Annotated in this window: 50 protein-coding genes, 1 tRNA gene, 1 pseudogene and 1 CRISPR repeat array (2 of these 53 cut by a window edge); of the genes and pseudogenes, 12 read left to right on the top strand and 40 right to left on the bottom strand. The window is 68.2% G+C overall.

What is annotated here, in order from left to right:
- Positions 1–1,372, top strand: partial view of an ABC transporter permease gene (locus BOQ54_RS07510; protein ID WP_245316318.1) — the 3' portion only. The gene continues 872 nt to the left of window position 1, outside the view; only the last 1,372 of its 2,244 coding nucleotides appear in the window; its start codon lies off the left edge, out of view; it ends in the stop codon at positions 1,370–1,372.
- Positions 1,369–2,145 carry an ATP-binding cassette domain-containing protein gene (locus BOQ54_RS07505; RefSeq protein ID WP_055460038.1) on the top strand — a complete coding sequence of 259 codons (777 nt, stop codon included), beginning with the start codon at positions 1,369–1,371 and terminating at the stop codon, positions 2,143–2,145. Before BOQ54_RS07510 ends, BOQ54_RS07505 begins: the two co-directional genes overlap by 4 nt.
- A gap of 63 nt (positions 2,146–2,208) precedes the next feature.
- On the opposite strand, the gene BOQ54_RS07500 is transcribed toward BOQ54_RS07505, so the two are convergent.
- Together BOQ54_RS07500 and BOQ54_RS07495 are read right to left on the bottom strand one after the other, a co-directional pair.
- Positions 2,209–2,430, bottom strand: a complete 222-nt coding sequence (locus BOQ54_RS07500; RefSeq protein WP_055460039.1) for a DUF378 domain-containing protein — start codon at positions 2,428–2,430, stop codon at positions 2,209–2,211.
- Positions 2,431–2,506: 76 nt separating this feature from the next.
- Positions 2,507–3,010 carry a fasciclin domain-containing protein gene (locus BOQ54_RS07495; RefSeq protein ID WP_071923628.1) on the bottom strand — a complete coding sequence of 168 codons (504 nt, stop codon included), beginning with the start codon at positions 3,008–3,010 and terminating at the stop codon, positions 2,507–2,509.
- Between the two features lie 167 nt (positions 3,011–3,177).
- Between BOQ54_RS07495 and BOQ54_RS07490 the strand changes: the two genes are divergently transcribed.
- The gene (locus BOQ54_RS07490) at positions 3,178–3,762 is read left to right on the top strand and encodes a helix-turn-helix domain-containing protein (protein ID WP_063185861.1); all 585 of its coding nucleotides are present in this window, start codon (positions 3,178–3,180) and stop codon (positions 3,760–3,762) included.
- Positions 3,763–3,791: 29 nt separating this feature from the next.
- On the opposite strand, the gene BOQ54_RS07485 is transcribed toward BOQ54_RS07490, so the two are convergent.
- Both BOQ54_RS07485 and BOQ54_RS07480 read right to left on the bottom strand, forming a co-directional pair.
- Positions 3,792–4,829, bottom strand: coding sequence for a LacI family DNA-binding transcriptional regulator (locus BOQ54_RS07485; RefSeq protein WP_055460041.1), 1,038 nt, complete (start codon positions 4,827–4,829; stop codon positions 3,792–3,794).
- 79 nt (positions 4,830–4,908) lie between these two features.
- A complete protein-coding gene (locus tag BOQ54_RS07480) occupies positions 4,909–5,799 on the bottom strand; it encodes a PfkB family carbohydrate kinase (protein WP_071923627.1) in 891 nt (296 codons plus the stop codon).
- A 240-nt stretch (positions 5,800–6,039) separates the two neighbouring features.
- Between BOQ54_RS07480 and phnF the strand changes: the two genes are divergently transcribed.
- Positions 6,040–6,765: a phosphonate metabolism transcriptional regulator PhnF gene (phnF, locus tag BOQ54_RS07475; RefSeq protein WP_157672343.1), complete on the top strand. Its 726-nt coding sequence runs from the start codon at positions 6,040–6,042 to the stop codon at positions 6,763–6,765.
- A 3-nt stretch (positions 6,766–6,768) separates the two neighbouring features.
- On the opposite strand, the pseudogene BOQ54_RS07470 reads toward phnF, so the two are convergent.
- From BOQ54_RS07470 to pyc, 3 genes and pseudogenes are all read right to left on the bottom strand, one after another.
- Positions 6,769–7,092 (bottom strand): annotated as a pseudogene (locus tag BOQ54_RS07470) (acetoacetate decarboxylase family protein); the annotation flags it as partial.
- A 157-nt stretch (positions 7,093–7,249) separates the two neighbouring features.
- Positions 7,250–7,981, bottom strand: a complete 732-nt coding sequence (locus tag BOQ54_RS20365; protein ID WP_055460045.1) for a cold-shock protein — start codon at positions 7,979–7,981, stop codon at positions 7,250–7,252.
- Positions 7,982–8,140: 159 nt separating this feature from the next.
- The gene (gene pyc / locus BOQ54_RS07460) at positions 8,141–11,584 is read right to left on the bottom strand and encodes a pyruvate carboxylase (protein ID WP_063185853.1); all 3,444 of its coding nucleotides are present in this window, start codon (positions 11,582–11,584) and stop codon (positions 8,141–8,143) included.
- 247 nt (positions 11,585–11,831) lie between these two features.
- Here pyc and BOQ54_RS07455 point away from each other — a divergent pair.
- Positions 11,832–11,920, top strand: a tRNA-Ser gene (locus BOQ54_RS07455).
- Between the two features lie 116 nt (positions 11,921–12,036).
- A CRISPR array of direct repeats spans positions 12,037–14,117; the repeat unit is 32 nt; unit sequence GTTTCAATCCGCGCCCCCGCACGGGGAGCGAC.
- A 383-nt stretch (positions 14,118–14,500) separates the two neighbouring features.
- On the opposite strand, the gene BOQ54_RS20155 is transcribed toward BOQ54_RS07455, so the two are convergent.
- The 5 genes from BOQ54_RS20155 to BOQ54_RS07430 all read right to left on the bottom strand — a co-directional run bounded on the left by BOQ54_RS20155 (position 14,501) and on the right by BOQ54_RS07430 (position 17,909).
- Positions 14,501–14,830, bottom strand: coding sequence for a hypothetical protein (locus tag BOQ54_RS20155; RefSeq protein WP_055460047.1), 330 nt, complete (start codon positions 14,828–14,830; stop codon positions 14,501–14,503).
- 93 nt (positions 14,831–14,923) lie between these two features.
- On the bottom strand, positions 14,924–15,946 hold the full coding sequence (locus tag BOQ54_RS07445) for an amino acid ABC transporter substrate-binding protein (protein ID WP_071923626.1): 1,023 nt from the start codon (positions 15,944–15,946) through the stop codon (positions 14,924–14,926).
- Between the two features lie 23 nt (positions 15,947–15,969).
- Positions 15,970–16,596, bottom strand: a complete 627-nt coding sequence (locus BOQ54_RS07440; protein WP_432431522.1) for a L,D-transpeptidase — start codon at positions 16,594–16,596, stop codon at positions 15,970–15,972.
- A gap of 44 nt (positions 16,597–16,640) precedes the next feature.
- On the bottom strand, positions 16,641–17,147 hold the full coding sequence (locus BOQ54_RS07435; RefSeq protein WP_063185716.1) for a hypothetical protein: 507 nt from the start codon (positions 17,145–17,147) through the stop codon (positions 16,641–16,643).
- Positions 17,148–17,255: 108 nt separating this feature from the next.
- A complete protein-coding gene (locus BOQ54_RS07430) occupies positions 17,256–17,909 on the bottom strand; it encodes an exopolysaccharide biosynthesis protein (protein WP_071924430.1) in 654 nt (217 codons plus the stop codon).
- Between the two features lie 251 nt (positions 17,910–18,160).
- Here BOQ54_RS07430 and osmF point away from each other — a divergent pair, with 251 nt between their 5' ends.
- Genes osmF through BOQ54_RS07410 form a run of 4 tightly spaced genes read left to right on the top strand, consistent with a single transcriptional unit; the run spans position 18,161 to position 22,003 of the window.
- Positions 18,161–19,066 carry a glycine betaine ABC transporter substrate-binding protein OsmF gene (osmF, locus tag BOQ54_RS07425; protein WP_055460050.1) on the top strand — a complete coding sequence of 302 codons (906 nt, stop codon included), beginning with the start codon at positions 18,161–18,163 and terminating at the stop codon, positions 19,064–19,066.
- 14 nt (positions 19,067–19,080) lie between these two features.
- Entirely contained in the window at positions 19,081–20,271 is a 1,191-nt protein-coding gene (locus BOQ54_RS07420) for an ABC transporter permease (protein ID WP_055460051.1), read from the top strand.
- A complete protein-coding gene (locus tag BOQ54_RS07415) occupies positions 20,268–21,254 on the top strand; it encodes an ABC transporter ATP-binding protein (protein ID WP_063185712.1) in 987 nt (328 codons plus the stop codon). The genes BOQ54_RS07420 and BOQ54_RS07415 overlap by 4 nt, the downstream gene beginning before the upstream one ends.
- A complete protein-coding gene (locus BOQ54_RS07410) occupies positions 21,254–22,003 on the top strand; it encodes an ABC transporter permease (RefSeq protein ID WP_071923625.1) in 750 nt (249 codons plus the stop codon). The genes BOQ54_RS07415 and BOQ54_RS07410 overlap by 1 nt, the downstream gene beginning before the upstream one ends.
- Here the strand turns inward: BOQ54_RS07410 and BOQ54_RS07405 are convergent.
- The 12 genes from BOQ54_RS07405 to BOQ54_RS07350 all read right to left on the bottom strand — a co-directional run bounded on the left by BOQ54_RS07405 (position 21,985) and on the right by BOQ54_RS07350 (position 33,135).
- Positions 21,985–23,235 (bottom strand): molybdopterin molybdotransferase MoeA, encoded by a 1,251-nt coding sequence (locus BOQ54_RS07405; RefSeq protein WP_071923624.1) that lies wholly within the window; start codon positions 23,233–23,235, stop codon positions 21,985–21,987. The genes BOQ54_RS07410 and BOQ54_RS07405 overlap by 19 nt on opposite strands.
- The gene (gene mobB, locus BOQ54_RS07400) at positions 23,219–23,758 is read right to left on the bottom strand and encodes a molybdopterin-guanine dinucleotide biosynthesis protein B (protein ID WP_055460055.1); all 540 of its coding nucleotides are present in this window, start codon (positions 23,756–23,758) and stop codon (positions 23,219–23,221) included. The genes BOQ54_RS07405 and mobB overlap by 17 nt, the downstream gene beginning before the upstream one ends.
- A gap of 146 nt (positions 23,759–23,904) precedes the next feature.
- On the bottom strand, positions 23,905–24,936 hold the full coding sequence (locus tag BOQ54_RS07395; RefSeq protein ID WP_145979740.1) for a formate dehydrogenase subunit gamma: 1,032 nt from the start codon (positions 24,934–24,936) through the stop codon (positions 23,905–23,907).
- Between the two features lie 37 nt (positions 24,937–24,973).
- Positions 24,974–25,570 (bottom strand): formate dehydrogenase FDH3 subunit beta, encoded by a 597-nt coding sequence (gene fdh3B / locus BOQ54_RS07390; RefSeq protein WP_019400967.1) that lies wholly within the window; start codon positions 25,568–25,570, stop codon positions 24,974–24,976.
- Between the two features lie 11 nt (positions 25,571–25,581).
- Positions 25,582–28,488 carry a formate dehydrogenase subunit alpha gene (locus BOQ54_RS07385; protein WP_071923623.1) on the bottom strand — a complete coding sequence of 969 codons (2,907 nt, stop codon included), beginning with the start codon at positions 28,486–28,488 and terminating at the stop codon, positions 25,582–25,584.
- Between the two features lie 13 nt (positions 28,489–28,501).
- Entirely contained in the window at positions 28,502–28,699 is a 198-nt protein-coding gene (locus BOQ54_RS07380; RefSeq protein WP_071923622.1) for a twin-arginine translocation signal domain-containing protein, read from the bottom strand.
- Between the two features lie 25 nt (positions 28,700–28,724).
- Positions 28,725–29,507 (bottom strand): molecular chaperone TorD family protein, encoded by a 783-nt coding sequence (locus BOQ54_RS07375; RefSeq protein ID WP_055460059.1) that lies wholly within the window; start codon positions 29,505–29,507, stop codon positions 28,725–28,727.
- A gap of 178 nt (positions 29,508–29,685) precedes the next feature.
- Entirely contained in the window at positions 29,686–30,366 is a 681-nt protein-coding gene (locus BOQ54_RS07370) for a DUF3306 domain-containing protein (protein WP_071923621.1), read from the bottom strand.
- On the bottom strand, positions 30,363–30,872 hold the full coding sequence (locus tag BOQ54_RS07365) for a DUF3305 domain-containing protein (RefSeq protein WP_055460061.1): 510 nt from the start codon (positions 30,870–30,872) through the stop codon (positions 30,363–30,365). Before BOQ54_RS07365 ends, BOQ54_RS07370 begins: the two co-directional genes overlap by 4 nt.
- Positions 30,873–30,884: 12 nt before the next feature.
- Positions 30,885–31,907, bottom strand: coding sequence for a DUF6352 family protein (locus BOQ54_RS07360; protein WP_055460062.1), 1,023 nt, complete (start codon positions 31,905–31,907; stop codon positions 30,885–30,887).
- Positions 31,904–32,437 carry a DUF6505 family protein gene (locus BOQ54_RS07355; RefSeq protein WP_063185699.1) on the bottom strand — a complete coding sequence of 178 codons (534 nt, stop codon included), beginning with the start codon at positions 32,435–32,437 and terminating at the stop codon, positions 31,904–31,906. Before BOQ54_RS07355 ends, BOQ54_RS07360 begins: the two co-directional genes overlap by 4 nt.
- Complete coding sequence (locus tag BOQ54_RS07350; protein WP_071924429.1) at positions 32,434–33,135, bottom strand: biotin/lipoate--protein ligase family protein; 702 nt, start codon at positions 33,133–33,135, stop codon at positions 32,434–32,436. The genes BOQ54_RS07355 and BOQ54_RS07350 overlap by 4 nt, the downstream gene beginning before the upstream one ends.
- A 149-nt stretch (positions 33,136–33,284) precedes the next feature.
- Between BOQ54_RS07350 and BOQ54_RS07345 the strand changes: the two genes are divergently transcribed.
- Positions 33,285–35,363 (top strand): 4Fe-4S dicluster domain-containing protein, encoded by a 2,079-nt coding sequence (locus BOQ54_RS07345; RefSeq protein ID WP_245316317.1) that lies wholly within the window; start codon positions 33,285–33,287, stop codon positions 35,361–35,363.
- A gap of 6 nt (positions 35,364–35,369) precedes the next feature.
- On the opposite strand, the gene BOQ54_RS07340 is transcribed toward BOQ54_RS07345, so the two are convergent.
- Together BOQ54_RS07340 and BOQ54_RS07335 are read right to left on the bottom strand one after the other, a co-directional pair.
- Positions 35,370–36,359, bottom strand: a complete 990-nt coding sequence (locus BOQ54_RS07340) for an LLM class flavin-dependent oxidoreductase (protein WP_063185697.1) — start codon at positions 36,357–36,359, stop codon at positions 35,370–35,372.
- Positions 36,360–36,512: 153 nt separating this feature from the next.
- Positions 36,513–37,832 carry a c-type cytochrome gene (locus BOQ54_RS07335; protein WP_245282538.1) on the bottom strand — a complete coding sequence of 440 codons (1,320 nt, stop codon included), beginning with the start codon at positions 37,830–37,832 and terminating at the stop codon, positions 36,513–36,515.
- Between the two features lie 17 nt (positions 37,833–37,849).
- Between BOQ54_RS07335 and BOQ54_RS07330 the strand changes: the two genes are divergently transcribed.
- Positions 37,850–38,101 carry a sulfurtransferase TusA family protein gene (locus tag BOQ54_RS07330; protein WP_063185695.1) on the top strand — a complete coding sequence of 84 codons (252 nt, stop codon included), beginning with the start codon at positions 37,850–37,852 and terminating at the stop codon, positions 38,099–38,101.
- Between the two features lie 14 nt (positions 38,102–38,115).
- Here the strand turns inward: BOQ54_RS07330 and BOQ54_RS20360 are convergent, their stop codons facing one another.
- The 4 genes from BOQ54_RS20360 to BOQ54_RS07315 form a co-directional block, all read right to left on the bottom strand.
- A complete protein-coding gene (locus BOQ54_RS20360) occupies positions 38,116–38,250 on the bottom strand; it encodes a hypothetical protein (protein WP_276200029.1) in 135 nt (44 codons plus the stop codon).
- Positions 38,251–38,330: 80 nt separating this feature from the next.
- Positions 38,331–38,963: a molybdenum cofactor guanylyltransferase MobA gene (gene mobA, locus BOQ54_RS07325; RefSeq protein WP_055460067.1), complete on the bottom strand. Its 633-nt coding sequence runs from the start codon at positions 38,961–38,963 to the stop codon at positions 38,331–38,333.
- Positions 38,956–39,909: a formate dehydrogenase accessory sulfurtransferase FdhD gene (locus BOQ54_RS07320; RefSeq protein ID WP_245316316.1), complete on the bottom strand. Its 954-nt coding sequence runs from the start codon at positions 39,907–39,909 to the stop codon at positions 38,956–38,958. The genes mobA and BOQ54_RS07320 overlap by 8 nt, the downstream gene beginning before the upstream one ends.
- Positions 39,903–40,460 carry a DUF2478 domain-containing protein gene (locus BOQ54_RS07315; protein WP_186438034.1) on the bottom strand — a complete coding sequence of 186 codons (558 nt, stop codon included), beginning with the start codon at positions 40,458–40,460 and terminating at the stop codon, positions 39,903–39,905. Before BOQ54_RS07315 ends, BOQ54_RS07320 begins: the two co-directional genes overlap by 7 nt.
- Positions 40,461–40,627: 167 nt before the next feature.
- Between BOQ54_RS07315 and BOQ54_RS07310 the strand changes: the two genes are divergently transcribed.
- On the top strand, positions 40,628–41,362 hold the full coding sequence (locus BOQ54_RS07310; RefSeq protein ID WP_055460069.1) for an SIMPL domain-containing protein: 735 nt from the start codon (positions 40,628–40,630) through the stop codon (positions 41,360–41,362).
- Between the two features lie 76 nt (positions 41,363–41,438).
- Here BOQ54_RS07310 and BOQ54_RS07305 read toward each other — a convergent pair whose 3' ends face one another.
- The 10 genes from BOQ54_RS07305 to BOQ54_RS07255 all read right to left on the bottom strand — a co-directional run.
- Positions 41,439–42,884, bottom strand: a complete 1,446-nt coding sequence (locus BOQ54_RS07305; protein ID WP_055460070.1) for an MATE family efflux transporter — start codon at positions 42,882–42,884, stop codon at positions 41,439–41,441.
- 302 nt (positions 42,885–43,186) lie between these two features.
- Positions 43,187–44,680, bottom strand: coding sequence for a siroheme synthase CysG (gene cysG, locus BOQ54_RS07295; protein WP_071923619.1), 1,494 nt, complete (start codon positions 44,678–44,680; stop codon positions 43,187–43,189).
- Positions 44,652–47,324 (bottom strand): nitrate reductase, encoded by a 2,673-nt coding sequence (locus BOQ54_RS07290; protein WP_071923618.1) that lies wholly within the window; start codon positions 47,322–47,324, stop codon positions 44,652–44,654. Before BOQ54_RS07290 ends, cysG begins: the two co-directional genes overlap by 29 nt.
- An 11-nt stretch (positions 47,325–47,335) precedes the next feature.
- Entirely contained in the window at positions 47,336–47,686 is a 351-nt protein-coding gene (nirD, locus tag BOQ54_RS07285; RefSeq protein WP_055460073.1) for a nitrite reductase small subunit NirD, read from the bottom strand.
- A gap of 6 nt (positions 47,687–47,692) precedes the next feature.
- Complete coding sequence (gene nirB, locus BOQ54_RS07280) at positions 47,693–50,140, bottom strand: nitrite reductase large subunit NirB (RefSeq protein WP_071924426.1); 2,448 nt, start codon at positions 50,138–50,140, stop codon at positions 47,693–47,695.
- A 17-nt stretch (positions 50,141–50,157) separates the two neighbouring features.
- On the bottom strand, positions 50,158–51,447 hold the full coding sequence (locus BOQ54_RS07275) for an MFS transporter (protein WP_071924425.1): 1,290 nt from the start codon (positions 51,445–51,447) through the stop codon (positions 50,158–50,160).
- 502 nt (positions 51,448–51,949) lie between these two features.
- Positions 51,950–52,747, bottom strand: a complete 798-nt coding sequence (locus BOQ54_RS07270; RefSeq protein WP_071923617.1) for an ABC transporter ATP-binding protein — start codon at positions 52,745–52,747, stop codon at positions 51,950–51,952.
- A 12-nt stretch (positions 52,748–52,759) separates the two neighbouring features.
- Positions 52,760–53,656, bottom strand: a complete 897-nt coding sequence (gene ntrB / locus BOQ54_RS07265) for a nitrate ABC transporter permease (protein ID WP_071923616.1) — start codon at positions 53,654–53,656, stop codon at positions 52,760–52,762.
- 53 nt (positions 53,657–53,709) lie between these two features.
- Complete coding sequence (locus tag BOQ54_RS07260) at positions 53,710–55,020, bottom strand: CmpA/NrtA family ABC transporter substrate-binding protein (protein WP_063185677.1); 1,311 nt, start codon at positions 55,018–55,020, stop codon at positions 53,710–53,712.
- A gap of 494 nt (positions 55,021–55,514) precedes the next feature.
- Positions 55,515–56,091: the 3' portion of an ABC transporter substrate-binding protein gene (locus BOQ54_RS07255; RefSeq protein WP_071923615.1), read on the bottom strand. It continues 662 nt past the right edge of the window; only the last 577 of its 1,239 coding nucleotides appear in the window; its start codon lies off the right edge, out of view — the gene reads right to left on this strand; it ends in the stop codon at positions 55,515–55,517.

Genomic DNA, 56,091 nt, shown 5'->3' with positions numbered 1-56,091 from the left:
CACGCGCACCATCACGGTGGGCGGTGTCGAGATGGAGGTGCAGGCGCTGGCCCAGCTGCCGCCCGGCGCCGTGCCGGCGTTCCTTGGCTTTATCCTGCTCGCGGCCGTGCTGATCGAGCCCTGGGTGGTACGCGGCAATGTCTTCGGCCGCCTCAAGGCGTGGCTCACGGGCTCCGAGCCGCCGCCAAGCCTCGATCCCGGCGGCGCGGCCATCGTCGGCGTCAAGACCTTTGGCACGGCGAGCGACGCGCGCAGCGTCGGTGCCCGCGGGCTCAGGGCCTTCCTGCACCGGCGCGATGCGGCGGCCATCGTCCTCGTCATCGCGCTGTGGCTCGTCGGCATGTGGCTGCGGCCGGACTTCTGGGGCTCGCTCAACAATTCCTTCAACCTGCTGCTCGCCTTCTCCGAGGTGGCGCTCCTGTCGCTCGGCCTCACCTATGTCATCGCCAACGGCGACATCGACCTGTCAGTCGGCTCGGTGCTGGCCCTGTCGGGGGCCGTCGCGGCCTATGTGATGAAGGAAATGGGGGGCGATCCGCTGCTCGCCATCTCGCTCGCGCTCGCCGCCGGCGCCCTGTGCGGCGCCGTCAACGGCTGGCTGACGACGCGCTTCAATCTGCCCTCCTTCGTCGCCACGCTCGGCATGTTCTACATCGCCCGCGGACTTGCAGCCTGGATCGTCTCCGGCCGCCAGCTCTCGGGCTTCCCGGAGCGCTTCAACCTCATCGGCCGCAATCTCTACGAGGTGCTGTCCTATTTCGGCATGCCGCCGCAGACGGGGCTGTGGCTGGAGGTGACGCGCGCCGTGAGCGTGCAGACGCTGTTCCTCCTCCTCGTCGCGATTGTCGCCGGCATCGTCCTCGGGGCGACGCCCTTCGGCCAGAAGGTGTATGCGACAGGCGGCAACGAGCGAGCGGCGAGCTATGCGGGCATCGACACGAAGCGCGTGCGCTTCCTGTCGCTCGTCTTCTCGGGGCTGTGCGCCGCGGCGGCCGGCGTCATCTACGTCGCCTTCTACCGCAGCTTCAACCCGTCCGCCGGCCAGCTGCGCGAGCTCGACGCCATCGCCTCGGTGATCATCGGCGGTGGCTCCATCTTCGGCGGCTACGGCACTATCATCGGCTCGCTCGCGGGGGCTGCCGTCATCACGCTCATCCGCTCGCTGCTGTCGCTGCAGGTGATCCTCGCCAATGGCGCCTCATTCGTGCTGCCGCAGCACTGGATGAACGTGTTCATCGGTCTCATCCTGCTGATTGCCGTGATCGGGGACATCTGGTTCCGCCAGAACAACGTCTTCGGCGAGTGGCGCCGTCGCCGGCAGCTCGCGGCCGCCGAAAAGCTGAGACTGCATCAAGGGAGCAAAGGCGCATGACGACGCCGATCATCGAGATGCGCGGCATCATGAAGCGCTTCGGCGCGGTGCAGGCGCTCAACAACGTCAACTTCCGCCTCATGCCTGGCGAGATTCTGGGCCTCGTCGGCGACAATTCAGCCGGCAAGTCGACGCTGATGAAGGTGATGACCGGAGCCTACCAGCGCGATGCGGGTGAGGTGCTCGTCAATGGCGAGGAAACCCACTTCCGGAGTCCGCACGAGAGCCGCGACCGTGGCATCGAGATGATCTACCAGGACTTCGCCCTGTGCGGGAACATGGACGTCGGACAGAACATCTTCCTTGGCCGCTGGCCGAAGCGCTTCGGTCTCTTCGTTGACCGACCGAAGATGTATGAGGAGGCACGACAGGTGCTGGGCCGCCTCAAGGTGGACGTCAATTCGGTGTTCCAGAAGGTCGAGAGCCTGTCGGGCGGGCGCCAGCAGTCCGTCGCCATTGCCCGTGCCATCTCCTTCGAGCCCAAAGTCATCATCTTCGACGAGCCCACGGCCAACCTCTCCGTGATGGCGACGGAGCGGCTGCTGGAAACGATGGCGGAACTGAAGCGCCAGGGCGTGGCGCAGGTCATCATCTCGCACCGGCTCACCGACATCTTCGAGGTCGGTGATCGCATCATGGTGCTGAAGCGCGGCGAGAACGTCGGCGATCGCTACATCGCCCACACGAGCGAGAAGGAGGTGCTGGAACTCATCGTCTCGGGCACGCCCGACACCGCGCTGACCGCTGACGAGGCTCTTCGGCAGGCTGCTTGATGTCGCCTGACGACCGTATAAAGGGCGAGAGGCCCGGCCCTGCGGCCGGGCTTCATCGTCTGTCTATCCCCGCTCGGCCACGACCTCGCCCGCCGAGATCGCCGAGAACAGAGGCATGACCTGCCAGGCGGCAGAAATGCCTACGACGGTGTAGACAATCCGTGACAGAACGGATGCCTCGCCGAACAGGGCTGCCACCATATCCAGCCCGAAAAGCCCGATGAGGCCCCAGTTCAGCCCGCCGACGATGATGAGGGCGAGCGTCGTCAAATTGATGATCTTCATTGCCTCCTCCATCGATGCTCGCACGCCCGGCCCAAGGCACTCCACGTCAGCGCGGGCGCAACGATTCTCTCGAAGTTCATGATTCCGGCGGGAGGATAACCTTGTCGATGACGTGGATCGTGCCATTCGAGGCGGCGATGTCTGTTGCCGTGACCGCAGCATCGTTTATCATGACCTTTCCGGATTTCTGAGTGATGCTGATCATCTTGCCATTCACGGTTGTGGCCTTGTCGAGTTTCACGACGTCGGCAGAGGCGACATTGCCTGGCACGACGTGATAGGTCAGCACCGCGATCAGCTTCTCCTTGTTCTCGGGCTTCAGGAGACTTTCGACCGTTCCCGGCGGCAGCTGTCCGAAGGCATCATCGGTGGGAGCGAAGACCGTGAACGGCCCCGATCCCTTGAGCGTCTCGACCAGCCCGGCCGCCTTGATCGCCGTTGCCAGCGTGCTGAACTGACCGGACGCTGTCGCCGTTTCGACGATGTCCTTGTCTCCTGCTGCCCGAGCCGGAGAGCCGGCGAGCACCATGCCGATGGTCACAGCTGCGACCGCCGTCTTGCAGGCGAGCTTGAAGGTCATCACTGCTACTCCCTTTTCTTGAATTGTCCGACGCTATCCGCGACCAAATTCACTTTATGGGAAAACTGATTTTCGTCATTGTAAATTTATCGTGATATGAAATTGATTTTTCATACAGTGATAATATCATCGCGTGCTGCGGATTGAGAAGAAACATCGAGGTGGACATGCTGTCCGAAACGTTGACGGTCGAGCTTCAGCGCTATCAGATCGGCCCGCGCATCCGCACCTTGCGCCTGAAGAAGAAACTGGGCCTTGCCCAGCTCGGGTCCCATACCGGGCTCTCCACCGCGATGCTTTCGAAGATCGAGCGCGGCCAGCTCTTCCCCACCCTGCCAACCCTGCTGCGCATCGCAATGGTATTCGGCGTCGGCCTCGACCACTTCTTCAGCCGCGAAACGCCCCGGCCGCTGGTGGCTGTGGTGCGCGCAAGCGAACGCCTGCGCCTGCCGTCACCACCCGGTGACGAGCCTCCGGCCTACTTGTTCGAAAGCCTCGACTATCCGGCAACCGACCGCAGGATGGAATCGTTCTACGCGGAATTCCCGCTCGACGCGCAGCCATCGGCGCCGCACCAGCACGGCTCAGCTGAATTCGTCTATATCCTCGAAGGCGAACTCGAACTCTCCGTGGCCGGCGAAACGACGCCTCTTTCGGCGGGCGATGCCGTCTACTTCGACTCGAGCGCGCCGCACAGCTACTGCCGGCGGGGCCGTGCCGTCTGCAGGGCCCTGGTGGTGACTGCGGCGTGAGGGGACGCCAACGCCGCCAATCGCCCTGATCAGGGTATGTTGTCCCGCAAGAAGATGTCGATACGGATGCGCTCCTGCTCGGGCAGGATGGGCTCGCCTGTACAGTGGGCGAGGAGCAAGCGCGCGGCCGAGCGCGCCTCGTGGCCCGCATCCTGGTTGATGACCGCGTCCATGATGCCGCGCACGAGAAAGCGCTTGGTGTAGGCGGTCAGGTCGTGGCCGATGAAGACGATATCCCGCTCCCGGCCGGCTGCCTCGAGGGCGGCAGCGATGCCGCGGTTGCCGGCGCCGACATTATAGATGCCGACGAGATCAGGATGGGCGGCGAGGATGTCCTCGGTCACCTTGCGCGTCAGTTCGGAATCGTCGCGCCCCTCGCGCAGCGGCAGGGTCCTCAGGTTGGGGAACTCTCCGTTCACCACCTGCATGAAGCCGAACTGCCGCTCGGCGTGGTCGCGCAGGGCGAGCGACCCGGCGATGAGCGCGACAGATCCCTCGCGCCCCCCTGAGAAGCGCCCCATTAACGTGCCGGCCGTGCGACCGGCGGCCGTGTTGTCGATACCGACATAGCGCAGCCTGCGCGAAGTCGGCGCGTCTGACACCAACGTCACCACCGCCGAGCCGCGGGCGACGAGATCGTCGATGGCGGCCCGAACGCGCGGATGATCGAGCGCGATGACCGCAACGCCGTGATAGCGCCCCTCCAGACGCTCGAGCGCGGTGGCTAGAACATCGGGATCGAAGACATCGACATGCAGCATGTCGACAAAGGCCCGCTGGGTGACGAGCCACTCGGCCGCCACTCCCACCTGTTCCTCGAGATTGCTCATGAAGGTGTTGGTGCCCGTCGGCAGGATGAAACAGAAACGGAAGGTCTCCTTGCGCGCCAGCCGCGCAGCGACGGGATCGGGCCGGTAGCCGAGCTTGGCGATGGCCGCCTGCACCTTGGCGGCGGTCTTCTCGCGCACGCCGGGGCGCCGGTTGAGCACGCGGTCCACCGTCGCGAGCGACACGCCCGCCTCCCGCGCGACATCCTCCAGCGTTATCCGTTCGGCGATCATGCTCATGATAGAGGCATGTTGCCCTCATTTTCTGAGGTGCGCAACGCAAGATCACCCCCGGCAAGACAGAAAACGCCCGGCCAGCCTAGCCTCGGAGCAGATGCTCCACCTCCGCCCGGCGGGGGGCGCCGCGGCCACCGCCGAAGCGCGTGCACTTGATGGCAGCGGTCGCATTTGCAAAGCGTACGGCGGGGCGGGGCGCCATGCCCTCCGCCAGGGCAAGGGCGAGCGCGCCATGCCAGACATCGCCGGCCCCCAGGGTATCAATCACATCCACCGCAAAAGCCGGTTCGTGCGCGACCTTGCCGTCCTCGATGAAGAAGACGCCGCCTTCTCCCGTCGTCACGGCAAGCCAGCTGTCACGGAGGCGCGAGGCGAGGCTGCGGAGCCCTTCCCGCGGATCCTCCAGCCCCGTCCGTTCCCGCAACGCCTGTGCGCTGAAGGCGATGTGACTCGCGGCATCGAGGACTCCCGGGTGATCCGGGGCCCGGTCGACGTCGAATACCGCCGGCACGCCGGCCGCGCGGGCTAGCATGAAGATCCGCGCCGCCCCCTCCTGCCAGCGCGTGTCGCCGAGCACGGCGCCGGTTCCCTGCGGCAGCGCCGCGGGAAGGCTCTCCACGGCGGCGGGGTAGCGCGGATCGGAATAGCTGATCACGGTGCGCTCGCCGGCCGCATCGACGAGGATCGCCGACACTGGCGAACGCAGCCCGCCGAGGCGCACGACACCGCTGCAGTCGACGCCCTCGTCCGTGAGCGAGCCCACGATGTCGTCACCGACGCGATCGTCCCCAAGGCGCGCGATGAGTCTGGCCCGGCCGCCGAGGCGCGCGATGGCTACGGCCGCATTGCCGGCGCAACCGCCCGTCGTCACGGCAACATCCCGGGCGCGATATTTCTCTGCCCGTGTCGGCAGCGCGTCTAGTTTGTAGACATAATCGAGGGTGGCGATGCCGATACACAGGACGGTTTGCATTCAGGGCTCGATATGCGGCCGCACGCGTGCGAGACTTGACAAGCGGCGATGCCAGCATGACGGACGCACGTCAAGATGCCTTGCGCGGATCGCGCGCCATTCTAGCCCCTCGGATATATGGGTGGTTTTTTACATCAACGGGATGCATTAATTTGGATAAGTAGAATTTTACTTTATTTTTCGGCATATGAAGAAGCGAACAGGCTCGCTATGAACGATTGCCCTTCCTTTTCCGATGGCTTGCCTCTTGATCGAACAGCTTCCGTACCCGTCTGGCGACAGATCCTGAGCGACATCGAGTTCGAGATTCGCGGCGGACTCGTGGCGTCGGGTCAGAAGCTTCCATCCGAGCTGGAACTGTCGCGGCGCTACGGGGTCAATCGCCACACGGTCCGCATGGCGCTACTCAAGCTGGCGGACAAGGGCCTCGTCGTCTCGCGGCAGGGGGCCGGCGTCTTCGTCACGGACGAGCAGCCGGAATACCGCATCGCCCGCCAACCCAGCACGAGCGAACTCGAGCAGGCCATGAATGATGCGGCCACCGGCGAACTCATCGCCTCCTACCGCCGCCCCACGTCGCACTATCTCGCCGGCCTGCTGCAGATCGACAGGGGCGGCGAGTTGCTGGTGCTGGAGACGCTGCGCCAGGCCGGCTCGCGCCTGTTGTCCTACGGCTATCACTATTTCGACGCCGCCCGTTTCGCCGGCATCGACACCGCCTTCGCCCGACTGCGCAGCCTGTCGGCCACCCTTGCGGAGTTCGACTGCCGCAGACTCCTGCGCCGCGCCACCTGGATCGACACGCGCATGCCCCGCAAGGTCGAGGCGGCGGCGCTCGGCATCGATCTCGACGAGCCGGTGATCGTCCTGAGCTATGTGGACACGGACGGGGAAGGCCGCCCGGTCCTGTTCGGCAACACAGTGCTGCGCGGCGGCACCGTGCGCGTGCGTGTGGAAACGACCTGAGCCTCGCGCCAGATAGACGTGGGCGACGCGCCCTCGCCCGAGCGTCAGATCGGCGACGAGATGCAGGGCGGACACGACTTCGAGCACCGGCAGTTCCGCCACCGGCGCCAGCGCATGCGGGTTGAGCGACAGGGCCGCGAGCCCCGTCCACGGCCCTTCGACGACGACGTCCTCGAGGAAATATACGACGAGTTCGCAGATGCGCGGCGTGCCATCGACATGCGGGATGATCTTGAGCGGGAAGTTCGGCTGCATCAGCGCGGCCCGCACGGCATCGAGACCGGCGCTGCGATGCTTGTAGCCTATCGTTCCGGTCGCCACGCACACGCGGATCTTGTCGGGGCAGATCTTGCCGGGCGAGATCTTGCAACGACCTTTCACTGACGGCAAAACTTTGCCGCAACGCAGCAAAAAGCCGCGGGCGCAGCCGCCCGCGGCTTTTTCATCATGGACGCCCGAAGATCGCCGAGGCTTGCGCCGCCGGTCAGTCGGCGTAGGAAATCATCGAGGCTTCGCGGCCCTTGGCGCCGGCGACAACGCTCATGTTGACCCGCTGGCCCTCGGCGAGATCGGCGATGCCGCCGCGCTGCAGTGTCGAAGCGTGGACGAACACGTCACGGCCACCGTCGTCGGGCTGAACGAAGCCGAAGCCCTTGTCACGGTTGTACCACTTGACCGTGCCCGCCATCTCCTCGGCCGGCCCTTCCGGAATCCGTGGGGCGAAGCCACCACCACCGGCACGCGGGCCACGCGGGGCGCGCGGCTGCGGCGGCAGGTCCTCAAGCTCGAGCACCTCGGCGACCTGGTTGCCCTTCGGCCCCTCGCGCAGGCGCACGACGATGCGTGCTCCCGGCTCGGCCCCGCTGAAGCCGGCAGCTTCGAGCGAGCGCATGGAGAGGAAGGCATCGCCCGACCCGTCCTCGCAGGCGACGAAGCCGAAGCCCTTCTCGGGATTGAACCACTTCACCGTCGCGTCCGTCGGCGGGCCGGCCGGCGCCGCAAAAGCATCGCGCGACGGACGACCGCCGAAGCCACCTTCGCGGCCCCCGAAACCGCCGTCACGACCTCCGAAGCCGCCATCACGGCCGCCGAAGCCTCCGTCGCGACCGCCGAAGCCACCGTCGCGCCCCCCGAAACCGCCGTCACGGGAGTCAAAGCTGTCGCGACGGCCACCACCCCTGCGGCGGGCGTCACGGTTATCATCGTATCGGTTCATACAGGATATCCAACTGGGAGAGTTTTCATCATACCCGAAAACACATGGCCACGCCATGCGGCAGGCCGAGCGGTCTCGTCCGTAAGCGTGCTTGCGGCGACAGTCTAATCATAGCCTCGATTCCGGCTTTGCGCGACTGCCTTTTCGCGGGGACCGCCTCTATTCGAAAACGACGAGCAGATCCTTGGCTTCGACAGGTGTGGCGGGCGCCACCACGACCTCGGCGACGCGCCCGTCGCGGCCGGCGTGGATAGCGGTCTCCATCTTCATGGCCTCGATGGTGAGAAGGATGTCGCCGGCCCGGACCTCCTGCCCCGCCTTGACGGCCACCGTGGCGACGGCGCCGGGCATGGGAGCGGCGACATGCTTCTCGTTCGCCTCGTCGGCCTTGCGGCGCACCGGCCGGCTCGCCGCGGCGGCGCGGTTCGGGACTTTGATCATGCGTGGCTGGCCGTTGAGCTCGAAGAAAACCCGTACCTGCCCCTCCTCGTCCGTATCGCCCACGGCCTGCAGGCGGATGACGAGGGTCTTGCCCTTCTCGATGGTGACGGCGATGTCGTCGCCCACCTGCATGCCATAGAAGAAGACCGGCGTCGGCAGGGACGATACGGGTCCATACTTGCGGCTCGCTCCGCAGAACTCGGCGAAGACCTTCGGATACATCAGGAAGGAGGCCAGTTCCCGCTCGCTGACGGCGCGGCCGCAGCGCTTCTCGGCTTCCGCGCGCGCGGCAGAAAGATCGGCCGGCGGCAGCAAGGATCCCGGCCGGGCCGTGGTCGGTGTCTCGCCCTTCAACACCTTGCGCTGCAAGGCCTCGGGCCAGCCGCCGGGCGGCTGGCCGAGGTCGCCGCGCAGCATCTCGACGACCGAAGCCGGAAAGGCGATGTCGCGCTTCTCGTCGAGCACGTCCGCCGGCGTGAGCCCCTGCGCCACCATCATCAGCGCCATGTCGCCGACGACCTTGGACGAGGGCGTGACCTTGACGATGTCGCCGAAGAGGTCGTTGGCCGCCCGGTAGGCCTTGGCCACCTCGTGCCAGCGCGTCTCGAGGCCGAGCGAACGCGCCTGCTCCTTGAGATTGGTGAACTGGCCGCCCGGCATCTCGTGGAGATAGACCTCGGAGGCGCCGGACTTCAGGTCGCTCTCGAAAGCCGCGTATTGGGTGCGCACAGCCTCCCAGTAGAAGCTGAGCTGGCGGATGGCCTCCGGGTCGAGCCCGGTGTCCTCGTCCGTGTGGCGCAGGGCCTCGACGAGCGAGCCGAGGCAGGGCTGGGACGTCGCACCGGACATGGCGTCCATCGCCGCATCGAAGGCATCGACCCCGGCAGCGACCGCCGCCAGCACGCTCGCTGCCGCGATGCCAGAGGTGTCGTGCGTGTGAAGGTGGATCGGCAGGCCGACCTCCTCGCGCAGCGCCTTGACCAGCACCCTGGCCGCCGCGGGCTTCAGCAGCCCCGCCATGTCCTTGATGCCGAGGATGTGGCAGCCGGCCTTCTCAAGGTCCTTCGCGAGGCCAACGTAATAGCTGAGGGAGTACTTGGCGCGGGTAGGGTCGAGGATGTCGCCGGTGTAGCAGATGGCCCCTTCCGCCAGCTTGCCCGCCTCGCCGACGGCGTCGATGGCGACCCGCATGTTCTCGACCCAGTTGAGGCAGTCGAACACGCGGAAGAGGTCCATGCCCGCCTCCGCCGCCTGGCGGACGAAATGGCGCACGACATTGTCGGGATAATTGGTGTAGCCGACGCCGTTCGCCCCGCGCAGCAGCATCTGCAGGAGCACGTTCGGCACCTTCTCGCGCAGCAGTGCGAGACGCTCCCACGGGTCCTCGGTGAGGAAGCGCATGGCGACGTCGAAGGTGGCGCCGCCCCAGCATTCGAGCGAGAAGAGCTGCGGCAGGCCATTGGCATAGGCCTCCGCCGCGCCGGCGATGTCGAAGGTGCGCATGCGCGTGGCAAGGAGCGACTGGTGCGCGTCGCGCATCGTGGTATCCGTGACGAGCGCCCGGCGCTCGGCGCGCATCCACTCGGCAAAGCCTTTCGGTCCCAGGCGGTCGAGCACCCGGCGCGTGCCTTCCACGCCGGACGGCGCCGGAAAGACGGGCGCCTGCGGCGGACGGGCCTCGGCCGGCGGGCGGGCGCGGCCCTTCACCTCCGGATGGCCGTTCACGGTCACGTCGGCGATATAGGTGAGCAGCTTGGTCGCTCGGTCGCGCCGCCGCGGCGCGCTGAAGAGCTCCGGCGTCTCGTCGATGAAGCGGGTGGTGTAGTCGTTGCCGCGGAACTTCGGATGCGACAGCACCGCCTCGAGGAAGAAGAGGTTGGTGGCGACGCCGCGGATGCGGTATTCGCGCAGCGCCCGGTCCATGCGGGCGATGGCCTCGCCCGGCGTCGGCGCCCAAGCCGTCACCTTCTCCAGCATCGGGTCGTAGAAACGGGTGACGACGGCCCCGGAATAGGCCGTGCCGCCGTCGACGCGGATGCCGAAGCCGAAGGCGCCACGGTAGGCGGTGATGCGGCCGTAGTCCGGGATGAAGTTGTTCTCCGGGTTCTCCGTGGTGATGCGGCATTGCAGGGCGTGGCCGTCGAGCACGATCTCGGACTGCGGCGGAATGCCGGTCTCTGCGGCGACGCCCAGCCGCCCGCCCTCGGCAATCCGGATCTGCGCCTTGACGATGTCGAGCCCGGTGACGACCTCGGTTACCGTATGCTCCACCTGGATGCGCGGGTTGACTTCGATGAAGTAGAAGGCGCCCGTGTCGGCATCCATGAGGAACTCGACCGTGCCGGCGCCGACATAATCCGTCGCCCGGCCGATCTTGAGTCCCGCCTCGCACAGGGCGGCGCGGGTCGCCGCGTCGAGATAGGGCGCCGGCGCGCGCTCGATCACCTTCTGATTGCGGCGCTGGATGGAGCAGTCGCGCTCGAAGAGGTGGACGAGGTTGCCGTGCCTGTCGCCGAGGAGTTGCACCTCGACATGGCGGGCGCGGCGCACGAGCTTCTCGAGATAGACCTCGTCCTTGCCGAAGGCGGCCTTCGCCTCGCGCCTCGCGCTCATAACGGCGTCGATGAGCTTGTCCTCGCTCTCGATGGGGCGCATGCCGCGTCCGCCGCCGCCCCAGGAGGCCTTGAGCATCACAGGATAGCCGATCTCGGCGGCAAGGCGCCTGATCTCGGCAGGATCCTCCGGCAGCGGGTCGGTCGCGGGCATCACCGGCACGCCGACCGAAATGGCGAGGTTGCGCGCCGCCACCTTGTTGCCGAGCGTGCGCATCGTTTCGGGCTTCGGCCCGATGAAGACGATACCGGCAGCGGCACAGGCCTCGGCGAATTCCGGGCTTTCGGACAGGAAGCCATAGCCGGGGTGGATGGCGTCGACCCGCGCTTCTTTCGCGACACGGATCACCTCGTCGATCGAAAGATACGCCTCGAGCGGCCCCTTGCCCCTGCCGACCTGATAGGCCTCATCCGCCTTGAAGCGGTGCAGCGAGAGCTTGTCCTCCTCCGCATAGATCGCCACCGTCTGGATGCCGAGTTCCGTCGCCGCCCGAAACACGCGAATGGCGATCTCGGAGCGGTTGGCAACCAACAGGCGCTTGATCTTCATGCAGGCCCCCTCAAACAGCGCAAAGCTCTTTTGCCATACACGCAATGCAGCAGGGCGCAAACAACGGAATCATCATGTCATTTGGCTCCGCGCCCACGCATGCCGCTGCGCTGCAGCATCCCTTCGGCCACGCGCACTCCCCGCCCCTCACCGAGAAAGCAGGCTGGTCGCGGCCCAAAGTGGCGGTGCATGACCCAACTGGCATGTTGACCGGAATCCGCGAAAAGGTTAGGGCTTGGCCGCCGCAGGAGACGTGGCCGAGTGGCTGAAGGCGGCGGTTTGCTAAACCGTTATACGTGGTAACACGTATCAGGGGTTCGAATCCCCTCGTCTCCGCGGAAATCAAGGAAAATCAACGTATTGAAGGCCAGCCCACCGCCCGTGAAGGCTCGCGCGGGGTCGCGGCGATAGCAAGGCAATAAGCACCGGCGCGAGTGCCGGCACCGCCGCGAGTTTCCGTCCGCGCCCCCGCACGGGGAGCGACATGCGACCTCATAGGCGCCGGTCGCGAGCGCCGAGTTTCAATCCGCGCCCCCGCACGGGGAGCGACCTGTATCCCATGCCTCCGAGAAGGATCGATCGGAGTTTCAATCCGCGCCCCCGCACGGGGAGCGACCACCAGATAGGCGGCCACGCCGACGGCAAACGGGTTTCAATCCGCGCCCCCGCACGGGGAGCGACAGTACCGGCGTAACAGCGAGGCGCGCGTCTTCAGGTTTCAATCCGCGCCCCCGCACGGGGAGCGACGATGGTCTGCCGAGCCTGCGAGCAGGCAAGGGCGTTTCAATCCGCGCCCCCGCACGGGGAGCGACGCCACGGCCAACGGCAACGCGCATGTCTGGCTGCGGTTTCAATCCGCGCCCCCGCACGGGGAGCGACCTGACTTGGTGAGCGAGTTGCAGGACGCTCGCTCAGTTTCAATCCGCGCCCCCGCACGGGGAGCGACCGACCTCGTGGAAGAGGTCGGACATGCTGTTGACGTTTCAATCCGCGCCCCCGCACGGGGAGCGACGATCGATTCATTTCTGGCCTCGACCGGCATGAGTGTTTCAATCCGCGCCCCCGCACGGGGAGCGACCCGGCGGCCCGCCTGCGGAGAAACGCCCGATATCGGTTTCAATCCGCGCCCCCGCACGGGGAGCGACTGCCCGGCTCGACGGACTTGAACTGCACGATGCCGTTTCAATCCGCGCCCCCGCACGGGGAGCGACCGCTGGGTCGAAGCCTGCTTCCAGACCTTGCGGAGGTTTCAATCCGCGCCCCCGCACGGGGAGCGACATCTCGCCGAGCTCGACCACCTTGACGGTCTGGGTGTTTCAATCCGCGCCCCCGCACGGGGAGCGACCGCTGCATCCCCAGGCGATCGAGCGCTATCGCCAGTTTCAATCCGCGCCCCCGCACGGGGAGCGACTCAGGCTCGCAAGGCCATCGGCAAGCAAGAGTGGTTTCAATCCGCGCCCCCGCACGGGGAGCGACCTTGTGGTGGGCATCCCTGAATCACGTGCAAAACGTTTCAATCCGCGCCCCCGCACGGGGAGCGACAAGGCCGATCGGCTCACCCTCCACCCGCACAAGGTTTCAATCCGCGCCCCCGCACGGGGAGCGACCTCGTCCCAGCGACATCGATTTCAGCAAATGGATGGTTTCAATCCGCGCCCCCGCACGGGGAGCGACTAAGGCGATCCGGCGTCGAGCAACTTTTGGCGCAGTTTCAATCCGCGCCCCCGCACGGGGAGCGACCGGCTGGCTCGCTTGTCGCTCGCCACCGGCGAGAAGTTTCAATCCGCGCCCCCGCACGGGGAGCGACAACGGGACACGCGCATCAAACGTCGGCTGATCGCGTTTCAATCCGCGCCCCCGCACGGGGAGCGACCAAGGCCGCGACTCTCACCGAGAAGCTCGCCGGCGTTTCAATCCGCGCCCCCGCACGGGGAGCGACCGGCCTTCCGGGAGGACCTTGATCAATCGCTGCAGTTTCAATCCGCGCCCCCGCACGGGGAGCGACCGCGGGTTCGAGCCAACTGCATCGGCCGCCGAAATGTTTCAATCCGCGCCCCCGCACGGGGAGCGACTCGTCACGGCAGCGCATGTCGTGGCCACATCGGAGTTTCAATCCGCGCCCCCGCACGGGGAGCGACTTGAGATTGGCCATGCCGGCACCTCTCGAATGAGTTTCAATCCGCGCCCCCGCACGGGGAGCGACCCGCGGCATTGATGATCGCTTGCCGCAGGTGCTGGTTTCAATCCGCGCCCCCGCACGGGGAGCGACGCGGGACAAACGGCGTCACCTCGACTGTGAAAGAGTTTCAATCCGCGCCCCCGCACGGGGAGCGACAGCAGACGGCATTCGCCGGCCTCACGGACGTGATGTTTCAATCCGCGCCCCCGCACGGGGAGCGACCCTCCGGCCCGTTGGGCCGTCCATTGCGCTCGAAGGTTTCAATCCGCGCCCCCGCACGGGGAGCGACGGTTGCCGTTGAATTTGGCGGCCTGATCCCGGGGTTTCAATCCGCGCCCCCGCACGGGGAGCGACCGCCTCTTCTTAGCCGATTGCAGGAACAAGCAAAATAGAGCCGGAAGCGCGAACCGCGTCGTGCCGCTGCCCAGGAGAGCGAAGCGTTTTCTGCGTGACGATGATGTTTCAACGATGTCAAGGAGCCAGGGAGTGCGCGAACAGGGCCGGTTTTTTCGGCATGCTTGGGGTTCGCGCTTCCGACGCGCAGTTGGTCGTGCTGCGGTTGCGGGTGGCGTCTCGGCCGGGCCAACGCGGCACTGTCGGCCGGTCATCGGCCCTGCCCCCGCCTGCACCCGACGCAGACGCACGCCATGTTATGATCGCGCAAGCCGCCGGCCGGGGTTGAGATCGGGCGGCCGCCATTCGCGCCGTGGGTTCTATCCGTCCGATCGCGCTGCGGGCTATCGCCGCGTGCCGCCACCGTCAAACAGGTGGGGCAGGGCTGCGATCTGGTGTTCCTGCGCCGGGTCCGAACCCGCCCGGGTTTCCGGCCGCGCCCCCCGCCTCGCCCTCGCATGCCTCACGAGAGCAAGGCCAAGAGCGCTTGTCAGGCCACCGCAGAAGGCGAGGTACATGGCCACGGCTTCGGCGCCCGAGACAGTCGAGGTGAGCCATGCCGCGCAGGCCGCAAGGCCGGCGAGGCCGCTCGTGACGATCCAGGCGGGAGCACAGGTGAAGATACCGGTCAAGAAGCCGCCACAAGCGGCCAGTGCGGCAAGAAGAATGAACATCGGCTATCCTGGCAAGGCAATGAGCAATTAGAAACGATTGATCTCAAAATCCGTCCCCCAACGGGGATGGTCCGGGTGAACATGCCTCCTCGTTTACCTGAGCGGTGGCGCGTACTGGATTCCCCCCAGGCTCCAGAGCTGGTTGATGCCGCGCGGGATGCCGAGCTTCGAGCCGACGCCGACGTTGCGCTCGTAGACCTCACCGTAGTTGCCCACAGCGCGGACGATGCGGACCACCCAGTCGTTGGTGAGGCCGAGCTTCTCACCGAAGCCGCCTTCCGTGCCGACGAGACGCCGCACGTCGGGTTTGCTCGAACGGAGCGCTTCGTCGATGCGCGTCGACGACACGCCAAGCTCCTCGGCGTTGAGCATGGCGAAGCTCACCCATTTCACAATGGTGAACCAGACCATGTCGTCACTGCGGACGGCGGGCGCGAGCGGCTCCTTCGAGATGATGTCCGGCAGGACGGAGTGGTCGGACGGGTTCTCGAGCGCCAGTCGCTCGGCGTGCAGCTGCGACACATCGCTCGAGATGGCCGTGCAGCCCCCCTCGCTGTAGGTCCTCACGGCCTCCTCGGGCGAGGAGACGACCACGGTCTCGAGCGTCATGCCGTTGGCATCGGAAAAGTCGCGCAGGTTGACCTCGCTCGTCGTGCCCGCCTGCACGCAGACCTTCATCCCGTTCATTTCCAGCGCGGAGCCGATGGCGCGCGCCTTGGGCACGAGGAAACCCTGGCCGTCGTAATAATTCACGGCGGTGAAGACGATGCCGTGGTCCACCTCGCGTCCCAGCGTCCAGGTGGAATTGCGCGAGAGAACGTCCATCTTGCCGCTCTTCAGCGCCTCGAAGCGCTCCGCCGCCGAGAGGGGGACGAACTCCACCTTGGCAGGGTCGTCGAAGATCGCCGCCGCGATGGCGCGGCAGAAGTCGACGTCGAAGCCGCTCCATTGCTCCTTGCCGTCCCGGGCAGAGAAACCCATGAGGCCCTGGCTGACGCCGCAGACAAGCTTGCCGCGCTGCTTGACCGTGTCGAGCGTACCGGCTGCCGCCGGTGCCGCGAGCGCTGCTGCCGCCACAAAACCGGCGGCCGCGGCCGCATTTGCGATGACGCGCATTCCCTTCCCCCTGCCCTGCCCCGTCACAGCTTCGCGGCGTGGCGGACGATGACCTTGGTGCCCACCGGCACCCGTTCATAAAGATCGACGATGTCGTTGTTGACGAGACGGAAGCAGCCGGATGACACGGCATGGCCGATCGTCTGCGGCTGGTTGGTGCCGTGGATGCGATAGACGGTGGCGCCGAGATAGAGTGCCCGGGCACCCATGGGATTGCCGGGGCCGCCGGCCATGAAGCGCGGCAGATAGGGCTGGCGCTGGATCATCTCCGGCGGCGGGCGCCAGTCCGGCCATTCCTGCTTGCGCGAGATCTGCAGCAGGCCCGACCACTGGAAGCCCTCGCGGCCGACGCCGATGCCGTAACGCATGGCGCGGTTGTTACCCTCTACGAGATAGAGGAAGCGTTCCGACGTGTGGATGATGATGGTGCCGGGCGCCTCCGTCGTGCGGAAGAAGACGAGCTGGCGCTCGAAGGGCCCGGAGAGGATCTCGTCGGCCTCGTCGGGCACGAAGCCCGGTTGATCCTCAATCTCCATGACGCCCCGTTGCACTTGCGCCACCGCAGGGACTGCGACCGCCACCGCCAGGACCAGCCCCACGAGCACCCCAAACAACCGCTGGAGGAGAACGTCCGTTTCCGGCATCGCCATCACCTCGCTTGTTCGTGGCGCGCGCAGCCGCGCCGCTGTTGCTCTCACCCCGCCGTCGTTCTTGCGCTCCGCGGCGCGCAATTGACATAGACCATCGTGCCGTAGCGGGACGAGACGTCCGGATCGACCCACTGCACGGTGAAGCTCGTATCGTCGACGGCGATGATCTCCATGTCCGTCAGGTCACCGGCCGGCCGCTCGCCCGGGCCGATGAAGGTGCGGCCCTCGCGCGTCGTCTTGACGAGGAGTTCGCGCGGCTCCTTCTCGTCGGCGAGGTTCATGATCACGCCGCCGTCGGCCCCCGCCTTGATGACATAGGGATTGCGGCACTGAGCGCGCGCTTCCTTGACCGTGCGGTCGCGGTCGGTGTCGCGGTGATAGGAACCGAGGCCCCAGCGGCCCACCAATTGCTCCGCCGTCACCGGTGGCAGGGCCGGCGTGGTCACGGCGGGCGAGACGACGTCATCGCCCGCGCAGCCGGCAAGCAGCGCCGCGCCGGTAATCCAGAAAGCCGTTGACAGATACGCCCGACGCTCGATCGCAAAACCCATGGCATTCCCCCCTTTGCCAGGTTGCGCAGCCGCGGGCCGAGCCGGCGGCGGCAAGAGCATCACGACGAAAGGACGGTGGGTCAAGCCGCTTGGCGTGCAAGGGGTGGATCAGAACGGCCAGAGATGCGTGAAGAAGGCGGCGGCGGCAGCAACGAGCGCCGTCGAGATGGCGGCCAGCACGGCAAGGCTCGCGAGCTTGCCCAGCCAGCCGACGGCGACCGCGATGCCGTCGCGCTCCATGAGCCCGATAGCGAAGGCCGAGATGGCGAAGGCCGGCAGCATGTTGCCGAAGGGGATCGGCAGGAAGAGGATGATCGCGAGGATGAGGCAGGCGCCGCCAATGATGCGGTCGTGCATCGGGTTGAAGAGGCCGGTCAGGCGCGGCTGCAGCATGCGCTCGAACCGCGTCAGATGCGGCAGCAGCTTGTCGGCCATGGCGGCGAAATCGTTGCGCGCCAGCGAGCGCTCCGTGATGAACTGCGGCAGCCACAGCACCGGCCGGCCGAGCATGAGCTGCGCCGCGATGAACAGAAGCGGAGCGCCGAGCACGGACGAGGTGCCGGGCGGCAGCGGCAGCACATTCGGCACCGCGAAGATGAGCATCAATGCGCCAAAGGCCCGGTCGCCGAAGGCATCGAGAATGTCGGCGACGCGCACCCGCTCGGATGGGAAGGCCGCGAGATCCCGCAGCACCTCCGAGAAACGGCGGCGCGGGCGCGCCACCCCAAACACGACCGGCATACGATTCGTATCGTCCAGCATGCGAATTCCGGCAACGAGGCCCGGCATGCGGGCGCTACGAAGGACAGATGGGGTCCACGTCGTCAACGACAACGGCACGCCACATCTGGACGAACATCAAGGACGAATCATGACAGCGTGCGTATCGTGCGGCCTGCGGCTGCGCGCTGCGCCATGCACGCGCCGGGACATTGATGCATCGGCACGGCTCGCCCTATGCTGTCGACCATGAGGCGCGTCACGGCTCGCGCATTCGGAAGGGGGACGCTTCCATGAAGAAGACGGTCCTGGCCGCCGTCGCGGTCATTGCCATGGCAACGGGCACAGCGCGCGCCGACGTCGTCGTCGCATCGAAGATCGACACGGAGGGCAGCTTGCTCGGCGCGATGATCCGCCTCGTGCTGCAGGAGAACGGCATCCCTGTCGTCGACCGGGTCTCGCTCGGGGCGACGCCCGTGGTGCGCGCCGCGATCAGGGCAGGCGAGATCGACATCTACCCGGAGTACACCGGTAATGCCGGCTTCTTCTACAACATGGCCGACAGCGACGTCTGGAAGGACGCAGCCAAGGGCTATGCCGAGGCGAAGAAGCGCGACTATGACGCCGAAAAGATCGTTTGGCTGACGCCGGCCCCGGCCAACAACACCTGGGCGATCGCCGTGCGTGGCGACCTCGCGGCGGCAGAGAAGCTCGCGACGATGTCGGACTTCGGTGCCTATGTGGCGAAGGGCGGCACGGTGAAGCTCGCCGCCTCGGCCGAGTTCGTCAACTCGGCCGCGGCCCTGCCCGCCTTCCAGAAGGCCTATGGCTTTACCCTGAAGTCCGACCAGTTGCTGACGCTCGCCGGCGGCGACACGGCCGCCACGATCAAGGCGGCGGCCGAGGGGACGGACGGCACCAATGCCGCCATGGTCTATGGCACGGACGGCGCCATCGCCGAGGTCGGCCTCGTCGTCATGACGGACGACAAGGGCGTGCAGCCGGTCTATCAACCGGCGCCGATCATCCGCGAGGCGGTGCTGAAGCAATATCCGCAGATCGAGGAGTTGCTTGAACCGGTGTTCGCCTCGCTCGACCTCGAGACGCTGCAGAAGCTCAACGGGCGCATCGCCGTCGGCGGCGAGAACGCCGGTGCTGTGGCGAAGGACTACCTGACGAGCAAGGGCCTCCTGAAGTAGCGGGCCGCCCTCGCGTGACGGAAGAGCCGACAGCGCGCCCGGTGCCGACGGGAGCCGCCGCGGAGGGACGCGGCCTTGCGCGGCTGTGCGCCGTCGCGGCGCTCCTCGCCGTCGCGTTTGCGCCCTTCCTCGCGCTGCAGCCCAACCGGATCGTCTCGGGCGAGGGCTTCTCCCTGCCCGCACTGCCAGCCGCATGGCTCGGACTGCCGCTTGCCGCCGTCCTCACGGCCTGCGCCCTCGTCGCGGCGCTCGCGCATCATGCCGCCGTGCAGGCCTTGGCCGGAGCGGCCGGCGCGCTCGCCGCCCTCCTCGGCGCCGGCCTTGCGGCGACGGCCCTGCTGCCGGCGGGCGCGACGCTGGCGCGCGTCTCCCTCGGCTCCGGCTTCTGGCTCACCACCGGCGCCTTCGGACTGATCCTCGCCGATGCGCTCGTCAAGCTGCGCGGCGGGCCGCTGGCGCGCATCACGCTCGCCTTCGCCGCCGTCGGGGCGGTGCTCGCCGTGCTGGCGGCGGGGCTGTGGAACGACCTGTCGATCATGCGCGAATACGCGGCCAACCGCGACAGCTTCTGGCAGCAAGGGGCGCGCCATCTCGTGCTCGTTGGCGGCAGCCTCGCGCCGGCGCTGCTGCTCGGCATCCCGCTCGGCTATCTATGCCACCGCCTTGCCGCGGCGCGGGGAGCCGTGCTCGCGGTGCTGTCGGTCATCCAGACCGTGCCGAGCATCGCCATGTTCGGCCTGATGATGGCCCCGCTCGCCGCGCTCGCCGCCGCCTATCCCGCGCTCGGCGCTGCCGGCATCCGCGGCATCGGCCTGACGCCCGCCCTCCTTGCGCTGTTCCTCTATTCGCTGCTGCCTGTCGTCGCCAATACGGTGGCGGGCTTCGCGGCCGTTCCGCCGGCGGTGGTGGAAGCGGCGCGCGGCATGGGCATGGGGCCCTTGCGGCGCCTCGCCGGCGTCGAATGGCCGCTCGCCTTCCCCGTCATCGTCACGGGCGTGCGCATCGTGCTGGTGCAGAACATCGGCCTTGCGGCGGTCGCGGCGCTGATCGGGGCCGGCGGCTTCGGCACCTTCGTCTTCCGCGGCATGGGGCAGACCGCCATGGACCTCGTGCTGCTCGGCGCTGTGCCCATCGTCATTCTCGCCTTCCTTGCCGCCGTCGTGCTCGATGCGGTCGCGGGCCGTGCGCGAGGGAGGGCGGCATGATCACGGTCGAGGGACTGACGAAGAGCTTCGGGCCGGTCCGAGCGGTTGACGGCATCTCCTTCGAGCTCGCCGAGGGCGAGGCGCTGGCGCTCATCGGCCCGTCCGGCTGCGGCAAGTCGACGACGCTGCGCATGATCAATCGCCTCATCGAGCCGAGCGCCGGGCGTGTCCTGATCGATGGCGTCGACACGACGGGCATTCCACCGGCGACGCTCAGGCTGCGCATGGGCTACGCCATCCAGGGCATCGGCCTCTTCCCCCACCGTACCGTCGCCCAGAACATTGCCACCGTGCCGCGTCTGCTCGGCTGGCCGCGCCCACGCATCGCGGCCCGCGTCGCGGAACTGCTCGAGCTCTTCGGCCTACCGCCTGCCATCTTCGCACGCAAATATCCGCACGAACTGTCGGGCGGCCAGCAGCAGCGCGTCGGCGTGGCACGGGCCATGGCGGGCAAGCCCGCCGTGCTGCTGATGGATGAGCCCTTCGGCGCGCTCGACCCCATCACCCGCACGCGCCTGCAGGACGAGTTCCTCGCCATCCGCCGGCGCATGGGCACGACCGTGCTGCTCGTCACACACGACATGGATGAGGCCTTCAAACTCGCCGACCGGCTGGCGGTGATGGAGAGGGGGCGCATCGTGCAGCTCGACGCGCCGGAGAGCCTTCTGCGCCGGCCGGCGAGCGCCTTCGTCGAGTCGCTGATCGGTAGCGAGGATCGTGGGCTGAAGCTGCTCTCCCTCGCCGGCGTCACCGCTTTGATGGGGCCTGCGATGGACTGGATGCCGATAGGCGACGGCACCTTCCGCAAGGCGGGCGCAAACGTATCCCTCGCCCCCCTCTCCGCCTCGGCGAGCCTGCGCGAGGCGGCGTCGCGCCTCGTCTTCGCCGGCGTCGACGAGTTGCCCGTCATCGACGAGGCCGGAGCGATCGTCGGCGTGATCGACATGGAGCGGATCATCGCCTTCGGCGGAGGCAGCCGGTGATGGCGCAGCGGCGGGGCCTCCTGCGGATCGTGGCGGCCGGGATCGCCGTCGCGCTCTTTTCCATCATGGTACTCGTCCCGCGGGCCTTCGAGCGGCCGCTCGCGGCGCTGGCGAAATTCGGCCAGCCGGCGATCTACGACCGCGACAGCATCCTGGCGCTGACCCTCTCGCATATCGGCCTCGTCATCGCGGCGAGCCTTGCAGCGCTCGTCATCGCGCTCGCCATCGGCATCTTCGTGACCCGCCCGGCCGGCGCGCAATATCTGCCGCTCGCCCGCGCCGTCGCCAATCTCGGGCAGACCTTTCCGCCCATCGCCATGCTCGCGGTCGCCGTGCCGCTTACCGGCTTCGGCGCGCGGCCGACGCTCGTCGCGCTCTTCGCCTACGGGCTCCTGCCGATCTTCGAGAATACCATCGCCGGGCTGAAGGACGTCTCGCCGCAGGTGGTCGAGGCGGCGCGCGGCATGGGCATGACGGGCCGGCGCATCCTCAGGGAGATCGAGCTGCCGCTGGCGCTGCCGGTGATCATCGCGGGCTTCCGCGTCTCGATCATCGTCAGCATCGGCACGGCGACGATCGGCTCCACGGTCGGCGCACGGGGCCTCGGCGAGATCATCATCGCCGGGCTGCAGGCGGACAACCTCGCCTATGTGCTGCAGGGCGGCGTGCTCGTCGCCATGCTCGCCATCCTCGTCGACCTCGGCCTCGGCTTCCTCGAGCGGCGGGCGCGTCAGCCGAGGAGCGCGTAGGGATAGACGTCGACCCTGTCGCCTTCGGCAAGGTCTGTCATGTCCTCGGGCAGTGCCGCGAGGCCGTCCGTCTCGGTGAGCGAGGTCAGGACGCCGGCACCGTCGCGCGGGTATTTCACCGCCTCGTATGTGCCGTCTCCTCCCCGCCGCAGGCTGACGCGCACGAACTCGCGCCGCCCGGCCTTCTTGCGATAGGCGAAGGCGGCCCGTGCCGGGATGGCGAGCGGGCGCGGTAGCTCCGCGCCCATCAGCCGGGCGAGAAGCGGGCGCACCACGAAGGTGAAGGTGACATAGACGGCAACGGGATTGCCCGGCAGGCCGACGAAGGGCGTGCCGGCGATGACGCCCATGGCGACCGGCCGGCCCGGCTTGATGGCGAGGCGCCAGAAGACGAGCCGGCCCGCCGCCTCCACCGCCGCCCGGACATGGTCCTCCTCCCCCGTCGAGACACCGCCCGAGGTGAGGATCAGGTCATGCTCCCCGCTCGCAGCCGCGAGCGCCTCGCGCAGGCGCTCCGGCTCGTCGCGCAGCACGCCGAGGTCCGACACCGCGACACCCAGCCGGCCGAGCAAGGCGATGAGGGCGAAGCGGTTCGAATCGTAGATGCCGGCCGTGGGCAGCGGCTCGCCCGGTTCCACCAACTCGTTGCCCGTGGAGAAGACGGCAACCCGCAGCGGCCGACGTACCGGCAGGCTCGCATGGCCGACGGCCGCCGCGAGCGCGAGGTCCTGCGGCCTGAGGAGCCGGCCCGCCGGCAGCGCCACCGCGCCGCGCGCAATGTCCTCGCCCGCCTTCCGGCAATTGGCGCCGCGCTTCAGCCCCGACGGCAGGACGACCGTCCCGCCATCGAGCGTCACGTCCTCCTGCATGAAGACGGTGTCGGCCCCGGCGGGCATCAGCGCGCCCGTGAAGATGCGCACGGCATGGCCGGGGGGTATGGCGGCCGCGGCACTGCCGGCGATCACCCGCCCGGCGGCCGGCAGGCGCGTCTCGCCCTCGCGCGCAAGGTCGTCATAGCGCACGGCCCAGCCGTCGACGGCGGAATTGTCGAAAGGTGGTAGATCGACGAGCGCCGGCACATCGCGCGCCAGCACGCGGCCCTCGGCGCTGCGCACCAGCACATCCTCGATGCCGTCGACGGGCGCGATGCGCTCGCCGATCAGCGCCAGCGCCTCCTCGACGGACATCAGCGGCCCGCCGAAGGCGAAGCAGTCGTCACTCAGCTGGGCCATGCGCGGAAAGCCTCTCCATCAGCCGCTCCACGGGCTCGGCATGGGCCAAGACGACATCGGCGATCGTTTCGATGTCGTCGATGTCGATGACCGGGCGCCCTGCATCGGGCAGGGCAACGTCGCTCGCCACGGCGACGATGCGGCCGTCGTCGGGATGGAGCGGCGGCTTGCCGTTGGCCTTGCGGTAGACCTCCACCTTGACGTGCTCCTCGCGCTTGAAGCCCTCGACGAGGAGGATATCGCAATCGTCGATCAGCGCCACGAGCTCGGCGAGCCGCGGCTCGCGCTCGTCCCTCAATTCGCGCATCAGTGCCCAGCGCCGGCGCGAGGCCACCAGCACCTCGCGCGCGCCGGCCTGCCGGTGCAGGAAGGAATCCTTGCCCGGCCTGTCGACATCGAAGGCGTGATGCGCATGTTTGATGGTCGAGACGCTGAGCCCGCGGGCGACGAGAACCGGGATGAGGCGGGTGAGAAGGGTCGTCTTGCCGGAGCCGCTCCAGCCGGCGAGGCCAATGACACGCATTGAGAAATCGATCCGGACACGAGAAAGCCGGATGCCCCTTGCGAAGCATCCGGCCCGACTGTGCACAAGGCGACGGGGTGCGTCGAGCCCTTCTTCCCCCTCCCCGCCACCCCGTGGGGGAGGGAGAGAGGCCTCGGTCGTTAGCCCTATTCCGCCGGCACGGCCGTCGGCGGCACGCCGTGCTTGCCGTCGGCCGTGGCCTTGCGCTCCTCCTCGGCGACCCAGAGGCTGTGATGCTGACGCGCCCAGTTGAGGTCGACCTCGCCGTTGCCCATGGCGTCAAAGGCGCCCTCCATGCCGAGCGTGCCGATATAGATGTGGCCAAGAATTACGGCCGTAAGGAGCACGCCAAGGAGGCCGTGCACCACCTGCGCCGTCTGCATGCCGGCGATGGTCGTGCCGTAGAACGGGAACAGCAGGACATAGCCGCTGACCGCGATGGCGGCACCGACGAGGATGACGAGCCAGAACAGCACCTTCTGGCCGCCATTGAACTTGCCGGCCGGTGGATGCGCCTTGCCGACGATGCCTCCTCCCTGGGCGAACCACGTGATGTCGACGCGGCTCGGGATATTGCGCAGCGCCCAGATGAAGAACATCAGCACCAGCCCCAGCGTGAAGGGGAAGCTGAGATAGTTGTGAGCGTATTTGGCAGCCATCGAGAAAGTGGAGAAGGCCTCCGGCCCGATGAGCGGCAGCAGCAGCGACTTGCCGAAGGCGACGTTGAGGCCGGACAGCGCGAGGATGACGAAGCAGCTCGCCGTCAGCCAGTGCACGAAGCGCTCGAACCACCTGAAGCGCACGATGGTGCGGCCCGACGGTCCGGCCTCCGTGCGAATGCGCCCGCGCACCAGAAAGAAGACCGCGAGCACCGCGAGCATGCCGAGGATGGCGATGCCGCCGATCCAGGCTAGCGTGCGCTCGTGATAGGCCCGCCATTCCTGCCCTTCGACCTGGATCAGCGTCGCCGCCTTCCGGTCGGGGATCGACACGCGGCCGGTGACCCGGTCGAGTGCCTGCATGAGCTGCTCTTCCCTCACCGCCTCGGTCGTCGGATTGACCTGGGCGAAAGCGGAGCCCGTCGCCGCGGGCAGCGCAAGGAGCAGCGCCATCAGCATCGTCAGTGCCGCGGCGATGCTGCGGGCCGACCAGCGCCGATCGTGTCCTGTGCGGGTCATGGCTCGTTCCTCCCCTCCCGTCGGCCGCTCGGCCCGATCAGACGTCGATCGTCTCGCGATAGGCCGTCTTCCAGCCCCAGGCGCCGGAGCCGTAGCCACGCTTGAGCACGCGTTCCTTGTAGATGGCGGCAATGATCTCGCCGTCGCCGGCGAGCAACGACTTTGTCGAGCACATCTCGGCGCAGAGCGGCAGCTTGCCCTCGGCGATGCGGTTCGCGCCGTATTTCTGGTACTCGGCGGCAGTCAGGTCCGGCTCGGGGCCGCCGGCGCAGTAGGTGCACTTGTCCATCTTGCCGCGCGAGCCGAAATTGCCGACGCGCGGATATTGCGGCGCGCCGAACGGGCAGGCGTAGAAGCAATAACCGCAGCCGATGCACAGATCCTTCGAATGCAGCACGATGCCGTCGGCCGTGTTGTAGAAGCAGTCGACCGGACAGACGGCCTTGCAGGGCGCGTCCGTGCAATGCATGCAGGCCATGGAGATCGACCTCTCGCCCGGCTTGCCATCGTTGATGGTGACGACGCGCCGGCGGTTGATGCCCCAGGGCACCTCGTTCTCGTTCTTGCAGGCGGTCACGCAGGCGTTGCACTCGATGCAACGGTCGGCGTCGCAGAGGAATTTCAAACGGGCCATTTCATCCTCCCTCAGGCCGCCCTGATCTGGCACAGCGTCACCTTGCCTTCGTGCATGCCCGTCACCGGGTCATAGCCATAGGTGGTGATGGTATTGGCGCTTTCGCCGAGGACGATGGGATCCGCGCCCGGCGGGTAGTTCTTGCGCTGGTCCTCACCCATGAACCAGCCGGAGAAGTGGAAGGGCATGAAGGCGACGCCCTTGCCGACACGCTCCGTGACGAGCGCCTTGACGCGGGCCTTGGACTGGTTCTCCGGCCCCGTCACCCACACCCAGCCGCCGTCGCTGATGCCGCGCTCGGCCGCGTCCGCCGGATTGATCTCGACGAACATGTCCTGCTGCAGCTCGGCGAGCCACTTGTTGGAGCGCGTCTCCTCGCCGCCGCCCTCGTATTCGACGAGGCGTCCGGAGGTCAGGATAATGGGGAAGTCCTTCGCGATGCCCTTGTCCACGGCCGCCTTCTGGACGGTGAAGCCGATGTTGGGCACGCGGAAGCTCTTGAAATCCTCCCGCGTCGGATATTTCGCCACGAGGTCGGCGCGCGGCGAATAGATCGGCTCGCGGTGCACCGGCACCGGATCGGGCAGGTTCCACGCCACCGCGCGGGCCTTGCCGTTGCCGTAGGGGATGCAGCCGTGCTCCAGCGCCACGCGCTGGATGCCGCCGGACAGGTCTGTCGACCAGGAGACGGCGTCGGGATTGTTGCCGCCGATGCCCTCGATGGTGGCGCGCTCCGCCTCCGTGAGGTCGGCATCCCATCCGAGCTTCTTCAGGACGCCATAAGTGAATTCGGGATAGCCGTCCGTGATCTCGGAACCCTGCGAGTAGGAGCCCTCCGACAGAAGCGTCACGCCCTCGCGCTCCACGCCGAAACGGGCGCGGAAGGTGCCGCCGCCGTCCTTCACGTGGATGTTGGTGTTGTAGAGCGTATGCGTGCCCGGATGCCGGTATTCGGGCGTGCCCCAGCACGGCCAGGGCAGGCCGTAGTAGTCGCCGCCGACCTCCGGCACGTCCTTCGCCGCGCGCAACGTGACGATGTCGAACTTGTCCTGGTTCGCCATATGCGCCTTGAGGCGCTCGGGCGACTGGCCGCAATAGCCGGTGGACCAGCCGCCGCGGTTGATCTCGCGCAGGATGTCCTCAGGCTCGGGCCTGCCGTTCTCGACCTTGATGTTCTTGAACATCTCGTCGGCGAAGCCGAGCTTCGTCGCCAGGCGATACATGACCTCGTAATCGTCTTTCGATTCGAAGATCGGCTTGACGATCTGCTCGCCCCACTGGAGCGAGCGGTTGGAGGCCGTGCGCGAGCCCGACGTCTCGAGCTGTGTACAGATGGGCAGGAGATAGGTGCCGTCCTTGCGCTGCGAGATTGCGGCGTAGGTCGTCGGATGCGGATCGCCGACGACGAGGAGGTCGAGCTTCTCGAGGCCCTTCACCATTTCCGGCATGCGGGGAATGGTGTTGCCGCCGTGGCCGAAGACCATCATGGCGCGGACATTGTCCGGTTGGTCCACTTGGTCCTTGGGCAGGAGCACGGCATCAAACCACCGCGTCGAGGGGATGCCGGGCGCCTCCATCATCTTCTTGTCGACGAAGCGCGAGAGCATCCAGTCGTAATCGACCTCCCACACCCGGCACCAGTGCTTCCACGCGCCTTCGGTGAGGCCGTAGTAGAGCGGCAGCGACGTGATATCGAGGCCGAGGTCGGTCGCTCCCTGCACGTTGCAATGGCCGCGGAAGATGTTGGCACCGTTGCCGAAGCCGCCGACGTTGCCGGTGGCGAGCAGCAGGTTGCAATAGGCGCGCACGTTGGCCGTGCCGACCGAGTGCTGCGTACCGCCCATGCACCAGATAAAGGTGGACGGCCGCTCCTTGGCGAAGGTTTCGGCGACGCGCTTCAACTGCTCTCCGGGCACGCCCGTCACGTCTTCGACGGTGGCGGGATCCCACTTCTTCACCTCGGCGCGCACCTGATCCATGCCGTAGACGCGCTGGGCGATGAACTGCTTGTCCTCCCAGCCGTTCTCGAAGATGTGCCAGAGCATGCCCCAGATCACGGCAATGTCGGTGCCGGAACGGATGCGCACATATTCCGTCGAATGCGCCGCCGTGCGGGTGAAGCGCGGATCGATGACGAAGACGTTGGCGCGGTTGATCTCCTTGCCTGTCAGGATGTGCTGCAGCGACACCGGGTGGGCCTCGGCCGCATTGGAACCCATGAAGACAATCGTCTTCGAGTTGCGGATGTCGTTGTAGCTATTCGTCATGGCGCCATAGCCCCACGTGTTCGCGACGCCCGCGACCGTGGTGGAATGGCAGATGCGTGCCTGGTGGTCGACCGAGTTGGTGCCCCAGAAGGCGGCGAACTTGCGCAGGAGATAGGCGCCTTCGTTGGAATATTTGGCCGAACCAAGCCAGTAGACGGACTCCGGGCCCGACGTGTTGCGGATCTCCATGAGCTTGTCGCCGATCTCGTTGATGGCGTCGTCCCAGGAGATGCGCTGCCAGGCGCCGTTCACCAGCTTCATCGGATATTTCAGGCGCCGATCGCCATGCACCAGCTCGCGGATGGCCGCGCCCTTGGCGCAATGGGAGCCCCGGTTGATCGGGCTGTCCCATGACGGTTCCTGGCCCACCCACACGCCGTTCTGCACCTCGGCGGTCACCGTGCAGCCGACGGAGCAGTGGGTGCAGATGTTCTTCTTGCGCTCGACGGGCTGCTGGAAATCGGTGGGGCCGGCTTGCGCGCGGCGCACGGCGCCCACCTCGATCGTGCCGACCGCGGCGAGGGCACCGGCCGCGAAGCCGGCCCGCTTCAGGAAGGCGCGCCGGTCGACAAGGGATGCGCCCCCGAAGCCGGCGGCGACGGCCTGCAGCCGTCCCTGCGCGGCCGCAGCGGACTTGCGCTTGATGAGCATGTCGGCCTCCCCCTCAGTACCGGTTGACCCGGTAGAAGTCCTGGACGTGTTCGGTTTCGCGATAGCGCGTCTGGTCGTTGCCGGGAGGCTCGGCCATGGCTTCGGCCTTGTCGGCGACGACCGGTGCGAGCGCCGTCATGGCGGCGCCCGCACCGGCAGCGCCGAGGAAGCTGCGTCGATCGAGGACCTTTTTCTTCTTGTCGTCCTGCATGGCTCCCTCCCCTCGTTCCTTCATGTCAGGCGGGCAGCGCGAAGGCTTCCGCCTCGATCTCCATCATGACGCGCCCGAGCGTGCCCACAGCCCGGTAGAACCGGCCGGCGCGCGAGGTCTCGAGATCCGCGAAGAAGCGCCCGGCCCACGGTTCCACGTGGCGGGCGAAGAACTCCCGTTCGCCGAGGCCGGCGATACCGAAATCGCAGCGGATGAGCCCGGCCATTGTCTCGCAGAGGATGGCGATGTGGTCCTCCGGCTCGGCCACCCGCTCGGCACGCTCGATGCCAAGCCGCGCGAGGTCGCCGCGTAGCACGGCGAGCGGACGCTCGTGCAGGAAGCCGGTGAGGTAATAGGAGGCGTAGGGCAGGATCTCGCCGCGGCCGAGACCGATGAAAAGGTCGAAGAACTCGCGGCTCACGGCTTCGGCGTCCATGCCGGCGGCGGCATCGGCGAGCGCCAGATGCGCCATGCCGATCTCGCTCGCGTCGCCGCGCAGTTGCGCCAGCCGGTCGATGAGGTCCTGCCCCGGCGCGCGCCAGAGCAGCGCCGCGAGCAGCGCATATTCCTCGGCACGGGCCAGATCGATGGGATCGACGTCGGCTGCGGCGGCAGCATCCCGCGGCGGATACATGTCCGGGCGGAGCACGGCACGGTCAACGCCGGTCAGCGCTTCGACGGCAAGGACCCGGTCGGCGGGCACGCGGCGCCAGCCTGAAATTGTCGGCTGGGACACCCCGAGCTGACGGGCGAGCGCACGCACACCCCCCGCTGCTTCGATGGCCTGACTGAGCCCCGCCTCGCGCATTCCCGACCCGTTGCCTCCGTGTCTGAAACGGCAATAGGGCGAGCCTATCACCCCGTTTCCACATTGCAACCATTCCAATGAAATGCTGCAGTGCACCCGCTATGGCTGTAACGGCAGGCGTACGGCGGCGCGTGCCGTCCCCCGCCGCCGAGTCCGCGAAACCCTTGTGACGCCTCGCTCAGACCGGCGTCGCCGAACCCGAACGGCGGCGGGGAGAGGGTGACGGTTTCCCTAAATCTCTATTCAAATCTGTGTGATCTTTGCCCGTCGGCGCGATGGTGGACGGTGCTGGCGAAGGTTCGGGGGGCAATCGGACGGCAGCCGGCGCCTCATCCGGTTCCGGCGCCGGGCCGGGCGCCCGCTCGTCGGCCGGAGGTTCGATTGAGGCGCCGTTCTGCTGCACCCTCTCATCGGCGGGCGGCGGGGCCCCCTCGACGGCGGCGAGGAGGCGCTTGCGCACGGCCTCGCCAATCTCGAGCGGCCCGTAGCCCGGCATGCCGTCGGGAGTGTTCCAGTCCCAGTCGTAGTCCGCGAGACCGACGAAATCGCGGATGCCGGGGTCGCTCACCCACAGGCGGCGCAGCGCCGCCTGGCGCCAGGCCGGCGGCACGTTGCGCTTCAGCCATGGCGTCAGATCCGTCTCCGGGCCGATGCTCTCGATCGGCGGCAGTTCCTCGAGCGGGACAGGCGCATCGTCTACCGGGGAAGCGCTGACCTGCGCCCCTGCCTCGGCCGTCGGTGCGGCAATCTCGTCCGGCGCCTCGGCGGGCACATTCACGGGCACCGTTGCGTCTTCGCTCCGCCGCGCGGCCTCCTTGCGGCGCGACCAGCGGGTGAGGAAGCCTTCGTCGCTGCTCACGGCTCGCCTCCCTCCTTGTCGCGGCCCGGCCGCAGGGCCAAGGCGTCGGGATCGGCCCGATCGCGGCGGCGCTTGATGAAGGCGCGCTCCACATGGTGGTCGGCGACGAAGCGGGCGACGACGCCGGCAACCTCGTCCGGCATCGGCACCACTTCGACAATGTTGTCGCCCGCCTCCGTATAGGCGGCCCCCTCGTTGGGATCGGCCGTAACGACGAGGATGTCGAGCGGCGGCGTGACGCCCGTGGCATGGGCGGCGATCCACAGCTTCGGCGCCCCGCTTTCGAGATTGTCGCGGTACCCGGCCGTCTCCGCACGATAGAGATCGACGTCGAAGGCGCCGGCGTAGAAGCGCTGCACGCCGGCTTCCTCGCCGAGCAAGGTCCACGGGGCCGCCTCCGGCACGCCGGCGATGACGGCGACCGGCAGCCAGGCATGATCCACCCAGCGGCTCTTCAACGGGCGGCGTTCGACGACGACGCCGACGCTGAATCTCTCATGCGCCATGATCCGGCCTCCTCAATGCACCGGCTGGTCCGCCACGAGCGGCAGGCCGGCAATGAGGTTCTGCGGCTTGAAGCGTAGCAGATTGCTCCGGTCCATCGCCATGATGAGATAGACGGGATGGCCGCGCACTTCCGGCCGCACCGGCACGGACGGGTCGACCGTCAGGCGGAAGAGGGCGAGAACGCGCGACGAAGCCTCCCCCTCCACCGCCTCTCCCCGCCACAGGGCGTTGCCGATGGCGGTGGCCTCGGCATCGAGCCCGATGAACCAGCGCCAGTCTCTGTCCTCGATGCGCTGCACAGGCTCGACCGCTACCGCGTGCCCCAGCGTCTCGCGCAGGAAGGCTTCGATGCAGCGGGCGATGGCCGCGCGGCCCCCGGCTTCGCCGCCAAGGTCGAGCACCATGTCGAAGGCATCGCTACGCTCCTGGTAGCCCGTCTCGCCCGGCTGCAGCACGTCAAGCTCGGTCACCGCCGGCCCGCCGAGCATGGCGAGCAGCGGCGAGGCCTGGCGGTTCTCCTCGTGCATCGCGATGGTCTCGGCATCGGCGAGGAGGAGGTGGCCCTCGTGCACGGTCACCTTCTGCGGGCGGAAGAAGATCTCGCCCGCGCGCAGCACCTCGGCATCCTCGCAGCCGTCGAGCGCGGCACGCATCAGCACGTGGACGAGCTGGTTGAGGAAGAGCGGCGGAATGCCGGCGACGCCCTCCCCGATCATGCGCACATAGGCCGCCTGCAGCGTCGGCGCGGCCAGAAGCCGGTCGCGGAAGGAGAGAAACGCCCGCCAGTTGTCGCGCGCATCGGCATCGGCAAGCTGCGCCAGCGTCACGGGCGAGATGGCGGCGAAGGGATCGTCCATCAGCAGGGCATGAAGCGCCCGCTCGGCGGGGCAGGCCTCCTCCGGCGGCATGAGCTCCGGCCGGGCGAGATAGGCCTTCAGGAAGGCATCCGTCACCACGAGGCCGCCGTCCTCGCGCCGGTCGAGCAGCACGTGGCCGCTCGACAGCCAGAAGTCGCGGGTGGCGGCGTCGGTCATGGCTTGTCCTTCATCAGGGCGAGGAGGTCGACCTCCTCTGTCGGCTCGTCGTCGGTCTCGAAGAAGTCGAAGGCGCGGAAGCCCGCGCGCGGCCGGTCGCCACGCGGGGTGAGCGTGCGGTAGCGCTCGCGGATCTCGCCGTTCTCCATCACGCGCTGCAGGGCAAGGAGCGTGCCGACGGCATGGTCGCAGAGCGAGGCGGCGAAGGCGATCTCCTCCCGCGCTGCCGGCAGGGCGGTGGCGACGTCGGGGGCGCCGAGCCGCTCGACGAAGCGTCGTGCCAGAAGTGCCGTGGCCGCCTCGATCTCGTCTTCGCTCGCCTCGCTCACCACCGTGAGGGTGGAAAAGCCGAAGCTGTCGATGCCGAGAAAGCCGGAGCGGAAGGCGACACGCTCCTTCGTCGGCAGCGAGGCGACATCGCTATCGGTGAAGAGAAAGGTGCCGGTCACCGCCCATTCGCCCGGTGCAGCGGCACGGGCGAAGACGAAGGTGTCGGAGGCGTCGAGCCGGATGGTACGCGGCAGCTTCATGACGGACGCCTCCCCTCGGCATCGCGCTCGCTAAGACGCGCGAGCGCCTCGACGAAGAGACGCCGGCGGCGGCCGCGGCCCGTCGTGACGAGCAGATCGCCGTTCACGTCAATGGCAAAAGACGAATCGCCGGAATCGCTTGGCGCCAGACGTTCAACGTAATGTAAAATCTGAGAAGCGCCGTGGTCGTCCGAGAAGCCATGCAGATTCGCCATCAAGTGGCGCGCGAAGCTCTCGACGAGGCTTTCGGCATCCCCCTCGAGCCCGCCGACCATATCGATGCCGAGGCTCCCGCTGGTCGCTTCCGGACCGTCGAGCGTCGCGATACGCAGTCGCGCGCCGAAGACGAGCCAGTCCGGCACCGCCGCATCGCGCGCGCCCGCCGGCCAGGCAAGTTGCCCGTCGCCGACGAGCGCGCCGTCGAGGCGGATGCCGCCCGGCCAGTCGAAGGTCAGCGGATGCTCCGGCGCGCAATGGGCCGCGACGGCATCGGCGAGCGCATTTATCGCCGGGTAGAAGGCGAGGCGTGCGAGAGCGAGCGGCTCGGCCGGCTCCAGCACCACGGCGCAGTCGACGAGATCGAAGCGGCGCGCCCACACGAGTGTGCCCGCCCCTGCCTCGCTCGCGATCGCCCGGGCGTGTGCGAATGCATCCCTTGCCTCGCGCAGGGTGATGAGCGTGAACGGGGGCGGCAGCATGAGCTCGCGGCGGCCGATTGACGTGATCTTGACCGGAATGGCTTCCTCCCCTTCGCCATTCGATTGGAATTCATCCAATTCGATATAAGCTGACGCGAAATGGTGCGAATGCAAGCGCTGTCGGTATCGGTATCGCGGAGGTGAACGCAATGGCTGAAGGCCCCGGTCGCGGCAAGCGCCCCATCGCCAACGGCCCGGTGGTCGAGGCAAAGCCCGTCGCCTTCGTCTGCTCCTGCGAGGGCACGATGCCGCTGGACGAAAAGCTGCTGACGCGGGCCTGCCCGGGCCATGACATGCGCTTCGCCGACCAGCTGTGCCGGCGCGAGCTGGAGCGGCTCAAGGCCGCGCTCGGCCCGGAGGCGGACATCCTCGTCGGCTGCACCCAGGAGGCGCCGCTTTTCGAGGAGGTAGCGGGCGAGGACGCCCCGGAAGCTAATCTCACCTTCGTCAATCTGCGCGAGAACGCCGGCTGGTCGGCCGAGGCGGATGCGGCAGGCCCCAAGATGGCGGCGCTGATCGCCGCGGCGCGGATCGCGCCGTCGCAGGCGCCGCTGGTGCCCCTGAAGAGCGAGGGCGTCGCCCTCGTCTACGGCCGCGACGAGACGGCGATCGCCCTCGCCGAGCGGCTCAAGGACGTGCTGGACGTCACCGTGCTGCTGACGCGCCCCGGTGATGTGCCGGCGCCGCGCCGGAGCGACTTTCCCGTGCTCAAGGGCACTATCGCCCAGGCGACCGGCTGGCTCGGCGCCTTCGAGCTGACGGTCAACGACTTCGCGCATCCGGCCCCGTCCTCGCGCGCCAGGCTCGCCTTCGGCGCGCCACGCGACGGCGCCCTGTCGCGCTGCGACATCGTCCTCGATGTCAGCGGTGGCGTGCCGCTCTTCCCGGCGGGGGAACTGCGCGCCGGCTACCTGCGCGCCGACCCCGGCGACCCGGCGGCCGTGGCGCGCCTTGCCTTCGAGGCGTCGCAGCTCGTCGGCGAGTTCGACAAGCCGCGCTACGTCACCTTCGATGCGGCGCTGTGCGCCCACTCGCGCTCGAAGAAGACCGGCTGCACGCGCTGCCTCGACCTGTGCCCCACCGGCGCCATCACGCCGGACGGCGACCATGTCGCCATCTCGGCCGAGATCTGCGCCGGTTGCGGCGCCTGCGCCGCCGTCTGCCCGACCGGCGCGGCAACCTATGCCCTGCCGGCGAGCGACACCTTGATGGCACGGCTGCGCGCCCTGCTCCACACCTATGCCGAGGCCGGCGGCGAGCGGGCGGTGGTGCTCTTCCACGACGAGACCCATGGCGCGGAGCTGATCGATGCGCTTGCCCGTTACGGCGAGGGCCTGCCAGCCCATGTCCTGCCGGTTGCCGTCAACGAGGCGACGCAACTCGGGCTCGATGCCTTCGCTGCGGCCCTCGCCTATGGCGCGACGGCGATCCGCGTGCTGACGCGCGCCAAGCCCAAGCACGACACGGGCGGCCTCGTGCGCAACCTTGCCTATATGGACGCCATCGCGGCGCCGCTTGGCTTCGGCGAAGGCTGCGTGGCGACGATCGAGACGGACGACCCCGACCAGCTCGCGGCGGCGCTCGCCGGTGTGCCGGTGGCGGGCGTGCCGGAGCGGCGGGCGGCGAAGTTCCTGCCGCTCGGCCAGGGGCGCGAGCTCACCGTGATGGCGCTCAAGGAACTGCGCAATGTCGCGCCGCTTGCCGTCGACGTCCTGCCCCTGCCCGAGCGCGCGCCCTTCGGTACCGTGCATGTCGAGACGGAGGGCTGCACGCTGTGTCATGCCTGTGTCGCCGCCTGTCCGACGGGGGCGCTCGGCGACAATCCCGACAAGCCGATGCTGACCTTCGCCGAGGACCGCTGCGTGCAGTGCGGGCTATGCGCCGCCACCTGCCCGGAGAAGGTCATCACGCTCGAGCCGCGCATCGACTTCGCCGCCTGGGCCGCCCCGCCGGTGACGAAGAAGGAGGAGGAGCCCTTCCACTGCGTCGCCTGCGGCAAGCCCTTCGGCACCCGCTCCACCATCGAGCGGATCGTCTCGCGGCTCGAGGGCCGGCACTGGATGTTCTCGGGCGAGCACGCCCGGCGCATCGCCGTCATCAAGATGTGCGAGGACTGCCGCGTCGAGGCCGTGGTCAACGAGAGCTTCGACCCGCACGATGCTCCCGCCCGGCCGGCGCCGCGCACGAGCGAGGACTACCTGCGCGCGCGGGAGAAGAAGCACCACTGACCGGCGTCAGCGCGGGTCCTGCGCCGCGGCGGCGATGAGCTCGAAGGACCTGAGCCGCGCCGCATGGTCGTAGACGTCGGAGACGACGATCAGTTCGTCGGCGGCGGTCTCGGCGACGAGCGCCGCAATGCCCTCGCGGACGGTCTGCGGCGAGCCGACGATCGAGCGGGCCAGCATGCGCATGGCCTGCGCCTTCTCCATGGGCGTCCAGTAGGTCTCGATGTCGTCGATCGGCGGGCGGCTCAGCCCGCGCGCGCCGCGGAAGATGTTGGCGAAGGACATCTGCTGGGTGGTGGCGAGGCGGCGGGCCTCCACATCGCTCGGCGCGGCGATGATGTTGACGCCCACCATGGCATGGGGCCGCGCGAGCTGGGCGGAGGGCTTGAAGCGGGAGCGATAGGCCTCGAGCGCCGGCAGCAGCATCTCGGGCGCGAAATGCGAGGCGAAGGCATAGGGCAGGCCGAGTTCGGCAGCGAGCATCGCGCCGAACATGCTGGAGCCGAGGATCCAGATCGGCACGTTCGATCCCGCCCCCGGCACGGCGCGGATCATCTGGTCCGGCGCGGGCGGACCGAGAAGCGCCTGCAGTTCCACGACATCCTGCGGGAAGGTATCGGCGCTGGCCGGGGAACGGCGCAAGGCGCGCAGGGTGCGCTGGTCAGTGCCCGGCGCCCGGCCGACGCCGAGGTCGATGCGGCCGGGGAACAGGGCCTCGAGCGTGCCGAACTGCTCGGCGATGACGAGCGGCGAATGGTTGGGCAGCATGATGCCGCCTGCACCGACGCGGATGGTGCTGGTGCCGGCGGCGATATGGGCGATGACGACGGAGGTCGCCGCGCTCGCGATGCCCGGCATGTTGTGGTGCTCCGCCACCCAGATGCGGCGGTAGCCAAAGCCCTCCGCGTGGCGCGCAAGGTCGCGGGCGTTGTCGAGCGCGCCGCGCGCATTCGTCTCCTCCGTGATGCGGACGAGATCGAGAATCGAAAGTGCAACCATGTCGTCATCCCCGTCGAGCCGTTGTGCGGGCCAGATGGGGAGCCCGCGGACGAGGCGGAACCGCCAGACGCGCCCGGCCCCGGCGCCGAGCCATGCGCCCGGCGCACCTTTCGGAAGAATAGCGGCGGCAGGTTGCAGCGATGCAACGGGCGTTCAGCGCGGCGCAGTGGCCTTCCTCAGGAAGTCCACCAGCGCCTGTCGGTCTGCCTCGCTCGTCACCCGCTGCTCCGGCATCTTGGTGCCGGGGAGATAGGCATTGGGGCCGATCTCGAAGAGGCGGGCGATGGTCTGGCCCGACCAGACGATGCTCAGGGCCCTGAGTGCCGGCGAATAGTCGTAGCCGGGCGCGGAGGCGATGCGCCGGCCGAAGATGCCGTAGAGCGTCGGGCCGGCCCGGTTGCCGCCGTCCGGGGTCAGCGTGTGGCAGGCGGCGCAGGCGCGGAAGACCTCGGCCCCGCGCTCGCCGGAGAAAGCCGCGAGCGGATCCTCTCCCGCCTGCGGAATGACGGCACCGATATGCTCGCCCGTGCGCGCGTCCCAGCGGCGGACCATCCGGTCGCCGCCGCCCGAAAAGATCTCGCCGCCGTCGGGCGAGAAGGCGAGCGACCACACCGGCAGCCCCGGCCCGACGAGCGTCGCGACCACCGCCCGGGTGCTGCGCTCGATGATGGCGACGTCACCGCGGATGCCACCGGCGGCGACGCGCTTACCGTCCGGCGACAAGGCGAGGGCGATGAGGGGCGTCGGGCCCACCTCGCGCTCGCCGAGCACCTCCCCCGCCGCCGAGACGAAATGCAGCTTGCCGTCGGCCCCCGCGACGACGATCTCGCCATCGGGGGCGACGACGACGCCGTTGAGCGGCGTCGGCAAGGTCACGACGACGGGCGGCCGCGCGGGATCCTGCGGCCACAGGCGCAGCGTCGCGTCATAGCCGGAGGTGACGAGCCCACCCGCGGGCATGAAGGCGACGCCGTTGACGTTGCCCTGATGGCCCCGGAGGCGCCGCCGCTCCTCGCCCTGCGGCGACCAGAGCGCCGCCGTGCCGTCCCAGGCCGCCGACGCGAAGGTGCCATCCGGACCGGCCGTGAGCGCGACGATTGGCGCCTCGTGTGCCACGATCACGCGCTCGGGCGTGCGGCCTGCGGCCGGCCAGATCGCGATGCGCCCGTCCTCGCCGCCCGTGGCGAAGCGTCCCTCTCCAAGCGCCACGGCCGCGTTGACCGAGCCGTCGTGGGCGCGCAGCACCGCTTCCGCCACGCCGGAGGCCAGCCGCCAGCGGATGGCCGAGGTATCGAAGCTCCCGGTCAGCGCCACCTCTCCTGCGGGATCGACAGCGATCGCCCGCACCGGGCCGCCGTGGCCGCGCAGTTCCTGCGCCTCGGGGGCACCGGTCAGGGAGAGCGTGAGGAACAGCGCGGCGAGGCCCCGCATTGCCCGGGCGAAGCGGCGCGGTGCATGATCCGGGCGAATCATCGAAGGGACGCCTCCCCATGAGCGACGAGACCAGCCATGATGCGACCGCCGGACAAACGCTCGACCTGCGCGGCCTCAAATGCCCCCTGCCCGCCCTTCACACCCGCAAGGCCCTGCGCAGCCTCAAGGCGGGCATGCTCCTCGTCGTCGAATGCACGGATCCGATGGCCGCCATCGACATCCCGAACCTGGTGCGCGAGACGGGAGACATGCTCGAGGCGCAGGAAAGGCGCGGCGACAACCTCCTCTTCTCCATCCGCAAGGCCTAAGAAGCGCGTCCCGCTCAGTGAATGTCACCGAGGCGCACGCCGCTCGTCGTGAAGGCCACGTCAACGGGCTTCTGCAGATCGGACAGGACGAAATCGGCACCCACCGCGACGACGATGGCGACGACCACGGCAACGATGAATGCGCGCATTGCTCCCTCCCCCAATGTCTCCACCCAATCTTCCTGTTCCCTGCATCGCCTGAGGAGGGTGCGTGCGAAAGCGCGCCCCGTCAACTCAGGCGTGCGTGAACGAGGATCGCCTCGGCGGCTTCTAGATCTGCCGGCGCGTTGGCGTTGAAGAAAACGTCGAACGGCTCCGTCGGCCATTCGGCGACGGCGAGCGGGAAGCGGGCCGTGAAGCGGTCGATCTTGCGCTCGCCCTCGCCAACGAGCGCCCGGCGCAGATCCTCGCGGATGCCGACCGGCCAAAGCCCGACGACCGGATGGGTGCGCCCGCCGGAGGCGGCGCAGGCGAGCATCGCCCCCTCTTCCTGGCGCGCGGCATGGAGGCGCGCGACGAGATCCGGCGGCAGGAACGGCGTGTCCGCGGCGACGCTGACGATCCATTCCACGTCGCGCCGGCGCACCGCCACGTGGTCGAGCACGGCGAGAATACCGGCGAGCGGGCCGGCGAAGCCGGGCACGTCGTCGGGAACGACCGGCAGGCCATAGGGCGCAAAGCGCGCCGGATCGCCATTGGCGTTGATGACCAGCCCGGCGCATTGCGGCGCCATGCGCTCGACGACATGGTCGAGGATCGGACGGCCGCCGACATGGCGCAGCGGCTTGTCGCCCCCGCCCATGCGCCGGGCGAGCCCGCCGGCGAGCAGCGCGCCGATGGTTGGCGGGCAGGTTTCAATCATCTGCGCCTTCCTTGTCGCTTGCTCCCTTGCGCCGATGCTTCGCCGATTCCTCCGCCACATAGGCAAGATCCTGATCGAAGACGATACGCTCGGCACCCGAGAGGACGATGAAACGCTTGCCCCGCGCGCGGCCAACGAGCGTCAGCCCCGCCTTGCGGGCGAGCTCGACGCCCCAGGCGGTGAAGCCGGAGCGCGAGACGAGGACGGGAATGCCCATGCGCACCGTCTTGATGACCATCTCGGAGGTGAGGCGCCCCGTCGTGTAGAAGATCTTGTCCGCCGGATCGATGCCGTGCCGGTGCATGTAGCCGGCAACCTTGTCCACCGCATTGTGGCGGCCGACGTCTTCCATATAGACGAGCGGCCGGTCGCGCTCGCACAGAACGCAGCCGTGTATGGCGCCCGCCGCAAGATAGAGCGAGGGTGTCCGGTTGATCTTGTGGGTGAGCGCGTAGAGCCAGGACGTGCGCAACTCCGCATGCGGCAGGCGGGCCTCGTCGATCACGTCCATCAGGTCGCCGAAGGCGGTGCCCTGGGCGCAGCCGGACGTCAGGGTGCGCTTGCGCAGCTTGTCCTCGTAGTTGGTCTTGCGCTCGGTGCGCACCACGACGACATCGAGCTCGGCGTCGTAATCGACATCGGTGACCACGTCGTCCGGCTTCAGCATGTTCTGGTTGAGCAGGTAGCCGACGGCAAGATGCTCCGGGTGGTCGCCGATCGTCATCATGGTGACGATCTCCTGCGCGTTGAGATAGAGCGTCAGGGCCCGCTCGGTGACGACGCGGGTCTCGACCGGGGCGCCGCCCTGGTCGACGCCGGCGACCGTGATGCCGAGGCGCGGGTCGAGCGGATCGGGCCGCACGAGGTAATCGGCAAGGAAGGCGAGGTCCTCGCTCTCGTCAGCGCGTGACGGCGACGCCAGGCTGCCCGGATGACCGTTTACCATGTAATCCCCCCGGTGATCCTCTCGGCGGCGCGAGCCTCGTCCGCGACCTGCGCGAGGCACCACGCTTCGAGCGCCTCGAGCGACGGCTCGAGAACCTGCCAGTCCTCGCCGGCGAAAGATCGCCAGGCCGGCAGCAGCGCCTCGCCGACCGCCGTGAGCGTCGGCAGGCCGCGACCGACGGCGAGTCCGAATTCGTCGCGCAGACCCCTGCCCTCGGCTTCCGCCTTGCCGAACTTGTTGAGGATGACGAGGTCAACGCGGTCCGACCCGATGGCCGCCGCGGCAAGGCCGGCCGAGGTCGCAAGACCCTGCGCGTCGAGCCGGCAGCCGCGTGCGCCCCGTCCGCGCTGCTCGCTGATGGGGACGAGGCGGCCGGTGGCGAGGTCCTCGAGCGCCATGTGTCCGCAGGCGGTGCAGGCATCGTCCTCGTTGTGCTGCACGAGACCGGCGAGGCGCAGGCCGCGTTGCCGGAGGCGCCGGCTCAGCGCGACGAGCAGGCCGTCGACGAGGTGCTGCGATTGATAGACGACGACGCCGATGGCCGGTTGCATTGGCATACTCCACGGCACCATTCTATTGTGCCGCCCGCCCCGACAATCTAGGCAGTCGGGCGAGGGGAGAAAAGGCTGCCCGTGCCAGCCAGCCGGCCGCGGTCTCATCTCGGTCACAGTTGCATGGTGAAGCAACTGCGCCGATTGATTGCAGGAACCAACGGAAAATGATCGATCTTCGTCGTACCGTCCTCGTCGCCGCCCTTGTCGCGACCGCCGCCACCTCGGCCCCCGCGGCTGAGACGGCTGCCGAGCGCGCGCCAGGACGCATCACCATCGTCGGCGAAGGAACCGTCAATGCGGTCCCCAACATGGCGACGCTCACATCCGGCGTCGTCACTTCGGCGTCGACCGCTCGTGAAGCGCTCGACGCCAATACCGAGGCGATGGCGGGCGTCATCGAGGCCTTCAAGAAGGCCGGCATCGCCGCCAAGGACATCATGACCGACGGCTTCTCGGTGCAGCCGCGCTACGTCTATCCCGAGCCGAAGGACGGTTCGACCCAGCCGCCGCGCATCGATGGCTACGAGGTGCGCAACCAGGTGATCGTGCGTGTGCGCGAGCTCGCCAAGCTCGGCACGGTGCTCGACGCCGCCGTCACCACCGGCGCCAACCAGATGGGCGGGCTCTCCTTCGACGTCGCCGAGCCGGCGGTCCTTATCGACAAGGCGCGTGCCGCCGCCGTGGAGGACGCCAAGCGCAAGGCCGCGCTGTACGTGCAGGCCGCTGGCGCCAAGCTTGGCCGCCTCATCGAGATTGACGAAACCAGCATGCAGATGCCGCCCCGGCCGATGATGATGGCAAGATCGATGGATTTTGCCGAAGCCAAGGCCGTGCCCGTGGAAGCAGGCGAGCAGACGCTGCGCGCCCAGGTGCGGCTTACCTGGGAACTGGCGGATTAAGGGAAGGACACCGATCTTCCGCCATCGCGCCTGCGGATCATGAATGAGGAAGCGGCCGGCCGCCCAGCCGCTTTCTTCATGCGCTGCCGGGCACGCAATCGGCCGGCGCGGCCGCTGGCCGACCAGCATCGAAGGCGAGGAGCCCGAGTCTTTCGCGCCGCAGCCAGCGGACCAGCATGAGAGCGGCCACGACGGCGAGGCCGGCGGCGAGGCCGATCCAGATGCCGACACCGTCGAGGCCGCCGCGGAAGGCGAGCGCGGCGCCGAGCGGCAGGCCTATGCCCCAATAGCCGAGCGCCGCATAGACCATGGGCACGCGGGTGTCCTGCAGGCCGCGCAGCATGCCCGCGCCCACGGCCTGTGCCCCGTCGAAGATCTGGAAGAGACCGGCCAAGGCCAGGAACGAGACGGCCAGCGCGACCACCTCTGTATTCTCCGGCGCCCGGACATCGAGGAAGGCGCTGACGAGCAGCTGCGGCGTCACCAGCATGAAGAAGGCCATCGTCGCCATGAAGGCGATGGCCATGACGAAGCCCGTCCAGCCGGCGACGCGCACGCCCTGCCTGTCCTCGGCGCCGAAGGCGCGGCCGACCCTGACCGTCACCGCCTGCCCGATGCCGAGCGGCACCATGAAGGTGAGCGAGGCAATCTGGATGGCGATGGAATGGGCGGCGAGCGAGGCCGTGCCGATGAGCCCCATGAGGAACACGGCGGCGTTGAAGATGGTGACCTCGAAGGCGAAGGTGGCGCCGATGGGCAGGCCGATGCGCCAAATCTCCGTGAAGCGCGACCAGTCCGGCCGCCAGAAGCGGCCGAAGAGGGCATAGCGCCTCAGCCGGCGGTCGAGCGCGATGGCGATGACGAGCCCGGCAAAGAGGAAGAGGCTCGACGCCGTCGTGGCCACGCCGGCGCCCGTCAGCCCCAGAGCGGGGAAGCCGAGATTGCCGAAGATGAGGCACCAGTTGGCAAGGATGTTGAAGAGATTGGCCGCGATGCTCACCGCCAGCGCCCACATGGGCCGCTGCAGCGCCGACAGGAACGAGCGCAGCACGACATAGCCGCAGAACGGCAGCACTGCCCATTGCAGGGCGTGCAGATAGGTGCCGGCTGCCGCCGCAAGGTCCGGCTTCTGCCCCATGGCGAGAAGGATGGCCTCCCCCTGCCAGAGCAGAAGCCAGATCGGCAGAGCGATGGCGGCCGACACCCACAGCCCCTGCCGCACGGTGCGGCGCACCTGCCGCACCTCGTAGGATCGCCGGCCGATCTCGCGCGCGATCATCGGCGCGGTCGCCGTGACGATGCCGATGGCGAAGATGAGCATGGCGAAATAGAGGTTGAAGCCGAGCGCCCCGGCTGCGAGCGACTCGGCCCCCAGCCAGCCGAGCATGATCACGTCCGTCGTGCCCATCGCGGTCTGGGCGAGATTGGTGAGCACGAGCGGCCAAGCCAGCGCCAAGGTGGCGCGCCACTCCTTCGCCCACGCGCTCGGCGCGGCGTTCTCCGCGGTGTCGTTCTGCGTCATGGCGGGCAATCTATAGGTAAAATGCCCGTTCGCCCATGCTGTTGCCGCAAAAGTAGGCAGCGAAAATGGGGGGATGGCTTTGATCCTGCTGCAAGGACCCGTGCGTGCCGTCCTCTCCCTCCACGACCTGGTGGGCAAGGCTGGAATGGGGGGCAGTGCCGCCGGCCGGCGGTTCGATCGTGTTTGGCGACTGCGACTGGACGCATCGGGCCAGCGGCATCGCCCCCCACCCTAAACCCCTCCCACCGCAAGCGGGGGAAGGGGAATGGCGCTCCACCACGCTCTCATGCGTTCGCGTGTTCTCAACCGGCTGAAGCCACCGCCGGCCGGCCCTCGCCCAAGGCGGCCGTCCTCGCCTCGGCGAAGACCGCGCCAATCCCGATGACGAGCGGCTGCCTTTCATCCCGCTCGGCCATGCGCGCCGGCAGGTCGGCGAGGCGGCAGCGGGTGAGCACCTCCTCCGGGCGGCCGAGCGCCTCGGCGAGCGCCACGGGCGTCTCCGCCGCCATGCGATAATCCATGAGCCGGGCCGCAATGTGCGCGGCCGTGCGGCCGCCCATGTAGAAGACGGTGGTGGCGGAAGGATCGGCGATGGCGCGCCAGTCGACGTCCTCCGGCAGGCCGCCGTGGCGCGAATGGCCGGTGACGAAGCGGACGGACTTGGCGTGATCGCGGTGCGTCAGCGACACGCCGAGTGCGGCGGCCATGGCGATGCCGGCGGTGATGCCGGGCACGACGTCGAAGGCGATGCCTTCCCGGCGCAAACTGTCGATCTCCTCCCCCGCCCGGCCGAAGATCATCGGGTCGCCGGACTTGAGGCGCACCACGTGCTTTCCGGCGCGGGCAAGCGTCAGCATCATGGCGTTGATCTCGTCCTGCCTGCAGCTCGGCCGGCCGCCGCGCTTGCCGACGAGGATGCGCTTGGCCTCGCGGCGGGCGAGTTCCAGCACGTCCTCGGAGACGAGATCGTCGAAGAGAATCACGTCGGCCGCCTGCAGGGCGCGCACGGCCTTGATGGTCAGAAGCTCGGCATCGCCGGGGCCCGCACCGACGAAGGTGACGTGACCGCAGCCATGGCGTTCGCCCCGCGCGATGCGGCCCGCCTCGGCCTCCAGCGCGCCGGCGTCGTCGCCTCCGGGTGCCGCGCGGAAGGCACGGTCGACGAAGGCCTCCCAGAAGGCGCGGCGCCGGGCGCCGGGGCCGAGGCGCGCCATCACGCGCTCGCGCATGTCCGCGGCAAGGCGCGCCCAGTCGGCGAGCCAGGCGGGCAGCAGCGCCTCGATGCGCCGGCGCACAGCCTGCCCCAGCACGGGTGCGGCGCCGCTTGTCGAGATACCGACGACAAGCGGGGAGCGGTTGACGATGGTGCCGAACTGGAAGGTGCAGAAGGCCGGCTTGTCGATGACGTTGCACGGCACGCCGGCCCCGAGCGAGGCAGCCCGGAAGGCGGCCGCCTCCGCGTCCCCCTCCGCGTCGGCGACGGCGACCGCGGCGCCGGAGAAGGCCGCCGCCTCCCAACGGGCGTCGTGGTGGACAAGCCGTCCAGGCAGGTCCGCCGTGGCGAGAAGGCGAGAGAACTCCCCGCTCAGCTCTTCGCGCGGAGCATAGACATGCACCTCGGCGCCGGCGGCGACCAGCAGCTCCGTCTTCCAGGCCGCAGCGTCGCCGCCGCCAGCGACGATCGCGCGCTTGCCGGCGAGGTCGAGGAAGACCGGCAAGACGCTGAGCGGTGCGATCCGCGCGGGAGCGCGCTCGCCCGGTGCCCGCTCACTCGGCTGCCTGGAGACGATGCGCATGGATGATGCTCCTGATCTCCGCGCGGCAAGAGCCGCAATTGGTGCCCGCTAGCAGGGCATCGCCCACGGCCTCCACCGTGTGGCAGCCGGCGACGACGGCGCCCGCGATCTGCCTCACGCCGACGCCGAAGCACGAGCAGACGATGGCCCCCTTGTCCTCACCGCCCTTGCCCGGCCGGCCGGCGAGAACGGCGAGGCGCGCCCGCTGGTCGGCATGGGCCTGCGACAGCTGCTCGACGGCCCAGTCGCGCGGCACGGCGACCGGCTCGGCTGCGAGATAAAGCGCGCCGATGAGGCGCTCGCCGACGAAGCGCGCAAAGCGTCGGCGGGCGGCGACCGCATCCTGGAAGGACAGGGTGTCGGCATCAGGTACCCCGGGCAGGATGGCGTCCGCCACCGCCGGCCAGTCCGCCACAGCGTTGGCGAAGGCGAGTTCAACGCGCCAGCCCCCTTCGCAGCGGGCGATGGCCCAGTAATCGGCGGCAATGCGCTTGGGCTTCCCGGTGAGCACGGCGAAGCCGTAGGCCGCGGCGGTGAAGCGTGCGATGCGGACGGCGACGTGCTTCAGCGCCGGCTGGCCGGAGGTCGAATCGATTATGGGCGGCACGAGGCGATCAACACGGCCGTCGGCGGCGAACTGGTCGGTCCAGTGCATGGGCACGAAGATCGAGCCCTCGCGCTGGCGGCTCGTCAGCAGCGCCCTGACGACGATGGCGCCGCGGGCAGAGGTGACGCGCACGAGATCGGCATCGGCAATGCCGTATGTCGCCGCATCGGTAGGGTGGATCTCGACGAAGGGCTCGGCGAGATGCTGCGAGAGGCGCTGGCTCTTGCCGGTTCGCGTCATCGTGTGCCACTGGTCGCGCACGCGGCCGGTGTTGAGCACGAGGGGGAAGCCTTCGCTCGTCCGCGCGGGCGCCGTCGTGGTGACGGGCACGAGCCGGGCCTTGCGATCCGGCGTGAAGAAGCCGCCCTCGGCGAAGAAACGGATGTCATCGGCCGGCGTCTCGCCGGCCCGCGCCGGCCACTGGAAGGGCGCGAGCGCATCGAACCCGGCGGCATCGATGCCGGCATGGGCGCCGATGTCGAAGTCGCGCGTGCCATGGTTCTCGAAGGCGGAGAGCGCCGCGTGCTCGGCGAAGATCTCGGCCGGCGAGGCATAGGGAAAGGCCTCGGCAAAACCCATGCGGCGTGCCACTTCCGTGACGATCCACCAGTCGGGCTTCGCCTCCCCCGGCCGGGGCAGGAACGGGCGCTGGCGCGACATGCGGCGCTCGGAATTGGTCACCGTGCCGTCCTTCTCGCCCCAGGCGGCGGCTGGCAGCTTCACATGGGCGTGGCGCACCGTGTCGGTTTCGCCGACCACGTCGGAAACGACGACAAAGGGGCAGGCCCGGATCGCGGTTTCGACCATGTCACCGTCCGGCATGGAATCGACCGGGTTGGTGGCCATGATCCACAGCGCCTTGATGCGCCCGTCAGCGACGGCGCGGAACATGTCGACGGCCTTGAGGCCCGGCGCAGAGGTGATGACCGGTGCCCTCCAGAAGCGCTGCATACGCTCGCGATCGGCCGCATTGTCGATGTCCATATGGGCCGCCAGCATGTTGGCGAGCCCGCCGACCTCACGCCCGCCCATGGCGTTGGGCTGGCCGGTCACGGAGAAGGGCCCCATGCCGGGCCGGCCGATGCGGCCGGTGGCGAGGTGGCAGTTGATGATGGCGCTCACCTTGTCGGTGCCAACCGACGACTGGTTGACGCCCTGGCTGTAGACGGTGACGACCTTCTCCGTCGCCGCGAAGAGCCGGTAGAATTCCGCGATGCTCGCCCGGTCGAGGCCCGTCTCGGCGGCGATGCCGTCCATGTCGAGGCGCCAGGCGGCGGCCAGCGCTTCGGCGAAGCCGGTCGTGTGTTCGGCGATGTAGTTCTCGTCGAGCTCACCTGCCTCGGCGAGATGGGCGAGAAGACCGTTGAAGAGCGCGACATCGCCGTCGGGCGCAATGGCGAGGTGCTGGTCGGCGATATCGGCCGTCATGGTGCGGCGCGGATCGACGACAATGACCTTCATCTCAGGCCGCTCGGCCTTGGCGGCGGCGAGGCGCTGGTACAGCACCGGGTGGCACCAGGCGAGGTTGGAGCCGACGAGGACGACGAGGTCGGCAAGCTCGAGGTCCCGGTAGCTGCCCGGCACCGTGTCGGAGCCGAAGGCGCGGCGGTGGCCCGCGACCGAGGAGGCCATGCACAGGCGCGAGTTGGTGTCGATGTTGGCCGTGCCGATGAAGCCCTTCATCAGCTTGTTGACGACGTAGTAATCCTCGTTCAGGAGCTGGCCCGAGACGTAGAAGGCGACGGAATCCGGTCCGTGCTCGGCGATGGTGCGCGAGAAGGTCTCGGCCACCCGGTCGAGCGCCTCGTCCCACCCGGCCCTGCGGCCGTCGATTTCGGGAAAGAGCAGGCGGCCTTCGAGGTCGACGGTCTCGGCAAGCGCCGAACCCTTGGAGCACAGCCGGCCGAAATTGGCGGGGTGGTCGGGATCGCCGCGGACGGCAAGGGTACCGTCCGCACCGACCGTGGCGAGGATGCCGCAGCCCACCCCGCAATAGGGGCAGGTCGTCTTCGTGATGGTCGGGACGGTTTCCTCCATCGCCGCCTGCCCTATTCGGCCGCGATGCGGGCGGAGGCCGCCGCCAGGATGGCCGAAGCGTCCATCAGGATGCGCTCGCCGTCGCGCTTCAGCGGGAAGGTCCGCACGGCGCCCTCGTCGGCGCCCTGAGCGAGGCCGGTCTCGAGCGAAAATACCCAGTTGTGCAGCGGGCAGGTGACCTGCGCCCCGTGGACGATGCCCTGGCTCAGGGGGCCGCCCTTGTGCGGACACCGATCCTCGATGGCATAGACCTCGTCCGCCGCCGTGCGGAAGACCGCGATGCGGCCGATCGGCGTATCGACGCAGCGCGCGCCGCGCCGCGGAATGTCGGACAGCCGGCCGATTTCAACCCAGTCGCTCATCGCCTTTCACTCCGCGGCTTCTGCAAAGCCGACGCTCGCCATCGGCTTGAACTCGTGCTTGTCCTTGCCGGAGACGCGCTCCGACCACGGGTCGACCTGGGCGAACTTCTGGGAGAAGACGAAACGGTCGAAATAGGCCTTGCGCCTGTCCTTGTCGTCGAGGATCTGGCGTCGGACCTCGTCGTAGCCGACGCGCTTGGCCCACTTGTAGATACGCTCGAGATAGCGCGCCTGCTCGCGGTACATCTGGGTGAGGGCCACGATGACCTCGAGCGCCTCGTCCTCGGTGGCGACGAGGCCGAGCTTCTCGGTGCCCTTGATGTCGAGCCCTGCGGCGCCGGCGAAGTGGATCTCGAAGCCTGAGTCGACGCAGATGACGCCGACGTCCTTGCAGGTTGCCTCGGCGCAATTCCTCGGGCAGCCGGAGACGGCCATCTTGACCTTGGCCGGCGTCCACGAGCCCCACATGAACTTCTCGATGCGGATGCCGAGACCGGTCGAATCCTGCGTGCCGAAGCGGCACCAGTCGGAGCCGACGCAGGTCTTCACCGTCCTCAGGCCCTTGGCATAGGCGTGGCCGGAGACGAAGCCGGCCTTGCCGAGATCGGCCCAGACCTCCGGCAGGTCCTCCTTCTTCACCCCCAGCATGTCGATGCGCTGGCCGCCGGTGACCTTCACCGCCGGGATCTTGAACTTGTCCACCACATCGGCGATGGCCCGGAGCTCGGCGGCATTGGTCACGCCGCCCCACATGCGCGGCACGACCGAATAGGTGCCGTCCTTCTGGATGTTGGCGTGGACGCGCTCGTTGATGAAGCGCGACTGGTAGTCGTCGGCATATTCGTCGGGCCAGTCGCAGACGAGATAGTAGTTGAGCGCCGGCCGGCACTTGGCGCAGCCGCAGGAGGTCTTCCACTCCAGTTCCTGCATCACGGCGGGGATGGTCTTGAGCCCCTTGGCCTTGATGAGGCGGCGCACGTCGTCGTGGCCGAGGTCGGTGCAGGTGCACATGGGCTGCACGGCGGCCGGGTTGTAGCTGTCGCCGAGCGTCAGCTTCATCACCTGCTCGACGAGGCCGGTGCAGGAGCCGCAGGAGGCGGAGGCCTTGGTGTGGGCGCGGACGTCGTCGAGCGACGTCAGGCCCTTGCTCGTGATCGCCGAGACGATCTTGCCCTTGCACACGCCGTTGCAGCCGCAGATCTCCGCATCATCCGGCAAGGCTGCAACGGCCGCCGTAGGGTCCAGCGGAGACCCTCCCTGGTAGGCCTGGCCGAAGATGAGCGTCTCGCGCATCTCGGCGATGTCCGTCCCCTTGCGCAGCATGTCGAAGAACCACGCCCCGTCGGACGTTTCACCATACATCACTGCGCCGATGATGCGGTTCTGCTTCAGGACGAGGCGCTTGTAGACGCCGGCCGAGGCGTCGCGCAGCACGATCTCCTCGCGGTCGTCGCCGTCCGCGAAGTCGCCGGCCGAATAGAGGTTGATGCCGGTGACCTTGAGCTGTGTCGCCGTCTCGACGGGGCGGAACGCGGCATCCTCCTTGACCAGCGTCTTGGCGACGACGCGGGCCATGTCATACAGCGGTGCGACGAGGCCGTAGCAGACGCCCTCATGCTCGACGCATTCGCCGACAGCGAGGATGTCCGGGTCCGAGGTGACCATCTGGTCGCTGACAACGATGCCCCGCTCCACATGGAGGCCGGCATCGACGGCGATGCGCGTCTCGGGGCGTATGCCGACGGCCATGACCACAATGTCGGCGGGGTAGACGGTTCCGTCCTCCAGAAGCACGGCCTCCACTTTCTCCTCACCAAGGATCGCCTTGGTCTGCGCCTTGACGTGGACCTTGATGCCGCGACTCTCCAGTTCCTTCTTCAGGAGATAGCCGGCGGCGGGGTCGAGCTGCCGCTCCATGAGATGGCCCATGAGGTGCAGCACCGTGACCTCCATGCCGCGCAGCCTGAGCGCCGCTGCAGCCTCAAGGCCGAGCAGGCCGCCGCCGATGACGACCGCCCTGGCGCCGGGCTTGCGCGCGGCCTCCACCATGGCGTTGACGTCGTCGAGGTCGCGGAAGGCCATGACGCCGGGCAGATCCTTGCCGGCCACGGGAATGATGAAGGGCGCCGAGCCGGTGGCGATGAGCAGCTTGTCGTAAGGCGTCTCGCCGCCCTTGGAGACGACGACCTTGCGCTTGCGGTCGATCTTCGTGACCGTCTCGCCGAAGCGGCAGGTGACGCCGTTCGCGGCATACCAGGCGGCGTCGTGAGTGACGATGTCGCCGTAGGTCTTCTCTCCCGCCAGAACGGGCGAGAGCATGATGCGGTTGTAGTTGCCGCGCGGCTCGGCGCCGAACAGCGTGACGTCGAAGGCTTCGGGAGCTGCTTCGAAGAGATGTTCCAGCGCACGGCCCGAGGCCATGCCGGCGCCGACGACGACGAGTTTCTGGGTCATGTCCGTCAATCCGTTGTTCATTGGGCGGCGTAGCCGAGGCCGCCGGCGGCGCGGCGTTCCATGCGGCGGATGGCAACGTGCATCCACACGAAGGAGACGGCGACGATGGCGAAGAGCAGCATGAAGCAGCTCGACCACAGGCCGGTGAGATCATTGAGCGCGCCGAAGGCGATCGGCAGGACGAAGCCGCCGAGCCCGCCGATCATGCCGACGAGACCGCCGACCGCGCCGACGTTCTGCGGGTAGTAGACCGGGATGTGCTTGTAGACCGCCGCCTTGCCGAGGCTCATGACGAAGCCGAGGACGAAGGCGACGGCGATGAAGAGCACGGGCCCGACCTCGACATGGAGCGCGACCGGCCCGTTGATGCCGCGCAGCACGTAGTCGCCCGTCGGCAGCGACAGGACGAGCGTGGCGAGCGCCGAGACGGCGAAGGTGCGGTACATGACGGCGCGGGCGCCGATGCGGTCGGACAGGGCGCCGCCATAGGCGCGGAAGATGCTGGCTGGGATCGAATAAGCGGCGCCGACGATGCCGGCCGTCTTGATGTCGAAGCCGTAGACGCCGATGAGGTAGCGCGGCAGCCACAGGGCGAGCGCGACGAAGGCGCCGAAGACGAAGAAGTAGTAGAGGGCGAAGCGCCACACCTGCACGTTCTTCAGCGGCGCGAACTCCGACCAGAAGCTCTTCGGGGCAGGGGCGAGGCCGGCGCGGCGCGCCTTGATGACGGGATCGTCCTCGGTGGTGAACCAGAAGACGAGTGCCATGACGACGAGCACCGCCGCCCAGATGAGCGCCACCGCCTGCCAGCCCCAGGCGATGAGGATGAGGGGCGCGACGAACTTGGTGACCGCGGCGCCGACATTGCCGACGCCGAAGATGCCGAGCGCCGTGCCCTGCCGCTCCGCCGGGTAGAAACGCGCCACATAGGCGACACCGACTGCGAAAGCTCCACCCGCGAGGCCGACGCCCAGTGCCGCGGCCAGCATCTGCGGATAGGTCTGGGCGAAGGCAAGGAGGACGGTGGCGATGGCCGCCGCCAGCATGGTGGCGGTGTAGACGAGGCGGCCGCCGTAGCGGTCCGTCCATACGCCGAGCGCCACGCGCACAAGCGAGCCGGTGAGGATGGGCGTGCCCACGAGCAGCCCGAACTGGGTTTCGGAGAGGCCGAGCTCGTCCTTGATGCGCACGGCGATGATGGAAAAGATCGTCCACACCGCAAAGCAGATGGTGAAGGCGATGGTGGACATGGCGAGAGCCCGCGTCGCTTCGTCCTTGCCGGGCGCAGCTTGGTGGGGTGCGGTCATCATCGGCTCCGTTGGCGGCTCGCGGCCGCGATGGGAAAAGCAAAACAAAAAAGCCGCCGGCCGGGGCCGCACGCACCTCCTCCGGCGGAAGCGCGGGTTCACCCGATCGGCAGCTTTGCCTGCGGCGCCCGCCCTTGGACGCCCTATGTCGGCCGTTACGGCCTTCGCCCTCTTTCTTGCACGAGGCGTGCCAACTCAAAGGAAGGAGGCGAATTTTTTAGTTGTTACAATGCGTTGGAGCGCTTTGTCGGCGCTTTGGCAGCCTCTGCCCTGCCCTGCCGAATTGCTGAGCGGCGCAGCAATCCGCCCATTTCTTGTGCAGCGCACAACGCGTCCGGCCCGGCGCGTGCCTTGCTACAAGGAGCGCGATTACTTCCCTCCCCCTCGCGGGGAGGGGTTGGGGGTGGGGGGCAGGACGCAAGGACACGGCCTCCTGCATGCTGACCACCCAAACCCCTACCCTCCCCTGCAGAAGGCGGAGATTGGAGACGTCCCGCTGCTCCTACGCCGCCGCCTCCACGAAGCGATGGCGCTCGTAGAGGAACTTCAGCACCGCTTCGCGGCAGCGCAGGTAGGTGCGGTCGGAGGCGAGCGCCAGCCGCTCGCGCGGGCGGGGCAGCGGCACGGTGAGCACCTCGCCGATGGTGGCGGCCGGCCCGTTGGTCATCATCACGATGCGGTCCGAGAGGAGCACGGCCTCGTCGACGTCGTGCGTGATCATGATCATCGTGTTGCCGAGCCGGGCGTGGATATCCATCATCTGGTCCTGCAGATGGGCGCGGGTCAGCGCGTCGAGCGCGCCGAAGGGCTCGTCGAGCAGCAGGATCTTCGGCTCCATGGCGAGCGCCCGGGCGATGCCCACGCGCTGCTTCATGCCGCCGGAGATCTCGCCCGGCCGCTTGTCGGCCGCATGGGCCATCTGCACGAGGTCGAGGTTCTCCATGATCCACGCGTGCCGCTCGGCCTTGCTCTTCCGGCCGCGGAAGACCTTCGTGACGGCGAGCGCCACGTTGCCGTAGACGCTGAGCCACGGCAGCAGCGAGTGGTTCTGGAAGACGACGGCGCGGTCCGGCCCCGGCGCATTGACCTCCCTGTTCTCCAGGAGCACGGCGCCGGAGGAGACCGGCGTCAGCCCGGCGACGAGGTTGAGCAGGGTCGACTTGCCGCAGCCGGAATGGCCGATGATGGAGACGAACTCGCCTTCGTCGATAGTGAGGCGGATGTCGCGCAGGACCTCGCTCACCTTGCTGCCGCGCGAGAAGCTCTTGCCGATGTAGTCGAGCTTGAGATAGCCGCTCATGGGTCTTCTCCCTCAGCTGGCCGCGGGGCCGCGGGTGACGATGACGCCGACGAAACCGACCAGCCGGTCGAGCAGGAAGCCGACGAGGCCGATGTAGACGAGCGCCACGATGATGTCGGTGAGGCGCGAGGAATTCCATGCATCCCAGATGAAGAAGCCGATGCCGACGCCGCCGGTCAGCATCTCGGCCGCGACGATGGCGAGCCAAGAGAGGCCGACGCCGATCCGGAGCCCCGAGAAGATGTAGGGCGCGGCCGCCGGCACCATGATCTTGAAGAAGAACTCCACCTGGTTGAGGCGCAGCACGCGAGCGACGTTGCGATAGTCCTCGGGGATGTTGCGCACGCCGGCGGCGGTGTTGATGATCACCGGCCAGATGGCCGTGATGAAGATGACGAAGATCGCCGATGGCCGCGAATCCATGAAAGCGGCGAGCGAGATCGGCAGCCAAGCAAGCGGCGGCACCGTGCGCAGTACCTGGAAGATCGGATCGAGCCCGCGCATCATCCACACCGACTGTCCGACGAGCGCGCCGAGCAGCACGCCCGCCACCGCGGCGAGGCCGAAGCCGATGGCGACCCGCTCCAGCGAGACGATGACGCGCCAGCCGAGGCCGATGTCCTGCGTGCCGTTGACGAAGAACGGGGCGAGGATCAGGTCGCGGCTCTCGTTCCAGATCTCGCTCGGTGGCGGCAGCGACGACCCGGGGCCCGAGAAGGCCACCTGCCACACGGCAAGGAGAACGAGGAGGACGACGAGGGGCGGTACGATGGATTGTGCGAGCCGCGTGGCAAGAGCGGTGATATCGAACCTGCGGGGCACGGCGGGCGGAAGCGTCACCACCGTCGCCTTCTGGCGCTCGGCGGGGAATGCGGCGATCGCATCGCCCTTGATGGACGGCAATGTCATGGGGCTTGCCCTCGTTTTGGCGGAAGGGGCCGGCGCGGGCCGCCGGCCGGCTTTCACGAGACGGCCTTGATGGCGAGGCTGTCGAGATAGGCGGAGGGGTTCTCGGGATCGAAGGTCTTGCCGTCGAAGAACTTTTCCACGCCGCGACTGTCGCCGGCCGGCAGGTCGGCGAGGCCGAGGCCCTTGGCGGCCGCGAGCCACAGGTCCGAGCGATTGGTGGCGTCGACCATGGCCTTGACGTCGACCGACGCGGGGAACTTGCCCCAGCGGATGTTCTCGATCATGAACCAGGTGTCGAGGCTCTTCCAGGGATAGGACGTCTCGCCCTTCTCGCCCCAGAACTTCATGCGCAGGTCGGAGCCGGCGACGGTGCGGCCGTTGCCGTAGTTGATGTCCCCCTTGATGCGGCCAACGATGTCCTTGACGGGCACGTTGTACCATTGCCGACGGCCGATGATCTCGGCCATCTCCTGCTTGTTCTCCTGTTTCTCGCACCACTGCTGGGCTTCCATCACCGCCATCAGGATGGCAAGGGTCGCCTTGGGATGCTTGTCCACCCAGTCGGCGCGCATGCCGAGCACCTTTTCGGGGTGCCGGAACCAGATCTCGCCCGTGGTCGCCGCGGTGAAGCCGATCTTCTGGTTGACGAGCTGCTCGTTCCACGGCTCGCCGACGCAGAAGCAGTCCATGTTGCCCACCTTCATGTTGGCCACCATCTGCGGCGGCGGCACGACGATGAGGTTGAGGTCCTTGTCCGGGTCGATGCCGCCGGCGGCGAGCCAGTAGCGGATCCACAGGTCGTGCGTGCCGCCGGGGAAGGTCATGGCGGCCGTCACGTCCTTGCCGGACGCCTTCTTCCTGGCGAAAGCCTCCTTCAAGGCGCCGGAATCGAGCTTCACGCCCGTCTCGGCATATTCCTGCGCGACGGAGATGCCCTGACAGTCCTCGTTGAGGTTGAGGAGCGTGTACATCGGCAGCTTCTGGCCGTTCTGCATCACGGCGCCGGAGGAATAGAGGTGGACCTTCGGCCTCAGGATGTGGCCGCCGTCGATGCCGCCTGCGCCGCCGCCGAGCGCCATGTTGTCGCGCGTCGCGCCCCAGGATGCCTGTTTCTCGATGGCGACGTCCGGCACCTCGTATTTGGCGAAGAAGCCCTTCTCCTTGGCGATGATGAGCGGGGCGGAATCGGTGAGCGCAATGTAGCCGAGGCGCGCGCCGGCGACCTCCGGGCCCGAGCCGGCGGCATGGGCGCCGGCCGGCAGCAGCGCCTTGGCGGCGAGGAAGGTCGCGGTGGCGCCAGCCCCCTTCAGGAAGGCGCGGCGCCCGGGAGCCATGGAAAGGGTGGTCGTCTGCGTCCGTTTCATGTCGTCCCCTCTGGAGCAGGCGGCATCCGCGATCGGTGTGCTGCGCAACAAAAAAGCCGCCGGCCAGGAACAGGCGCCCCCCTCCCGGACGCGCGCTTTCCCTGATCGGCAGCCTTGCCAGCAGCGCCCGACGCTGGACGCCCTATGTGGGCCCTATGGCCTCACGGAAAGGCAACGCAGGAAGCGTGCCAAGTTCCCAATGCGCCAGAATTACGTTGTTTCACAATAGATTATGTCTCGGAAGCGCGAACAGAGACCTGTGGACAAGCGACCAAGGCTTGATCAGATCGCGGCAGCATACCGCACCTTTATTGTGCAGCGCACAAGGATGCTGAAAATGCAGTCAGCTGCCTTCCGGCGCATGCAATCCGTCATGGTCGGGCTCGTCCCGGCTATCCACGCCTTTGATCTTGCTCACCGTGCAAGGCGTGGATGCCCGAGACAAGCGCGGGCATGACGGTCGCGATCAGGGCAACTGGTATCATAGCCGCCCCTCACACCGCCTCGGCCGCCCCCTGCGCTGCGATATAGGCATCGAGATCGTCAGGATCGAACAGGCTGCCGTCGAAAAAACCGTCGGGGCCGAGGATCAGGCTGGCGCCGGCCGAGCCGACGGCGGTTGGCCGCGTCAGCGCGCCCTCCACCTTGGCGTTGGCGCCGGGCAGCGCGACGCCGAGCGGCTTCAGCGCGGCGCGGTAGAGATCGGGCCGGTAGGTCTCGCGCGCAAGGGCGGCATTCGCCGGCGTGTGAAGCACCTGCCCCCAGCGCGCCATCTGGCTGTAGAACCACAGCGCGTGGCTCTTCCACGGGAAGGTGGCACCCCGCGCCTGCGGCACGAAGAAGTCCTCGACCTCCATTGCCGCATCGGGTCCGATGGCGAGGTGCCCCGTGAGCGCCGGCATCAGCCATTCGGCCGGCCGGCCGACATAGGCGGGTGCGGACAGAATGGCGGCGAGTTCCTGCCCGTTGGCCGGATCGGCGCACCACTCGGCCGCGCGATAGAGCGCGCGCAGCAGCGCCGCCAGCGCCTCGGGCGCGGCCTCGGCCCAGCGCGCGTCGGCGGCGAGCACC

Source organism: Chelatococcus daeguensis (assembly GCF_001887265.1).
Classification (GTDB): domain Bacteria; phylum Pseudomonadota; class Alphaproteobacteria; order Rhizobiales; family Beijerinckiaceae; genus Chelatococcus_A; species Chelatococcus_A sambhunathii.
This window is presented reverse-complemented; position numbering and strand designations above follow the sequence as displayed.

Coding starts and splice junctions, on each gene's coding strand:
- nirD (WP_055460073.1), bottom strand. CDS start 47,686: ATGAGCGACTGGGTTGAAATCGGCCGGCTGTCCGACATTCCGCGGCGC.
- BOQ54_RS07505 (WP_055460038.1), top strand. CDS start 1,369: ATGACGACGCCGATCATCGAGATGCGCGGCATCATGAAGCGCTTCGGC.
- BOQ54_RS07315 (WP_186438034.1), bottom strand. CDS start 40,460: ATGCAACCGGCCATCGGCGTCGTCGTCTATCAATCGCAGCACCTCGTC.
- BOQ54_RS07440 (WP_432431522.1), bottom strand. CDS start 16,596: ATGGCGATGCCGGAAACGGACGTTCTCCTCCAGCGGTTGTTTGGGGTG.
- BOQ54_RS07415 (WP_063185712.1), top strand. CDS start 20,268: ATGATCACGGTCGAGGGACTGACGAAGAGCTTCGGGCCGGTCCGAGCG.
- BOQ54_RS07355 (WP_063185699.1), bottom strand. CDS start 32,437: ATGAAGCTGCCGCGTACCATCCGGCTCGACGCCTCCGACACCTTCGTC.
- BOQ54_RS07485 (WP_055460041.1), bottom strand. CDS start 4,829: ATGAGCATGATCGCCGAACGGATAACGCTGGAGGATGTCGCGCGGGAG.
- BOQ54_RS07395 (WP_145979740.1), bottom strand. CDS start 24,936: ATGACCCGCACAGGACACGATCGGCGCTGGTCGGCCCGCAGCATCGCC.
- cysG (WP_071923619.1), bottom strand. CDS start 44,680: ATGCGCATCGTCTCCAGGCAGCCGAGTGAGCGGGCACCGGGCGAGCGC.
- BOQ54_RS07490 (WP_063185861.1), top strand. CDS start 3,178: ATGCTGTCCGAAACGTTGACGGTCGAGCTTCAGCGCTATCAGATCGGC.
- mobA (WP_055460067.1), bottom strand. CDS start 38,963: ATGATTGAAACCTGCCCGCCAACCATCGGCGCGCTGCTCGCCGGCGGG.
- BOQ54_RS07375 (WP_055460059.1), bottom strand. CDS start 29,507: ATGCGCGAGGCGGGGCTCAGTCAGGCCATCGAAGCAGCGGGGGGTGTG.
- BOQ54_RS07305 (WP_055460070.1), bottom strand. CDS start 42,884: ATGACGCAGAACGACACCGCGGAGAACGCCGCGCCGAGCGCGTGGGCG.
- mobB (WP_055460055.1), bottom strand. CDS start 23,758: ATGCGTGTCATTGGCCTCGCCGGCTGGAGCGGCTCCGGCAAGACGACC.
- BOQ54_RS07345 (WP_245316317.1), top strand. CDS start 33,285: ATGGCTGAAGGCCCCGGTCGCGGCAAGCGCCCCATCGCCAACGGCCCG.
- osmF (WP_055460050.1), top strand. CDS start 18,161: ATGAAGAAGACGGTCCTGGCCGCCGTCGCGGTCATTGCCATGGCAACG.
- BOQ54_RS07330 (WP_063185695.1), top strand. CDS start 37,850: ATGAGCGACGAGACCAGCCATGATGCGACCGCCGGACAAACGCTCGAC.
- BOQ54_RS07410 (WP_071923625.1), top strand. CDS start 21,254: ATGGCGCAGCGGCGGGGCCTCCTGCGGATCGTGGCGGCCGGGATCGCC.
- BOQ54_RS07495 (WP_071923628.1), bottom strand. CDS start 3,010: ATGACCTTCAAGCTCGCCTGCAAGACGGCGGTCGCAGCTGTGACCATC.
- BOQ54_RS07380 (WP_071923622.1), bottom strand. CDS start 28,699: ATGCAGGACGACAAGAAGAAAAAGGTCCTCGATCGACGCAGCTTCCTC.
- BOQ54_RS07340 (WP_063185697.1), bottom strand. CDS start 36,359: ATGGTTGCACTTTCGATTCTCGATCTCGTCCGCATCACGGAGGAGACG.
- BOQ54_RS07320 (WP_245316316.1), bottom strand. CDS start 39,909: ATGGTAAACGGTCATCCGGGCAGCCTGGCGTCGCCGTCACGCGCTGAC.
- BOQ54_RS07435 (WP_063185716.1), bottom strand. CDS start 17,147: ATGGGTTTTGCGATCGAGCGTCGGGCGTATCTGTCAACGGCTTTCTGG.
- ntrB (WP_071923616.1), bottom strand. CDS start 53,656: ATGACATTGCCGTCCATCAAGGGCGATGCGATCGCCGCATTCCCCGCC.
- BOQ54_RS07445 (WP_071923626.1), bottom strand. CDS start 15,946: ATGCGCGTCATCGCAAATGCGGCCGCGGCCGCCGGTTTTGTGGCGGCA.
- BOQ54_RS20365 (WP_055460045.1), bottom strand. CDS start 7,981: ATGAACCGATACGATGATAACCGTGACGCCCGCCGCAGGGGTGGTGGC.
- pyc (WP_063185853.1), bottom strand. CDS start 11,584: ATGAAGATCAAGCGCCTGTTGGTTGCCAACCGCTCCGAGATCGCCATT.
- BOQ54_RS20155 (WP_055460047.1), bottom strand. CDS start 14,830: ATGTTCATTCTTCTTGCCGCACTGGCCGCTTGTGGCGGCTTCTTGACC.
- BOQ54_RS07365 (WP_055460061.1), bottom strand. CDS start 30,872: ATGGCGCATGAGAGATTCAGCGTCGGCGTCGTCGTCGAACGCCGCCCG.
- BOQ54_RS07480 (WP_071923627.1), bottom strand. CDS start 5,799: ATGCAAACCGTCCTGTGTATCGGCATCGCCACCCTCGATTATGTCTAC.
- BOQ54_RS07260 (WP_063185677.1), bottom strand. CDS start 55,020: ATGAAACGGACGCAGACGACCACCCTTTCCATGGCTCCCGGGCGCCGC.
- BOQ54_RS07270 (WP_071923617.1), bottom strand. CDS start 52,747: ATGAGCGGCTATCTCAAGCTCGACTACATCGGCAAGAGCTTCTCGCGC.
- BOQ54_RS07500 (WP_055460039.1), bottom strand. CDS start 2,430: ATGAAGATCATCAATTTGACGACGCTCGCCCTCATCATCGTCGGCGGG.
- BOQ54_RS07310 (WP_055460069.1), top strand. CDS start 40,628: ATGATCGATCTTCGTCGTACCGTCCTCGTCGCCGCCCTTGTCGCGACC.
- BOQ54_RS07275 (WP_071924425.1), bottom strand. CDS start 51,447: ATGACCGCACCCCACCAAGCTGCGCCCGGCAAGGACGAAGCGACGCGG.
- BOQ54_RS07405 (WP_071923624.1), bottom strand. CDS start 23,235: ATGGCCCAGCTGAGTGACGACTGCTTCGCCTTCGGCGGGCCGCTGATG.
- nirB (WP_071924426.1), bottom strand. CDS start 50,140: ATGACCCAGAAACTCGTCGTCGTCGGCGCCGGCATGGCCTCGGGCCGT.
- BOQ54_RS07430 (WP_071924430.1), bottom strand. CDS start 17,909: ATGCTGGACGATACGAATCGTATGCCGGTCGTGTTTGGGGTGGCGCGC.
- BOQ54_RS07335 (WP_245282538.1), bottom strand. CDS start 37,832: ATGATTCGCCCGGATCATGCACCGCGCCGCTTCGCCCGGGCAATGCGG.
- BOQ54_RS20360 (WP_276200029.1), bottom strand. CDS start 38,250: ATGCGCGCATTCATCGTTGCCGTGGTCGTCGCCATCGTCGTCGCGGTG.
- BOQ54_RS07290 (WP_071923618.1), bottom strand. CDS start 47,324: ATGGAGGAAACCGTCCCGACCATCACGAAGACGACCTGCCCCTATTGC.
- BOQ54_RS07385 (WP_071923623.1), bottom strand. CDS start 28,488: ATGCTCATCAAGCGCAAGTCCGCTGCGGCCGCGCAGGGACGGCTGCAG.
- BOQ54_RS07360 (WP_055460062.1), bottom strand. CDS start 31,907: ATGACCGACGCCGCCACCCGCGACTTCTGGCTGTCGAGCGGCCACGTG.
- fdh3B (WP_019400967.1), bottom strand. CDS start 25,570: ATGGCCCGTTTGAAATTCCTCTGCGACGCCGACCGTTGCATCGAGTGC.
- BOQ54_RS07350 (WP_071924429.1), bottom strand. CDS start 33,135: ATGCTGCCGCCCCCGTTCACGCTCATCACCCTGCGCGAGGCAAGGGAT.